Origin of the sequence: Flavobacterium ichthyis (assembly GCF_009915155.1) — a bacterium.
Classification (GTDB): domain Bacteria; phylum Bacteroidota; class Bacteroidia; order Flavobacteriales; family Flavobacteriaceae; genus Flavobacterium; species Flavobacterium ichthyis.
The window spans coordinates 57,672-115,342 of sequence record NZ_JAABLM010000001.1 but is presented as its reverse complement, the minus strand read 5'-3'; the positions used below and the strand labels follow the sequence as shown (position 1 = coordinate 115,342).

At 35.3% G+C, this 57,671-nt stretch carries 43 protein-coding genes, 2 tRNA genes and 2 pseudogenes (2 of these 47 cut by a window edge); 20 read left to right on the top strand and 27 right to left on the bottom strand.

Annotation, left to right across the window (positions count from 1 at the left end):
• The 5 genes from GV828_RS00475 to GV828_RS00455 form a co-directional block, all read left to right on the top strand.
• Positions 1 to 173 carry the end of a ligase-associated DNA damage response exonuclease gene (locus tag GV828_RS00475; RefSeq protein WP_166535507.1) on the top strand. Its footprint begins 847 nt before the window's first position, so the window shows 173 of its 1,020 coding nt (coding positions 848-1,020); the start codon falls outside the window, past its left edge; the stop codon is at positions 171 to 173.
• A gap of 138 nt (positions 174 to 311) precedes the next feature.
• Complete coding sequence (locus tag GV828_RS00470) at positions 312 to 1,910, top strand: ATP-dependent DNA ligase (RefSeq protein WP_166535506.1); 1,599 nt, start codon at positions 312 to 314, stop codon at positions 1,908 to 1,910.
• A gap of 162 nt (positions 1,911 to 2,072) precedes the next feature.
• A complete protein-coding gene (locus GV828_RS00465) occupies positions 2,073 to 4,529 on the top strand; it encodes a ligase-associated DNA damage response DEXH box helicase (RefSeq protein WP_166535505.1) in 2,457 nt (818 codons plus the stop codon).
• A gap of 315 nt (positions 4,530 to 4,844) precedes the next feature.
• Positions 4,845 to 6,977 carry a S46 family peptidase gene (locus GV828_RS00460; protein ID WP_166535504.1) on the top strand — a complete coding sequence of 711 codons (2,133 nt, stop codon included), beginning with the start codon at positions 4,845 to 4,847 and terminating at the stop codon, positions 6,975 to 6,977.
• Positions 6,978 to 7,231: 254 nt separating this feature from the next.
• Entirely contained in the window at positions 7,232 to 7,429 is a 198-nt protein-coding gene (locus tag GV828_RS00455) for a hypothetical protein (RefSeq protein ID WP_166535503.1), read from the top strand.
• Positions 7,430 to 7,497: 68 nt separating this feature from the next.
• Here the strand turns inward: GV828_RS00455 and GV828_RS00450 are convergent, their stop codons facing one another.
• Positions 7,498 to 7,842 (bottom strand): LamG domain-containing protein, encoded by a 345-nt coding sequence (locus tag GV828_RS00450; protein ID WP_166535502.1) that lies wholly within the window; start codon positions 7,840 to 7,842, stop codon positions 7,498 to 7,500.
• A gap of 257 nt (positions 7,843 to 8,099) precedes the next feature.
• Complete coding sequence (gene rsmG, locus GV828_RS00445) at positions 8,100 to 8,729, bottom strand: 16S rRNA (guanine(527)-N(7))-methyltransferase RsmG (protein WP_166535501.1); 630 nt, start codon at positions 8,727 to 8,729, stop codon at positions 8,100 to 8,102.
• Between the two features lie 107 nt (positions 8,730 to 8,836).
• Here rsmG and GV828_RS00440 point away from each other — a divergent pair, with 107 nt between their 5' ends.
• Positions 8,837 to 9,931, top strand: coding sequence for a fatty acid desaturase family protein (locus GV828_RS00440; protein WP_166535500.1), 1,095 nt, complete (start codon positions 8,837 to 8,839; stop codon positions 9,929 to 9,931).
• 34 nt (positions 9,932 to 9,965) lie between these two features.
• Positions 9,966 to 11,150 (top strand): pyridoxal phosphate-dependent aminotransferase, encoded by a 1,185-nt coding sequence (locus GV828_RS00435; protein WP_166535499.1) that lies wholly within the window; start codon positions 9,966 to 9,968, stop codon positions 11,148 to 11,150.
• 64 nt (positions 11,151 to 11,214) lie between these two features.
• On the opposite strand, the gene GV828_RS00430 is transcribed toward GV828_RS00435, so the two are convergent.
• Positions 11,215 to 12,846: a hypothetical protein gene (locus GV828_RS00430; protein ID WP_166535498.1), complete on the bottom strand. Its 1,632-nt coding sequence runs from the start codon at positions 12,844 to 12,846 to the stop codon at positions 11,215 to 11,217.
• Positions 12,847 to 13,004: 158 nt separating this feature from the next.
• Here GV828_RS00430 and GV828_RS00425 point away from each other — a divergent pair, with 158 nt between their 5' ends.
• The 3 genes from GV828_RS00425 to fabD are packed head-to-tail and all read left to right on the top strand — an operon-like array spanning position 13,005 to position 15,123.
• On the top strand, positions 13,005 to 13,508 hold the full coding sequence (locus GV828_RS00425; protein WP_166535497.1) for a nuclear transport factor 2 family protein: 504 nt from the start codon (positions 13,005 to 13,007) through the stop codon (positions 13,506 to 13,508).
• Positions 13,509 to 13,544: 36 nt separating this feature from the next.
• Entirely contained in the window at positions 13,545 to 14,213 is a 669-nt protein-coding gene (locus GV828_RS00420; protein WP_166535496.1) for a YiiX/YebB-like N1pC/P60 family cysteine hydrolase, read from the top strand.
• A 34-nt stretch (positions 14,214 to 14,247) separates the two neighbouring features.
• Positions 14,248 to 15,123: an ACP S-malonyltransferase gene (fabD, locus tag GV828_RS00415; protein ID WP_166535495.1), complete on the top strand. Its 876-nt coding sequence runs from the start codon at positions 14,248 to 14,250 to the stop codon at positions 15,121 to 15,123.
• Between the two features lie 290 nt (positions 15,124 to 15,413).
• On the opposite strand, the gene galE is transcribed toward fabD, so the two are convergent.
• Together galE and GV828_RS00405 are read right to left on the bottom strand one after the other, a co-directional pair.
• A complete protein-coding gene (galE, locus tag GV828_RS00410; protein WP_166535494.1) occupies positions 15,414 to 16,430 on the bottom strand; it encodes a UDP-glucose 4-epimerase GalE in 1,017 nt (338 codons plus the stop codon).
• Positions 16,431 to 16,437: 7 nt separating this feature from the next.
• On the bottom strand, positions 16,438 to 17,568 hold the full coding sequence (locus tag GV828_RS00405; protein ID WP_166535493.1) for a DegT/DnrJ/EryC1/StrS family aminotransferase: 1,131 nt from the start codon (positions 17,566 to 17,568) through the stop codon (positions 16,438 to 16,440).
• Between the two features lie 101 nt (positions 17,569 to 17,669).
• Between GV828_RS00405 and GV828_RS00400 the strand changes: the two genes are divergently transcribed.
• Genes GV828_RS00400 through GV828_RS13110 form a run of 4 tightly spaced genes read left to right on the top strand, consistent with a single transcriptional unit; the run spans position 17,670 to position 20,195 of the window.
• Positions 17,670 to 18,896: a 3-deoxy-D-manno-octulosonic acid transferase gene (locus GV828_RS00400; protein ID WP_166535492.1), complete on the top strand. Its 1,227-nt coding sequence runs from the start codon at positions 17,670 to 17,672 to the stop codon at positions 18,894 to 18,896.
• A 3-nt stretch (positions 18,897 to 18,899) separates the two neighbouring features.
• Positions 18,900 to 19,358: a GNAT family N-acetyltransferase gene (locus GV828_RS00395; RefSeq protein ID WP_235935391.1), complete on the top strand. Its 459-nt coding sequence runs from the start codon at positions 18,900 to 18,902 to the stop codon at positions 19,356 to 19,358.
• Positions 19,359 to 19,392: 34 nt separating this feature from the next.
• Positions 19,393 to 20,034, top strand: a complete 642-nt coding sequence (gene pdeM, locus GV828_RS00390; RefSeq protein WP_166535491.1) for a ligase-associated DNA damage response endonuclease PdeM — start codon at positions 19,393 to 19,395, stop codon at positions 20,032 to 20,034.
• Positions 20,028 to 20,195, top strand: coding sequence for a hypothetical protein (locus GV828_RS13110; protein ID WP_208103120.1), 168 nt, complete (start codon positions 20,028 to 20,030; stop codon positions 20,193 to 20,195). Before pdeM ends, GV828_RS13110 begins: the two co-directional genes overlap by 7 nt.
• Before the next feature lie 4 nt (positions 20,196 to 20,199).
• Here the strand turns inward: GV828_RS13110 and apaG are convergent, their stop codons facing one another.
• Together apaG and GV828_RS00380 are read right to left on the bottom strand one after the other, a co-directional pair.
• Complete coding sequence (apaG, locus tag GV828_RS00385) at positions 20,200 to 20,586, bottom strand: Co2+/Mg2+ efflux protein ApaG (protein ID WP_166535490.1); 387 nt, start codon at positions 20,584 to 20,586, stop codon at positions 20,200 to 20,202.
• Positions 20,587 to 20,664: 78 nt separating this feature from the next.
• A pseudogene (locus tag GV828_RS00380) lies at positions 20,665 to 21,906 on the bottom strand (type IX secretion system plug protein).
• A gap of 152 nt (positions 21,907 to 22,058) precedes the next feature.
• Between GV828_RS00380 and GV828_RS00375 the strand changes: the two are divergent.
• Positions 22,059 to 24,866, top strand: a complete 2,808-nt coding sequence (locus GV828_RS00375; protein WP_166535489.1) for a M16 family metallopeptidase — start codon at positions 22,059 to 22,061, stop codon at positions 24,864 to 24,866.
• A gap of 56 nt (positions 24,867 to 24,922) precedes the next feature.
• On the opposite strand, the gene GV828_RS00370 is transcribed toward GV828_RS00375, so the two are convergent.
• From GV828_RS00370 to GV828_RS00325, 10 genes and pseudogenes are all read right to left on the bottom strand, one after another.
• On the bottom strand, positions 24,923 to 25,690 hold the full coding sequence (locus GV828_RS00370) for a class I SAM-dependent methyltransferase (RefSeq protein WP_166535488.1): 768 nt from the start codon (positions 25,688 to 25,690) through the stop codon (positions 24,923 to 24,925).
• Positions 25,691 to 25,728: 38 nt separating this feature from the next.
• Positions 25,729 to 26,031: pseudogene (locus GV828_RS00365) on the bottom strand (GxxExxY protein).
• A 166-nt stretch (positions 26,032 to 26,197) separates the two neighbouring features.
• Positions 26,198 to 27,019, bottom strand: a complete 822-nt coding sequence (map, locus tag GV828_RS00360) for a type I methionyl aminopeptidase (RefSeq protein WP_166535487.1) — start codon at positions 27,017 to 27,019, stop codon at positions 26,198 to 26,200.
• Positions 27,020 to 27,171: 152 nt separating this feature from the next.
• A complete protein-coding gene (locus tag GV828_RS00355; protein ID WP_166535486.1) occupies positions 27,172 to 29,961 on the bottom strand; it encodes a T9SS type B sorting domain-containing protein in 2,790 nt (929 codons plus the stop codon).
• A gap of 49 nt (positions 29,962 to 30,010) precedes the next feature.
• Positions 30,011 to 31,396, bottom strand: a complete 1,386-nt coding sequence (locus GV828_RS00350) for a TolC family protein (RefSeq protein WP_166535485.1) — start codon at positions 31,394 to 31,396, stop codon at positions 30,011 to 30,013.
• Positions 31,397 to 32,743, bottom strand: coding sequence for an HlyD family secretion protein (locus tag GV828_RS00345; RefSeq protein WP_166535484.1), 1,347 nt, complete (start codon positions 32,741 to 32,743; stop codon positions 31,397 to 31,399). It lies immediately after the preceding gene.
• A 5-nt stretch (positions 32,744 to 32,748) separates the two neighbouring features.
• Positions 32,749 to 34,413: a peptidase domain-containing ABC transporter gene (locus GV828_RS00340; RefSeq protein WP_166535483.1), complete on the bottom strand. Its 1,665-nt coding sequence runs from the start codon at positions 34,411 to 34,413 to the stop codon at positions 32,749 to 32,751.
• On the bottom strand, positions 34,410 to 35,075 hold the full coding sequence (locus tag GV828_RS00335; protein WP_166535482.1) for a TetR/AcrR family transcriptional regulator: 666 nt from the start codon (positions 35,073 to 35,075) through the stop codon (positions 34,410 to 34,412). Before GV828_RS00335 ends, GV828_RS00340 begins: the two co-directional genes overlap by 4 nt.
• Positions 35,076 to 35,252: 177 nt before the next feature.
• On the bottom strand, positions 35,253 to 36,770 hold the full coding sequence (gene gpmI / locus GV828_RS00330) for a 2,3-bisphosphoglycerate-independent phosphoglycerate mutase (protein ID WP_166535481.1): 1,518 nt from the start codon (positions 36,768 to 36,770) through the stop codon (positions 35,253 to 35,255).
• Between the two features lie 2 nt (positions 36,771 to 36,772).
• A complete protein-coding gene (locus tag GV828_RS00325; protein ID WP_166535480.1) occupies positions 36,773 to 39,175 on the bottom strand; it encodes a DUF5916 domain-containing protein in 2,403 nt (800 codons plus the stop codon).
• A gap of 224 nt (positions 39,176 to 39,399) precedes the next feature.
• On the opposite strand from GV828_RS00325, the gene GV828_RS00320 reads away from it, so the two are divergent.
• A complete protein-coding gene (locus tag GV828_RS00320; protein WP_166535479.1) occupies positions 39,400 to 40,128 on the top strand; it encodes a murein L,D-transpeptidase catalytic domain family protein in 729 nt (242 codons plus the stop codon).
• On the opposite strand, the gene GV828_RS00315 is transcribed toward GV828_RS00320, so the two are convergent.
• Entirely contained in the window at positions 40,105 to 41,691 is a 1,587-nt protein-coding gene (locus GV828_RS00315) for a L,D-transpeptidase family protein (protein WP_166535478.1), read from the bottom strand. The genes GV828_RS00320 and GV828_RS00315 overlap by 24 nt on opposite strands.
• A gap of 252 nt (positions 41,692 to 41,943) precedes the next feature.
• Here GV828_RS00315 and GV828_RS00310 point away from each other — a divergent pair.
• Positions 41,944 to 42,016, top strand: a tRNA-Gly gene (locus GV828_RS00310).
• Between the two features lie 54 nt (positions 42,017 to 42,070).
• Complete coding sequence (locus GV828_RS00305) at positions 42,071 to 43,291, top strand: glycosyltransferase (protein WP_166535477.1); 1,221 nt, start codon at positions 42,071 to 42,073, stop codon at positions 43,289 to 43,291.
• A 51-nt stretch (positions 43,292 to 43,342) separates the two neighbouring features.
• Here the strand turns inward: GV828_RS00305 and GV828_RS00300 are convergent, their stop codons facing one another.
• The 5 genes from GV828_RS00300 to porU form a co-directional block, all read right to left on the bottom strand.
• A complete protein-coding gene (locus GV828_RS00300) occupies positions 43,343 to 45,031 on the bottom strand; it encodes a pyruvate dehydrogenase complex dihydrolipoamide acetyltransferase (protein WP_166535476.1) in 1,689 nt (562 codons plus the stop codon).
• 5 nt (positions 45,032 to 45,036) lie between these two features.
• Positions 45,037 to 46,035 carry a pyruvate dehydrogenase (acetyl-transferring) E1 component subunit alpha gene (gene pdhA / locus GV828_RS00295; RefSeq protein ID WP_166535475.1) on the bottom strand — a complete coding sequence of 333 codons (999 nt, stop codon included), beginning with the start codon at positions 46,033 to 46,035 and terminating at the stop codon, positions 45,037 to 45,039.
• A 164-nt stretch (positions 46,036 to 46,199) separates the two neighbouring features.
• Positions 46,200 to 46,682 carry a cytidine deaminase gene (gene cdd / locus GV828_RS00290; protein WP_166535474.1) on the bottom strand — a complete coding sequence of 161 codons (483 nt, stop codon included), beginning with the start codon at positions 46,680 to 46,682 and terminating at the stop codon, positions 46,200 to 46,202.
• Between the two features lie 71 nt (positions 46,683 to 46,753).
• Positions 46,754 to 47,938: a type IX secretion system outer membrane channel protein PorV gene (gene porV / locus GV828_RS00285; RefSeq protein WP_166535473.1), complete on the bottom strand. Its 1,185-nt coding sequence runs from the start codon at positions 47,936 to 47,938 to the stop codon at positions 46,754 to 46,756.
• 38 nt (positions 47,939 to 47,976) lie between these two features.
• Positions 47,977 to 51,810: a type IX secretion system sortase PorU gene (porU, locus tag GV828_RS00280; protein ID WP_166535472.1), complete on the bottom strand. Its 3,834-nt coding sequence runs from the start codon at positions 51,808 to 51,810 to the stop codon at positions 47,977 to 47,979.
• 208 nt (positions 51,811 to 52,018) lie between these two features.
• On the opposite strand from porU, the gene gldJ reads away from it, so the two are divergent.
• Both gldJ and GV828_RS00270 read left to right on the top strand, forming a co-directional pair.
• Positions 52,019 to 53,683 (top strand): gliding motility lipoprotein GldJ, encoded by a 1,665-nt coding sequence (gene gldJ, locus GV828_RS00275; protein WP_166535471.1) that lies wholly within the window; start codon positions 52,019 to 52,021, stop codon positions 53,681 to 53,683.
• Positions 53,684 to 53,760: 77 nt separating this feature from the next.
• On the top strand, positions 53,761 to 55,044 hold the full coding sequence (locus GV828_RS00270; protein ID WP_166535470.1) for a UDP-N-acetylmuramoyl-tripeptide--D-alanyl-D-alanine ligase: 1,284 nt from the start codon (positions 53,761 to 53,763) through the stop codon (positions 55,042 to 55,044).
• A gap of 296 nt (positions 55,045 to 55,340) precedes the next feature.
• On the opposite strand, the gene GV828_RS00265 is transcribed toward GV828_RS00270, so the two are convergent.
• The 4 genes from GV828_RS00265 to GV828_RS00250 all read right to left on the bottom strand — a co-directional run.
• Positions 55,341 to 55,415 (bottom strand) — tRNA-Val (locus GV828_RS00265).
• A gap of 85 nt (positions 55,416 to 55,500) precedes the next feature.
• The gene (locus GV828_RS00260; RefSeq protein ID WP_166535469.1) at positions 55,501 to 56,721 is read right to left on the bottom strand and encodes a bifunctional folylpolyglutamate synthase/dihydrofolate synthase; all 1,221 of its coding nucleotides are present in this window, start codon (positions 56,719 to 56,721) and stop codon (positions 55,501 to 55,503) included.
• Positions 56,722 to 56,733: 12 nt separating this feature from the next.
• Entirely contained in the window at positions 56,734 to 57,504 is a 771-nt protein-coding gene (locus GV828_RS00255; protein WP_166535468.1) for an energy transducer TonB, read from the bottom strand.
• 15 nt (positions 57,505 to 57,519) lie between these two features.
• Positions 57,520 to 57,671: the final stretch of an ExbD/TolR family protein gene (locus tag GV828_RS00250; protein ID WP_166535467.1), read on the bottom strand. Its footprint extends 241 nt past the window's final position; 152 of the gene's 393 nt are visible here — the last part of the coding sequence; the start codon falls outside the window, past its right edge; its stop codon occupies positions 57,520 to 57,522.

Below are 57,671 nucleotides of genomic sequence, written 5' to 3'. Positions count from 1 at the left end.
GTTTGCTGGAAAGCATCAAAGCCACCGGAGCCGAAAAAATTATTTGTACCCACGGTTATTCGGATATTTTTTCTCGTTACCTTCAAGAATTAGGGTACGATGCCCGAACCGCAAATACTCAATACGAAGGAGAATCTGGCGAAATGGAAAGTAAAAGTGAGGAAAGAGAATAGATGTAAGATTAAGAAGAAAGAGAAAAGAAGAAAGAGAAAAGTGAAAGAATTTTGTGACTTCGCTCCAAAAGCTTCGAGATTAGTGAAAAACAAAAACTTAGCAACTTTGAAACTTAGTTACTTAGTAACTTAAAGAAAATGAAAAATTTTGCCAACCTTATAAAAACCCTCGATAGTTCCAACAAAACATCTGTAAAGGTGGAAGCCTTGACCGAATATTTCAAAAATGCTTCTGATACAGATAAAGTATGGACCATCGCTATTTTGTCTCATCGTCGTCCACCACGTCCGGTAAACACCACTTTACTGCGATTATGGGCAAATGAGCTGGCACAAATTCCCTTATGGTTGTTTGAAGAAAGTTACCACATTGTCGGCGATTTAGCCGAAACCATCGCGTTAATCATTCCGGCTGGAGAAAATCATTTCGAGAAATCGCTCTCAGAATTTGTGGAAGAAATCATCGAACTCAAGAAAAAATCCGACGAAGAAAAACGCGAGTATCTTCACGAGAATTGGCTCACGCTCAACTATTACGAACGCTTTGTTTTTACCAAGTTAATTACCGGAAGTTTTCGAATTGGCGTAAGCCAGAAATTAATGACCAGAGCTCTTTCCAAAGCAACAAGAGTGGATGAAGATGTTTTGGCGTACAAATTAATGGGTGATTGGAATCCACAAAAAATTTCGTTTCAGGAATTGGTAATTGATGAAAAAAACAGCGATTATCTCTCTAAACCTTATCCTTTTTTCCTGGCTTATCCCGTGGAAGGTGATGTGCAAAATTTGGGAAACCCCGAAGATTGGATCGTGGAACACAAATGGGATGGCATACGGTCGCAAACTATTTTCCGTGAAGGCGAAATTTATATTTGGAGTCGAGGCGAAGAATTGGTTACCGATAAATATCCAGAAATTCAAGAACTCAAAGCAATTATCCCTGATGGAACTGTGATTGATGGCGAAATACTTCCGTTTCTTAATGGCGAAATTGGCACTTTTAACGACCTCCAAACTAGAATTGGCCGAAAAAATGTATCGGCTTCGGTTCTAAAAAAATCGCCTATCATCATCAGAGCCTACGATTTACTTGAATGGCAAGGGGAAGATATTCGGAATTTACCTTTAATCGAACGACGAAAATTGTTAGAAGAACTATTTTTAAAATTGGATAAAAATTTACCCATTCAGCTTTCGCAGAGATTTTCCTTTAATTCTTGGGAACAAATTGGCGAAGAAAGGATGAAATCACGAGAAATGAAAAGCGAAGGATTAATGCTCAAACATAAACTTTCAACCTATCAAGTTGGACGAAAAAAAGGCGATTGGTGGAAATGGAAAGTCGAGCCGTTGAGTATTGATGCGGTTTTAACTTATGCGATGAGAGGTCACGGACGACGGTCAAATTTGTTCACCGATTACACTTTTGCCTTGTGGCAAAATAACGAAAACGGCGAACGTGAATTGGTCACTTTTGCCAAAGCCTATTCTGGTTTAACCGATGCCGAATTTAGGATGGTCGATGATTTTATAAAAAAAAATACGCTCGAACGTTTTGGTCCTGTGAGAAGCGTGACACCAAAATTAGTTTTTGAAATTGGTTTCGAAGGCATTTCTTTTTCTAATCGACATAAAAGCGGTGTTGCCACTCGTTTCCCCAGAATTTTGCGTTGGCGAACCGATAAAAAAATTGACGAAGCAAATTCAATAGATGATTTGAAAAGTATGATTGTTTAGTAGGGCGAAGAAGAAAGAAAAAAGAATAAAGAAACAAGAAATTTGCGACTTAGCGCCTTTGCAAGATGTAATTTAGATTTAGTCGCCAAAGCTTTGCGTCCCGAAGCTTCGGGATTGCGAAAAACTTTGTGGTCTTTGCGGTTAATTTTAAAAAACTTTTAAATGAACATAGAACAACTTTTTGACTTGGCAAATAACTGGTTCCATCAACAAGGCTGGAAACCTTTTCCGTTTCAAACACAAACGTGGAAGGCTTTTTTGCAAGGAAAAAATGGATTACTTAACGCTCCAACAGGAAGCGGAAAAACTTACGCGTTATGGTTACCAATTGTTCTCGATTACATCAAAAAAAATCCTGATTATCTAAACAAAAAAAAATCCGGACTCAAAGCCATTTGGATTACGCCTTTGCGAGCGCTTTCGGTAGAAATTAAACAATCAGCCGAACGTGTGGTGAACGACTTAAATCTTGGAATGACGGTAGGAATTCGTTCTGGCGATACAACCGCAGGTGAACGTGCCAGGCAAAAAGATAAAATGCCTGATTTATTGGTTACCACACCCGAAAGTTTACAGTTATTATTAGCTTCAAAAGGTTACGAAAAAATTTTTAAAGATTGTTCTGCTATTGTAGTTGATGAATGGCACGAATTATTAGGCACAAAACGGGGCGTTCAAACGGAATTAGCACTTTCCCGACTTAAAACAATCGCTCCAAAAATGCGTATTTGGGGAATTTCTGCCACCATTGGAAATCTGGAACAAGCCCGTCAAGTTTTATTGGGAATTGGTTCCGAAGCCTTTAATAATTCGGTGTTAATAAAAGCTTCAATGCATAAAAAAATAAACGTGATTTCTGTCATTCCAGATAAGATCGAAACTTATCCGTGGCGAGGACACATGGGTTTGCACCTCATTGACGAAGTTGCAAAAATCATCAAAAAAAGTCGCACGACGCTTTTGTTTACTAACGTTCGATCGGCTTGCGAATTATGGTTCCAGCGCTTGTTAGAAAAATATCCGGAATTTGCCGGAGAAATGGCAATGCACCACGGTAGCATCAATCGCGAAACCCGACTTTGGGTGGAACAAGCCATTCGGGATGAAGAATTAAAAGTTGTAGTTTGTACTTCGAGTTTGGATTTAGGTGTAGATTTTGCTCCGGTGGAAACGATCATTCAGGTTGGCGGTCCCAAAGGTGTTGCGCGATTTTTGCAACGTGCCGGACGAAGCGGTCACCAACCCGGGAAAGAAAGTAATATTTATTTTTTGGCAACACATTCCATCGAGTTGATTGAAGCTTCGGCTTTAAAAAAAGCAGTCGAAAATACCGTTGTTGAAGACCGCATTCCGTACCTGAATAGTTGGGATGTTTTGGTACAATACCTGAATACTTTGGCGGTTTCCGATGGATTTTTTCCAAAGGAAATTTATGAAGAAGTCAAAAAAACTTTTTGCTATCAAGGAATTACAAATGAAAATTGGCAATGGATTTTAAATTTTATCGTTCGCGGAAGCCAGAGTTTGCAAGCTTATGACGAATATAAAAAAGTGGAAATCGAGGAAGACGGTCGTTTTAAAATTAATAGCAGGATGATTGCCATGCACCATCGAATGCAAATTGGAACTATTGTGGGAGATGCCGTGATGAACGTTAAATTTTTAGGCGGTAGTTTTATAGGAACGATTGAAGAATGGTTTGTTTCAAAACTAAAGCCAGGCGACGTTTTTACTTTTGCCGGAAAAAAATTAGAATTATACGCCATTAAAAATATGCAGGTTTTAGTGAAAAAATCTGATACAAAAACTGCAAAAATTGTAAGTTGGATGGGTGGAAGATTGGCGCTTTCGGCACAAATGAGCGAATTATTACGGCAAGAATTATATAAAGCTAACACGCCAAATTTAACCCCAGAATTACAAGCGATGCAACCTACTTTTAATCGGCAACGAAAAGAATCAATTGTACCAAATGTCAATGAATTTTTGATTGAAACATTTAAAACACGAGAAGGTTTTCATGCCCTATTTTATCCGTTTGAAGGTAGATTTGTACATGAAGCTTTGGCAAGTTTGCTGGCCTATCGTATTAGTTTGCTTTCACCAATAAGTTTTTCGTTGGCCTACAATGATTATGGATTTGAGTTGCTGTCGGATCAGCAGGTTGATATGCAAATGGTGTTGGACAACAATTTATTTTCAATAGATTATGTGCATGATGATTTACAAAAAAGCTTGAATGCTACCGAAATGGCAAGGAGAAAATTTAGGGATATTGCAGTGATTTCGGGGCTGGTTTTTACGGGTTTTCCTGGTAAATTGATTAAAACGAAACATTTGCAAAGCAGTTCACAATTATTATTTGAAGTTTTCCGGGATTATGAACCTGACAATTTATTGTTTCAGCAAGCGTATCGTGAAACTTTTGAGCATCAATTAGAAGAAGGTCGATTATTACAGGCTTTGGAACGAATTAACAGCCAAGAAATTATTTGGAAACAAACGCAAAAACCCACGCCGTTCAGCTTTCCGATTATCACGGATCGACTTCGGGAAAAATTATCCAGCGAAACCTTAGCCGAAAGAATTAAGAAAATGACGGCTTCTTATATGAAGTGATTGGAGATGTTGTAATTCTCGATTTATGAGGTTTGGTCTTTAATTTTTCGGTTCTTCTTTATTATCGCTCTTCCCAGAAGTTTCCAAGAAAACACCAACCTTTCTCCTTTAGCCCCGATTGTAGTGGAAATCCTTTTTTTAATTTAACAAAATTGAAAAAAGATTGTAGCGGAAAGCGGGAATTGCTTTTCCTGAAAATGCCTGTCTCGACGCTTCATGATTGCTCCTAAAAAAAATACCGAAATCGTTAAAATGCGAGCATTATTGTGCAAAAATCGTAACTTGCGACCACTATAAACTTCAATAATTAGCGAAATGAAATTTTTAAGATTACTGCTTCTTTTGGTTTTTTTGCCAGTTAATGCCCAACAAGGAGGCATGTGGATTCCGTCACTTTTAAAAGGGATGAACGAAAAGGAGATGAAAAATTTGGGGATGAAAATGTCGGCCTCAGATATTTATGATGTGAATAAATCGAGTTTGAAAGATGCGGTTCCGCAGTTTAACGGCGGTTGTACTTCGGAAGTAATATCGGATCAGGGGCTTTTATTAACGAACCATCATTGTGGTTATGGTGAAATCCAGTCACATTCTACCGTGGAACATGATTACTTAACGAACGGTTTTTGGGCGATGCGAAAAGAAGATGAGTTGCCAAATGCTGATTTGGAGGTAACTTTTATCGTGAAAATTGAAGATGTGACCTCGCAGGTTTTAGAAGGCGTTGCCGGAATTTCGAGCGAGGCTGACAAGAATAAAAAAATTCAGCAAAATATTACGTTGGTGACTAAAAATTTTCCGAAAGAAGATTGGCAGGAAAACCGTGTGAGGACTTTTTATGAAGGCAATCAATACATTTTATTTGTGGTAGAAAGTTATCCGGATGTGCGATTGGTTGGAGCGCCACCGTCGTCTATTGGAAAATTTGGATCGGACACGGACAATTGGGTTTGGCCACGACATACGGGAGATTTTTCGTTGTTTAGAATTTATGCTGACAAAAATAATCGTCCGGCAAAATACAGCAAAGACAACGTACCATACAAACCGAAACATTTTTTTCCGGTATCAATTAAAGGTGTCAAAGAAAATGATTTTACGATGGTTTTTGGTTATCCCGGAAGAACCACGGAATATTTGCCAAGTGTGGCGGTGGAGCAAATTGTGAATAGCTTGAATCCAGCGAAAATTGAAGTTCGTGATCGCGCTTTGAAAGCCACAGATGCTTTTATGCGAAAAGATAACGCGATTAAAATTCAATATGCTTCGAAATATGCCAGTATTGCCAATTATTGGAAAAAATGGATTGGCGAAACCCAAGGTTTGAAAAAATCTAATGCGGTGGCGATTAAGAAAAATTTTGAAAAAGATTTTTTGGCGAAAGCTCAAAAAGCTGGAAAACAAGCGGAATACGGCAATTTATTTACTGATTTTGAAAAATATTACAACGAAATTGCACCATATTCTTTAGCCCGTGATTATTTTATGGAAGTGGTGATGCGAAATACTGAATTGCTTTCGGCGGGTTACAGATTGTATCAGTTAGAGCAAATTTATAATATGCGAGGCGAACAGTCTTTTACTGATAGAAAAAATAATTTGGTTGCCGGAATGGGCGATTTTTATAAAGATTTTAATGCTCAAGTTGACGAAAAAGTTTTTGAAGGTTTGATTGAATTGTATGCGACAAAAGTTCCACAACAATTTGTACCTGTTTCTTTAAAAAATGTGGATTATAAAAAATTGACTTCAGAAATTTACAGTCAGTCAAAACTAACAAGTTATAACGGTTTTAAAGAATTGTTGGAAGGCGATGCCAAAACGGTTTTAGCAAAATTAAATGCCGACAAAGGTGTTCAGGTAGTGAAAGCCATCAGCGATATTTTCTTTGCGGATGTGAATCCAAAATATGAAGAAATTAATTTAAAAATTGCGGCTTTGCAACGCACGTACATGAAAGGAATTTTAGAATTAAGTCCCAAAGAAGCCAGAATTTTCCCGGACGCTAATAGTACACTTCGTGTGACTTATGGAAAAGTACAAGGTTACAACCCAAGCGATGCCGTAACCTATGACCACACGACTTACTTAGAAGGTGTGATGGAAAAATATGTTCCGGGAGATTATGAGTTTGATGTTCCAGCAAAACTAATTGAACTTTACAACAAGAAGGATTACGGAAGATATGGCAAAAACGGAAAATTGGCGGTAAATTTTATTGGAACCAATCACACCACAGGAGGAAACTCGGGAAGTCCTGCAATTGATGCTAAAGGAAACTTGATTGGACTAAATTTTGACCGAGTTTGGGAAGGAACGATGAGTGATATTTATTACGATCCAGCAATTTGCAGAAATATTATGGTTGATATGCGATACGTATTGTTTGTCATCGATAAATTTGCTGGCGCAAAACACTTGGTTGACGAGATGAAAGTGGTTGAATAATTCTCAAAATTTTTAATTTGGATTAGCAAAGGAATAATTTTAGCGATGATTTATTCCGAAGTTTGAAAACAAGAGTATATTTTGTAAGAATAAATATACAATTAATTTTTTAAATTAAAATTCAAAACTTTGTAAATCAATTAGTTATTTAATTTTTAAAAAATAGAAAAAAATATTTCGATAAATATTTTAAGATATTAAAAAATTTATATCTTTGCTCCGAATTAATAATTAACCTTTATAATTTTAGTAAGATGAAAAAAGTTGTATTTAGCCTTGCATTAGTTGCGTCTATGGCATTTGTTTCTTGTAAAGAAACTGCAAAAGAAGAAGCTCCAGTTGTTGAAGAAACTACTGTAGTTGAAGAAACTCCAGCTGTTGATGCTGCTCCTGCAGTTGATACTGTTGCTGTTGACACTGTTGCTGCTCCTGCTGCTGCTCCAGCTAACTAATCAAGTATTAGACAGAAAAAATAAGCCTCGCATTGCGAGGTTTTTTTTTGCTAGTTTTTTGATAAAAATTAGTCTGCAAAAATATCGGCTCCGGTAAAATCGAGGATTTCTGCTTTAGGAACATACAACCGCACTTCGTTAATTCCTTTTTCGAGACGCAAAGCCGTATTAAATTTTCTACTTGTGGCATATACTTTATCATGAATGATCAAACGGTAGAAAAATTTTCCAGATGAGGTTTTAAACTTCATGCAAAATGCGTTTTCCGCATTTTGTTGGATAATTTCAATATCGGCTTCAATATCCATTTTTAATTCATAAGTGGCACTTGTAAAGATAATTTTCCCTTTTCTAGAATTGTAGGTAAATTTATAATGATCTTCATCTTTTTGTGTGATGACAAATGCTCCCATGAAATATTTTTTAAGAAGGCTAAAAATAAGAAAATTTAAAGTCCCGTTTTGTTTTAAAAATTAAAAAAGTATTTTTTAAGTCAGTTCGTTCAGCAACATATTAACAAACGAACACCATTTTAACCACTGCCAATTTTTCTTTAAACCGTTTTCCAAACGTTGCGCCATATTATTCTTCAAGCAGAAGATAAAAATCCAAATTGACTTGGGTTCTGTTTTTCAGAATTTGGAGATTGAAAAATTTGAATTTCGTTTGGCTAAACTTTGTATTTCAACGGCAAATAAACTACTTTTTTGGTTTCAAAAAATTCATTGTCGAAAAAATCAGAAATAGGAAATTGAACGTTTTTTGGAAAATCTTTTAATTCTTGGCTCAAATCGCCGCCTTTGAGGTATAAAATTCCGTTGTGAAATTCATGACGGTTTTCTTTTTTGATTTTATTTTTAATCCAAGAATAAAAATCAGGCATATTGGTGACGGCACGACTCACTATAAAGTCGAATTTTTCTTCAACGTTTTCAGCACGTTTTTGTTCTGCTCGTATATTTTTTAGTTCCAAAGCATCTGCAATTGCTTGAACCACTTTTATTTTTTTGGCAATTACATCAATTAAATAAAAATTGGTTTCTGGAAATAAAATGGCCAATGGAACGCCAGGAAATCCGCCACCTGTTCCCACATCTAATACGGAACTTTCCGGCACAAATTCCATCACTTTTGCAATAGCAAGCGAATGAAGTACATGTTTAGTATAAAGTTCGTCTATATCTTTTCTAGAAATGACATTAATTTTAGCATTCCAATCTTGGTATAAGTCGTACAGTTTTCCAAATTGTTGTACTTGATTTTCAGACAGGTTGGGAAACTGTTTGAGGATTTCTTCCATTTCACAAATTTTCCACAAAAATACTCTTTTAGTTGATAAAAAATGACGATTATCAAGTTTTAAAAAATTATAATAAGTACATTTGAGCAAATTTTCTAGAATTATATATGAATACCACAACACCTACATTTTCAACAAGAGATAGTTTAAAATTTTTTAGAACATTAAACAGTCGGGTGAACAATTATTTTAAAGAAAATAACCTTCAAAAAACCGGAAACTGGAAACTTCACCTCAAAGCATTTGTGATGTTTTCTATTTTTCTCACGCCATATTTTTTCATTTTATCGATGGATATGCCTTTTTGGTTGATGCTTTTATTATCGATAGTCATTGGAATTGGGATGGCTGGCGTTGGGATGAATGTGATGCATGACGGGAATCATGGATCTTATTCCAATAAAAAATGGCTAAACAAAATTATGGGCGGCAGTATTTATATTTTGGCTGGAAATGTTTACAATTGGCAAGTACAGCATAATGTTTTGCATCATACTTATACGAACATTCACGGTCATGACGAAGATTTAGATGCCGGAAAAATAATTCGTTTTACAGAAAAAGCAAAATGGAGACGTTTTCATAAATTTCAACACTTTTATTCCATATTTTTATATGGACTTTTAACGTTTAACTGGTCAATCACTACTGATTTTATTCAGATGAAGCGTTACTTAGGCAGAAAATTATCGTACGGAGAATTTAAAAGTCCAGTAATAAGGTGGACCACGTTAATTATTACCAAAGTGATTTATTTTTCGATTTGGTTGGTAATCCCAATGGTTTTAGGAATCGTTTGGTGGAAAGTGATTTTAGGATTTTTAGTGATGCATTATACCGCGGGATTAATTTTGAGCGTGGTATTTCAGTTAGCACACGTAGTCGAAGAAACAGCTAATCCTGAACCCAATGAAAACGGTGAAATTGAAAATACTTGGGCGATTCACCAACTGTACACCACGGCAAATTTTGCTCCAAAAAATAAAATTGTAAATTATTACACCGGAGGATTAAACCACCAAATTGAGCATCATATTTTTCCAAATATCAGCCACATCCATTACGATAAAATTGCAAAAATCGTCAAAGAAACCGCTCAAGAATTTAATTTGCCGTATTATGAATTTAATACCATGCGAGGCGCTGTGATGGCTCATTTCAAACATTTAAAAGATTTGGGACAAAAACCTGCACTTGCCTAAAAATAACACAACCACAAAAAGAATTAATTGTTAGATGAATCCTTTATCAGACAGAATTAACAACCTTTCGACATCGCAAACACTTGCTATGGCTGCATTAGCGAGAGAATTGAAAGCGCAAGGAAAAGATATAATCAGTTTAAGTTTGGGCGAACCAGATTTTTACACACCAGATTTTATTAAAGAGGCAGCAAAACAAGCCATCGATGAAAATTGGAGCACTTATTCCCCAGTTGATGGTTATCTAGAATTGAAAGAAGCCATTTGCCGAAAATTTAAACGCGACAATAATTTAGATTACAAACCAGCAAATATTGTAGTTTCAACGGGAGCCAAGCAAGCCTTGTATAACATCGCTCAAGTAATGATTAATCCAGGTGACGAAGTAATTCTTCCAGCGCCATATTGGGTAAGTTATTTTGAAATAATAAAAATGGCTGGCGGAATTCCCATAGAAGTTCCTACTTCGGTTGAAAGTGATTTTAAAATTACACCAAAACAATTGGAAGAAGCCATAACGCCAAAAACAAAAATGATATGGTACAGTTCGCCATGTAATCCTAGTGGTTCAGTTTACAATCGAGATGAGTTAACGGCACTTTCAAAAGTTTTAGAAAAACACCCAAACATTTTTGTGGTTTCTGACGAAATTTACGAACACATCAACTTTTCCGGGACATTTTGCAGCATCGCTTCCATTCCGGGAATGTTTGAAAGAACAATTACGGTTAATGGCGTTGCAAAAGCGTTTGCCATGACAGGTTGGAGAATAGGCTATATTGGTGCTCCAGAATTTATTGCTAAAGCTTGTACCAAAATGCAGGGTCAAGTAACAAGTGGTGCTAATTCTATTGCGCAAAGAGCCACAATTACCGCGGTTGACGCTAATCCAAATGTTTTAAACGAAATGGTTCAGGCATTTAAAAACCGTCGTGATTTGGTTGTAGGATTAATCAACGAAATTCCAGGATTAAAATTAAACGTTCCCGAAGGTGCTTTTTATGTTTTTCCTGATGTTTCATCTTATTTCGGAAAAACTTTGCGTGGCACAACAATAAAAGATGCTAATGATTTTTCGATGTATCTCTTATCCGAAGCAAATGTGGCAACTGTAACGGGAGATGCTTTTGGAAATCCTGATTGCATTAGATTTTCGTACGCTACAAGCGAAGCATTATTAGTAGAAGCACTCAAACGAATCAAAGAGGCTTTGGCCTAAATAAAAAAAATAATAACTTAATAAAAGCCTCGTGATGAGGCTTTTTTGTTTAGGTTGAAAAAAATTAATTTTTTCTTAAGTTAAGATTGTCAAAACTTGATACATCAATAATTTCTTCGTTATCAACATCAAAAGAAATACTGATAGAATCACCAACGATTGTAACGGGTAACTCATTTGAAAGTTGGGACGAACCTACAAAAATATTCGGATAATCTTTGATAGTAAAGTAATAAAAACTATTGCCGTTTTTTACATCATTTTGGATTCTCGTAACCACCGATTTGAATATTTTTTTATCCGAAATCGATGCGTTATCCAAACCATTGTCTGCCATATTATAAACATTTTTATAAGACATCAAAGTTTCTCGCATGGTATTTCCAACGCCAACAATCGTGTAATCATTAATGGAAACCATGGCAAACATTTTTACCAAACCACCATCATCTTTTAAAGTCATCACATAAGTTGGAATATTATTAATCAAATACGGAATAGGCAACGAGGCATGATAACCTTTTTCTTGAACTTTTCCTTCCGCAGAACTTTGTGCCGCATATTCTGTAGCACCACTTTGATGGTAATATGTAGCTTCTTTTGTTCTCGTATCTACCAAAACAAATCCTACCACAGATTCTTCTTTTCCAACCGAAGATAAACCTGTGTACCAATATGATTTGTGATTTTCGCCATAAACTAAAGTCAAACCTTCGGTAATCATTAACTTATTTTCGTTTGACCAATTCCAGTAGCCTTTTACGTATTCGCCCCAATCACTCAATTGTTCTTCAATAAAACTTATAGGTTGCATTCTGTCCACCCAAATCGGCGTATTTTCAATATCATATTCTTTAATTTCGCCAGTTTCGGCATTCACCACCAAAACTCCGGTGGCATCATTTCCGGCAAAACCCACTCTTTTTTTGTATTTAGTCACAATCCAAAATGGGTTTCCATCATCGTCAATTTCAAAATTAAAATCCTCAAGACCAACCGTAGCATATCCGCTAAAATAAACGTGCCGCTCAATATTTGATCCAAAAAAAGCTTCGGTTTGATACTTTATTTTTACGGGTTTACCATTGGCTTTTTGTATCAATTTTACATCTCTTTCATTAGTAGCAGAAACCATTACGTATCCTGGAGTTCCTTCGGAATTATCTAGCCATTTAAAAAAACCAGTATGCAAAAGTGGCGCCACCCAATATAATTCGCCATTTACTTTTTGAATCGTAAACGAGCCAATTTCTGTTTGACTTCCCAACGAAGGCTGTGATCCGATAATTTTTTCGCCTAAAAGCATCGCTAAATTTTCATCCACTACGCGAATTTTATCGAGAGAAATCGGAGCAATATGATTTTTTAAATTGTCACCGTTTTTTACTTCTCCAATTAAATTTTGATAATCATTAGCATAAAACATTGGTAAACTGGTAACTAACGGGAATATAGTAACATATGTCAATAAAATCCCCAGCAAAACATACCAAAAACGATGAGGTCTTGATACGAATATCATTTTATTAGTTTTCGGCTCAATTTTAATTTTAGTAAAACCTATAATACAAATTAATACAAGCGTAATTAAAATAATTGGGAAAAGTATAAATCCATAATTAATTACCGGAAACGTAGTGTACATAAGGAAAAATCCAAAAACAACTACAAATATTGTAAAGAGAATTTTTTTCATAAAAGCAATCTTATATTTATTTGACGGCAAATTTTGAAAGTGTTACACTTTTTAAGATGATTTTTTATCAAAAACATTATATTTTTTTTACAACGTAAACATTTGTTAAATAAAATAATTTACATTTACACCCTAATTAACAATTTTTAAATACAAAAATGAAAACAACAATGATCCAATCTGTAGCAAAAAAAGCAATGATGTTAATGGCGTTTATTTCTTTTATAACATTAACTTCATGCTCTGGTGACAACCCTGAAGCGGTAGCCGAAAAATTTTTAAACCACGTAAATAAAGCTGAATTTGAAGAAGCAAAAAAATATTGCGATAAAAAAACAGGCGAATTAATTGGTATGATGGCTTCAATGGCTGGTGGAAAAACTGCCGAAATGAAGGATAAAGATATCAAAACTGAAATTATTTCTTCTGAAATTAAGGACGAAAAAGCGTCAGTAAAATACAAAATTGTAGGAAAAGACGCTCCAGCAGATTCTAAAGAACAATCAATTGATTTGATCAAAGAAGATGGAAAATGGAAAGTAACCATTGATAAAGAAAACGCTAACAAAGAAGGTGGAGCTCCTGCTACTGAAGAGCCGGCAGATTCACTTGATACACCAATTGACTCTTTAGAAGTTGACTCGTTAGAGATGGCTGAATAATCTTTAGATTTCTTAAAATTTTAAAAGCATTGCGGTATGAAAAAATTATTTCTAATTACAGCAATGCTTTTTATTTTGGGTTTTGCCACCTTTAAAATCTTTTTTTATTTCGATAAAAAATCTGAAGCTGAACTAGTGGTAAAACACCAAAATACTACTAGACTTTCCGCTGAAGAACTTTCCAAGATTCACGAAGGGGATTTAATTTTAAGGCGTGGTTTTGGTTTTTTTTCTGACTATATTTCAACCGAATTAAACGATGGAGAGATAGACGTTACCCATGCCGGAATTATTGTAAAACAACACGATTCGCTGTTCGTAATTCACTCCCTCTCTTCAGATGTAACGGATATTGATGGTATGCAAATACAACCATTGCGAGAATTTCTTTCGTATTCACATCCCCAAAAAATCATTGTTTCGCGCGTAAAAAACAGCAATGATTCTATTGCACAAGCCATTGCAAATCGGGCTTATTTTTATCTTTCTAAAAAAATTCCTTTTGACCACAAAGGCAACTTTGACGATGATTCGCAGTTGTACTGTACCGAAATGATTTGGAAAATTTTAGAGAAAGACCTTAATTGTGTAACACTTCCGCATGAAACTGAAGCCCGAAAAAAGTTTTTCTATTCCATGACACCCTTGTACAGCACAGATTTTTTTGATATTGAAGTTAACCAATATAATTTATCGAATAAATAGTATTTTTGCATTAGCAAATTAAACAAATTCAAAAATGAAAGCATACGTTTTTCCGGGTCAAGGTGCCCAATTTACCGGAATGGGAAAAGACTTGTACGAAAATTCACCTTTAGCAAAAGAACTTTTTGAAAAAGCTAACGATATTTTAGGTTTCAGAATTACAGATATAATGTTTGACGGCACTGCTGAAGAATTAAAAGAAACTAAAGTAACACAACCTGCGGTTTTCCTTCATTCGGTAATTTTAGCCAAAACTTTAGGCGAAGATTTCAAGCCAGAAATGGTTGCCGGACATTCTTTAGGAGAATTTTCTGCGTTAGTTGCCAATGGAACTTTGTCGTTTGAAGACGGATTAAAATTAGTTTCACAGCGGGCTTTGGCAATGCAAAAAGCATGCGAAATTAAGCCTTCTACAATGGCGGCGGTATTAGGTTTAGAGGATAATACTGTAGAAAATGTTTGTGCTTCAATCGATGGTGTTGTGGTGGCGGCAAATTATAATTGTCCGGGTCAATTAGTAATTTCGGGTGAAACAACTGCAGTTGAAAAAGCTTGCGAAGCGATGAAAGATGCTGGCGCAAAAAGGGCATTGATTCTACCCGTTGGTGGTGCTTTTCATTCACCAATGATGGAACCTGCCAGAGAAGAATTAGCGGCTGCGATTGAAAACACAAAATTTTCAACACCCGTTTGTCCGGTTTATCAAAATGTAACGGCAAGTGCGGTTTCGGATCCGTCAGAAATCAAGAAAAATTTAATTGTGCAATTAACCGCTCCAGTAAAATGGACACAATCAGTTCAACAAATGATTGCGGATGGTGCCACGAGTTTTACCGAAGTTGGTCCTGGAAAAGTACTCATTGGCTTGGTCAATAAAATTGATAAAACAGCAGAAACTTTTTCTGCTTAAAAAATAAAAAATTAAAGTAAAAGAAAATCCCAAGCGACAAACTTGGGATTTTTTTTATAAATATATTAATTGCTCCACTGTTTCATTCTCAGGATTACAAGCATTTGCAAATTTTTTATCGAAATCAAAGTCGGAGGTTTGTTCTGTTTCTTCTTTAATTTTTGAAATTTATACTAAACTTCGGGCTCTCCAATTTTGAAAGCTACTTTATCAATTCATTTTTTCCGTATTTGGTTTCCATAAAATTTGAATTACTGGACTAATTTGCAAATAATTAGGCTCAAAATTTGCTATTGGCGAATCTTTTTTTCCCATTTCCACGCAGAAGCCATCGCTTCATCTAAGGTTGATTGGGCTTTCCACCCTAAAATTGTATTTGCCTTTTCAGTATTTGCGAAAGCTTCTGTAACGTCACCGTTTCTTCGTGGAACTAATTTATATGGTAGTTTTTGACCGCTCACTTTTTCAAAAGAACGAATGACTTCTAAAACCGTACTTCCTTTACCTGTTCCAATGTTGAACGTTTCCACTTTCTCATTATTTTTTTTCAATAACAATCGCTTTAGCGCAACAACATGGGCTTTCGCCAAATCGACCACGTGAATATAATCGCGAATGCAAGTGCCGTCAGTTGTGGGATAATCTGACCCAAAAACGGATAATTCTTTTCTTAAACCAATTCCGGTTTGGGTGATGTACGGCACCAAATTTTGCGGAACGCCAATTGGCAATTCTCCAATTTCTGCAGAAGGATGAGCTCCAATGGGATTAAAATAGCGCAACAAAATGGCGTTAATTTCGCTGGAATTGGCTACATCTTGAATGATTTCTTCGCCAATTTGCTTTGTATTTCCATAAGGCGAAATTGCAGCTTGAACCGAAGCATTTTCGGTAATTGGCATTTTTTCGGCTTGACCGTAAACCGTACAAGACGAACTGAAAATAAAATTTTTATGATTTAATTTTTGCAATTCTTGCAACATATAAACCAAAGTGTTGATGTTATTTTCATAATACAAAAGCGGATTTTCAACACTTTCGCCAACCGCTTTCGAAGCCGCAAAATGTATCACTCCGGAAATATCCTGATGTTTTTTAAAAAATTCCTGAACTGTAGCTTTTTCTCTTAGATCTAAATTTACAAAAACAGGTTTTTTATTCGTAATCGCTTCAATTCCGTCTAAGACTTTTTCAGAAGAATTCGAGAGATTGTCAACAATTACCACCTCAAAACCTTCATTTTGAAGTTCCACAACCGTATGCGAACCAATAAATCCTAAACCTCCGGTTACTAAAATTTTTTCCATCCAAAAATTATTGTAAATATTCTAAAATTGCACTGGTAATAAATGAAATTTGTTCATCATCTAATTCGGTATGCATGGGCAACGAAAGCACTTCATTTACTAATTGATTGGTAACAGTGAAATCATTTTCGTTATAACGCGAATCCAAATACGCTTTTTGGCGATGCAAAGGAATTGGGTAATAAATAGCACAAGGAATGCCTTTGTCTAACAAATGCTGCATCAAACCATCACGATTAGCATCTACAATTCTTAAAGTATATTGATGAAAAACGTGAGAATCAGGCTGTCCTGAGATATAAGGTGTCATTATATTTTTATGATTGGCAAATGCTTGACTGTACTTTTGCGCTGCAACTTGACGGGCTTGGTTGTATTGGTCTAATTTTGGCAATTTTGCGTTTAAAACTGCCGCCTGAATACTGTCTAATCTTGAATTTACTCCCACAACATCATGGTGATAACGCACGTACATTCCGTGGTTGACAATGCCGCGAAGTGTGTGAGCTAAATCATCATTATTGGTAAAAATTGCTCCACCATCACCATAACAGCCTAAATTTTTTGAAGGGAAAAATGACGTTGACGCCACGTGACCAATTGCGCCAACTTTTCTCTTTTTTCCGTCAAAATAGCGGTAGTTTGCCCCAATTGCCTGAGCATTATCTTCAATCACAAATAGATTGTTTTCTTCGGCAATTTGCATAATTGCTTCCATATTTGCCGCTTGTCCAAAGAGATGCACAGGAACAATTGCCTTAGTTTTTGGTGTGATTGCTTTTTTAATTGCTTCAATCGAAATGTTGAAAGTATCTGGTTCCACATCTACCAAAACAGGCGTTAATTGTAAAAGTGCTATTACTTCTACTGTGGCGGCGAAGGTAAAATCGGCGGTAATGACTTCGTCACCAGGTTTTAGACCCAAAGCCATCATTGCAATTTGCAAAGCATCGGTTCCATTGGCACAGGGAATCACGTGTTTTACGCCTAAATATTCTTCAAGATTTTTTTGAAATTGATGAACTTCCGGACCGTTAATGTAGGTATTGGTATCTAAAACTTCTTGAATCGAAGCATTAACCGTTTCTTTTATATCTTCGTATTGACCTTTTAAGTCAACCATTTGAATTTTTTTCATCTAAAATTAAATTTTACAACAAGCAAAACTACTAATTAATTGACTGTTGACCAATGAAATTTGCACAATCTGGCGTATTTTAGCCAATCAAAAAAAAGTCTATGTTTTTCCTCTATAATCTACTGGTTTATTTTGCCCAATTTTTCTTAAAAATAGTGGCATTATTTAACCCGAAAATGAAACTTTTTGTATCCGGAAGAAAAAATGTTTTTAAAACATTGCTAAGCAAAATTTCTGCTAAAGACAAAACTATTTGGTTTCACGCCGCATCTTTAGGCGAATACGAACAGGGGTTGCCGGTGATGGAAAAAATCCGTCAGGAATTCCCAAATCATAAATTAGTGCTGACTTTTTTTTCGCCTTCGGGGTTTGAAGTTCGGAAAAATGCGACAACTGCAGATGTGATTGTGTATTTGCCATTGGACACGAATTTTAACGCCAAAAAATTCATAGAAATTGTACATCCCGAAATGGCGTTTTTCGTAAAATATGAATTTTGGCCCAATTATCTTAACCAAATCAAAAATAACAACATTCCAACGTATTTAATTTCTGGAATTTTTAGAGAAAATCAAGTGTTTTTTAAATGGTATGGCGGTTTTTACAGGAATGCGCTGAAAAGTTTTAAAATGTTTTTCGTTCAAAATGAATCGTCTAAAAATTTACTGCAAAAAATAGGTTTCAGCAATGTGAAAATTAGTGGAGATACGCGATTTGACAGGGTTTTGAAAATTTTAAATCGGGATAATACTTTAGATTTTGTAGAAAAATTCACGGATAAAAAATTCACAATTGTCGCCGGAAGCACTTGGCAACCTGACGAGGAAAAAATTGTAAAATACATCAACAACAACGATTTTGACATTAAATTTATTATTGCGCCACACAATGTAAAACCCAATCAAATTTCGGAATTAAAAAAGAGCATTACCAAAAAAACGGTTCTATTTTCGGAAATGAAAAATAAAAATTTAGCGGATTATCAGGTTTTTATTGTGGATACGATTGGGATTTTGACCAAAATTTACAGTTATGCCGATGTGGCTTATGTTGGCGGTGGATTTGGTACTTCGGGTTTGCACAATATATTGGAACCCGCCACTTTTGGAATTCCAATTATCATTGGACATAATTTTAAGAAATTTTCGGAAGCGGTGGCGTTGGTGAATTTAGGTGGATGTATTGCGGTAAAAAATTATGAGGATTTGCGCCAAACTTTAGATTTTTTGTTTACCCATGAAGAAGAGCGTTTGGAAAAAGGCCATATCGCATCAACGTTTGTGAACATGAATAAAAATGCTACCCAAATCATTTTTAACAATTTATAGCAGATGAACACTCAATTCAAACCTTTGCAAACAACTGATATTGAAAATGTTGTAAGGATGATGCAGGATTTTTATGCCATTGATAACTATCCAATGGATGTGGCGGTTGCTAAATCATTGTTTTTTAATTTTTTAGGAAATGAAAATCTAGGCAAAGCATGGTTAATTTATGCAGATGATGAATTGGTTGGATATGTGATTCTGACGTTTGTATTTAGTTTTGAATACAAAGGAAGAATTGCTTTTTTAGACGAATTATATCTTTCCGAAAAAGCCAGAGGCAAAGGCATTGGCAAAAAATCGCTTGATTTTATCCACGAGCAAGCAATTTTACTTTCACTAAAAATTATTTACTTGGAAGTGGAAGGTCATAACGAATTGGCGCAGAAACTTTATTTATCTAAAGATTTTGAAGTTCATAACCGGAAATTGATGAAATTGGTGGTGAAAAGAAATTTATGAAAAATTGAAAATCATCGAGTAGCCGACAATGATTATGACGAATACCATAAAAATTAATGACAATACATTTGTTCTTCATTCCAAAGGAGCGGTTTTTTGGGAGGAAAAAAAGGCGCTTTTGATTGCAGATGTTCATTTAGGAAAAGTGTCGCATTTTAGGAAACACGGAGTTGCAGTTCCTAAGATTGCCGTTTCAAAAAACTTTACAAGGTTAACTGAAGTTGTGGATTATTTTAATCCGGAAAGTGTGATTTTTTTGGGTGATTTATTTCATAGTTCTAAAAATAGTGAGTGGCATCTTTTTGTAGAATGGTCAAATTGTTGTGTGGCAGAAATAATTTTGATTGCGGGAAATCACGATGTTATTGCAAAAGAAAATTATGATAAGATAAGTGTTAAGGTTTTTAAGGAATTGGAAATTGACGGTTTTCTCTTAACACATCATCCTACAGAAAGAGAAGGTTTTTTTAATTTTTCTGGTCATATTCATCCTGGGATTAAATTACGCGGTTTTGGCGGACATCATGTAAAATTACCTTGTTTTTTCCAGAAAGAAAATCAGATGATTTTACCGGCGTTTGGTGAATTTACCGGGAAATATATTTTGGTTCCGGAGAAGAATGACTTGGTTTATGTATTGGCAAATGATGAGGTGGTGTTGATTGAAAAATGTTAATTGTGGTGGATTTGCACGGATTTAGCCCCGGTTGTAGCGGAAAGCTTTTTGAAGGTTTTGACTATTTTTTTCTTGGAATAAAAGAGCGACCAAAGAAGCTCCTTTTATGCTTAGAAAAAAAAGAAAAACTGAAAAAACTTGTAGCGGAAAACGGGAAATAGCTTCTTAATTTAATGCAAATGGAGCACTTAATTTAAAGTTTGGAACGATTACTCGAAAACTTTTGGTGGAGGTAAAATTAATCATGTTAAAATAACCTTTCATAGCACCAAATGGAGAGGAAAGTAAACAGCCGGAACTATAAGTATGTGATTCTCCGGGTTTTAAAACAGGTTTTTTGCCGATAACGCCTTCGCCATCTACCACTTCTTGGTGGTTGAGCGAATCGGAAATATCCCAGTGGCGTGACATTAATTGAACGGAATCTTTGGAGTAATTTTCGATGGTAATTTGGTAAGAAAAGGCAAAATGAATCTTGTAGTTCTTGAAGTATGTTCCTTCAAAACTAGTGAGAACTGAAATCTTTATGCCTCTTGTAATTTGTGTCACCATAACCTCAAACTTATTTTCAAACTTACGAATTTTTTTTTAAAGTTATTTTTAGTGCTAAAGATTTTGTTTAGTTTTTAGCTAATTGACGATGTCAATTGAACTTGCTGAGGATTTTCCAACCACGCGATCGTAGCGTTCATTAAGTCCACGATAATAAACAATGGCTTGATACTCGTTTTCTGTTTGAAAAAAATTTCCATCAACAGCATTTTCGGCATCTATTTTTCCAGAATTGTCCGTTAATACATATTAATAGTTTGTAAAACCTTGTTTAATGACTAAGGCTTTTTCATACATCCCCGTTTTGGCGTTGTAATCCATTTTATTTTCAGGTGAAAAAGCGTAGTTGTTGAACATTCCGTTGATGTAAACATTCCGGTTTTTAGGAACCATTTGGGCATCGAGAAGGAAGAACACCCAAGCATAATCGGCTTCGATTTGATTATTTTCTACGTAAAGATTTCTTACGACAAAGTTACCATTTATGTCTGGAGCGAAGGTATAAATTTGCGAAGCTCTGGCAACATTTGGGTACAAATGAGTGTGGTATAATTCTTTGGCTTCAACGTAATGGATATTGTTAGCAACGGCTCGAATTTCTTTGTTGTCAAAGTTTAAAAACTCGTTTCCAGCCCAAAATTGAGTTTCTTTATCGTACTTATAAATGAGGTCGTTCCCGAGTGTGTATTGCGGCTTGATGTTGTAAATGGCGTTGTTAAACTGACCGTTTTGTAGGAGCATTACTTTTACATTTTGCAACGGATTTACAAATGTGATGATTTGTGATCTTACCGCAAAATCTAAATTGTGCTTGTAATTTATGTCCGAAACTTCACGGGCTCGTTTAACCTGTAAAGGCACAGAAACCAAGTCTTCGTACAAAATAAATTTTCTGGAAAACAAGACTTCTCTGTCTTCGTTTAGGATTTTAATTAAATAATTTCCTGTCACTCTAAATTGGGTAAACTGGTTAGGAAATGATAATCGATAATGCGAATATAACTGTAATGTGTTGAATGAATTTTCGTAATCAATAATACGCTGGTTGTCAAATCCATTAATATATTCTGCTTTTACTAATGCCGAAGGTGTCCAGTCATAATTGCAATGGACTATTTCGTAATAATAATTAGATTCGTTTCCGTAAATGTCGTCAAACTGAAACTGGAAGTTTTCATTTAAGCGAAATATAGGAATCACGTTTTGACCATTTTGCCAAAAAGTAACGGTTTTAATATTAAAGGGCGGATAAACTTCTTTTTGAACCTGCGCTTTTCCGGAAAAAAGGGATAAGAAAAAAAATGCAAGAATATACTTCATAAAAGTGTTATTGGTTGTATTTGGTAAAGATAAATAAATTGTAATACAATAATTTAATAAAAATAAATTGAAATAATGTTAAACCTTTTATAATAAAATATAATAATGTAAGTTATAATTTTAGATTTACAAACCATACATAATTAAAAAACATGAAAAACAACAAAATTTTCGCATTATTGTTGGCATTTCCGCTAACAATTTTTGCCCAAGAGTTTAAAGGTGATGCCAAAATTCCGTTTGACCCATCGGTAAAAACTGGAACATTGGAAAATGGCTTGACGTATTACATCAAGCAAAATGGCAAGCCGGAAAATAAAGTTGACCTTCGATTGGTTATCAATGCAGGCTCTATTTTAGAAACTGACGAACAACAAGGATTAGCACATTTTATGGAACACATGTGTTTCAACGGAACAAAACGTTTTCCTAAGAATAAATTGGTAGATTATTTGCAAAGCATCGGGGTAAAATTTGGTCAACACTTAAATGCTTACACCAGTTTTGATGAAACAGTTTACTTTTTACCCATTCCATCTGATGATCCGGAAAAATTAGAGAAAGGTTTTCAAATTATTGAAGATTGGGCTTTTAACGCAGTTTTGACTCCAGAAGAAATCGATAAAGAAAGAGGAGTAGTCCTAGAAGAATACCGTTTAGGGCTTGGAGCTGATAACCGTATGATGGAACATTTTATGCCAAAAATGATGTACAATTCCCATTATGCTAAACGTTTACCAATAGGAAAAAAAGAAGTTTTAGAAAATTTTACCTATGATAAATTAACTAGTTTTTATAAGGATTGGTACCGTCCGAACCTCATGAGCGTTGTGGTTGTGGGCGATATTAATGTAGAAGAAATGGAGAAAAAAATTAAAGACCATTTCGCTTCGTACAAAAACCCAGCAAATGAAAAACCACGAAAAGTTTTTGATGTGCCTAACCATAAAGAAACATTCGTAGCTGTAGAAAGTGACAAAGAAGCCTCGTCATCAGAGGTTCAACTTATTTATAAAGACCATGGAACACCAACGCCAACGGTTACAGTAAATGATTTACGTGAGGATTTGATTGAAAATTTATATGCTACGATGTTAAACAACCGTTTGGAAGAATTGACTAATTCTGCCACACCACCGTTTACTTACGGATACACTTATCACGGCGGAACTTGGGCTCGTACAAAAGAGGCATATCAGTCTTTCGCAATGATGCAAGAAGATAAACAGCTCGAAGCTTTAAAAACTTTGGTAACAGAAAATGAAAGAGTGAAAAAATTTGGGTTTACCCAAAGCGAATTAGACCGTGCGAAATCAGATATTTTGGCTCGAGTAGAAAAACAATTTAATGATCGAGATAAGACTAATTCAGCTAATTTTGTGGGGCAATATCAGGCACATTTCTTAGAAAAATCACCAGCTCCAGGAATTGAGTGGAGTTTTAATGCCATGAAAAATATTTTGCCAACCATTAAATTACATGAAGTAGATGCATTGGTGAAAACTTATATTAAAGACGACAATCGTGTAATTATTTTAACGGGTCCGGAAAAAGAAGGATTGAAGAAAGTAACGGAACAAGAAGTTTTAACCGCTATCAAAATAGATGAAGCATCGTTAAAACCTTATGTAGATACCGAGATTGCTAAAAGTTTAATAAGAAATTCTATTAAACCAGGTACCATTACTAAAAAAGAACATAATGATAAACTTGGAACTAAAACACTTTTCCTGTCAAATGGTGCGAAAATCACCTACAAGAAAACTGATTTTAAAAACGATGAAATTTTAATGGAAGGGGTGAGTTTTGGTGGTTCAAATTTATATTCTAATGAAGATTATCTTAAAACTCAATTCGCCAATGGCGCTTTGACTGAAGCAGGTTTTTCAGGATTAAAATTAAATGATATTAATAAATTCATGAACGGAAAAATCGCTTCTGTTTCACCATACATAAGCAGTACCACCGAAGGTTTCCGCGGAAGCGCTACACCAAAAGATTTAGAATATTTGTTCCAAATGACACATGCTTATTTTACTGATTTAAATTATGACAAAGAAGCATTTGAAGGATATAAAACTAAGCAATCAGCATTTTTCAAAAACCTTTCTTCACAACCTAACATTTTCTTTCAGCAGGAACTTTACGGAGTTTTAATGAAAGACAATCCTCGATTTACGGCGCTTTTTCCAGATGAAAAAGACTGGGATAAAACCGATTATCAATTGGCTTACAATAAATACAAAGAAAGATTTTCTGATGCAGGAGATTTTGAATTTTTCTTTGTAGGAAATATTGACGATGCTAAGATGGAGCAATTTGCTACACAATATATCGCTTCATTGCCATCTAAGGGTAAAAAAGAAAGCGCAATCGACTTAGGTTATAGAATGGCAAAAGGCGAGTTAAAAAAAGTAGTCAATAAAGGTTCTGATCCTAAAAGTAGTGTAAGAATTATGTTTTATGGTGACACACCATATTCCGCAAAAGAAGATTTAGCTATACAAGCTTTAGGAGAGGTTCTAACTATAAAATTAGTCGAAGAATTACGTGAGAACGAAAGTGGCGTATATGGAGTAGGGGCAAGAGGTAATATGAATAAAATTCCTTATGGTTCCTATTCATTTAGTATTAGCTTCCCATGTGGTCCAGAAAACGCTGAAAAACTTACAGCATCGGCATTGAAAGAATTACAAAAGATTATAGAAAATGGACCAACTGCCGAAGATCTTGCAAAATATAAAGAAGGGGAATTGCTTGACTATAAGAAAAATAGTAAAGAAAACCGTTTCTGGCTATCTACACTTTCTAACGCATATACTAATGAGTTAAATCCAGAAGAAGTTCTAACATACGAAGCTAAAATAAAAGCTTTGAATGCAAAAGAAATTCAAGATGTAGCTAAAAAATATTTAACGAAAGACAAAGTAGTTGCGATCTTAATGCCAGAAAAAAGCTAAAAAATAGTATCATAAAAATACTAAATCCCGAAATCGTAAAGATATTCGGGATTTTTTTATGGCTTGAAACAAACCGGAATAATTTCTCCCGGAGCTAAACAATATTTTTCAACCCATTCAGGTGACAATTTTTTAGTATAATCTTCTTCTATAACGGTAAAACCAATACTTCGTAACTTGTCAAAAAAATCTCTGCCGTAAATTCTCACGTGATCATATTGACCAAAAATTTTAGCACGTTCTTTTTTATCAGTAATAGAATCATCAGAAAACGTTTTTTCTCGAGTTATATCTTGTGGAATTTGAAATATCCCCATTCCACCAGGCTTCAACACCCTAAATAATTCTTGCATGGCTTTAGTATCATCCGGAATATGTTCTAAAACGTGATTACATAAAATCACATCGTAAGAATTTTCTTCAAAAGGTAAATTGCAAATATCTGCTTTTACATCTGCCAACGGTGATAACAAATCCGTTGTAGTGTAATCTAAGTTTTTTAGATTCCGAAAAATTTTGTAAAATGCTTGTTCCGGTGCAAAGTGCAACACTTTTAACGGAGCTGTAAAAAAGTTGGTTTCATTTTTTAAATAAAGCCAAAGCAATCTATGTCTTTCTAATGATAAAGTGCTTGGAGAAAGTACATTGTTTCGTTGTGTTCCATAGCCATACGGCAAAAATTTCTTGAAACTTTTCCCGTCAATCGGGTCGGTAAATCGATTGCCTTTTAAGACCACCCCTAAAACGGGTCTAACTACATAACTCAACCTAATTAATAAAGGTCGAGGAACGATATTCAGGATAAATCTGAAGATTTTTTTCATTTATTTTTTCACAAAGTTTCACAAAGTTTCACAAAGTTTCACAGAGTATTTATAAATCTTTTGATATTATTTTTTAAAATGTTAGAGTGAAAATTAATCAAAAGTCCTAAAGGATATTTTCCCAATTTAATATACGTTAGAATTTATGCAAAATGAACATCTGTGAATGCTTCAACAGTTTTTAGTTCAATAACAATTTTACTTTCCACGAGTAAATCAATTCGATAGCCGTGTTCCAGTTTTAAATTTTTGTACGTTATGGGACGCGCAATTTGTTTTTCGACAAATAACCCAGTATTTTTAAGTTCGTACAGTAAATATTCTTGATAGGCTGATTCCAACAATCAAGGCCCCAACTCTTTATGAACATCTATTGCACAACCAATTATTTTATAGGAAATGGAATCTAAATTTTCTTGAAATTCGTTCTGCTGATACATATTTTACGGCTTATAAATATTTTAGCGAATCTCTGGCGAATCTTGGCGAATCTCGGTGATACAGTCCCTAACTCAAAACCAACGGTTGTTTTCTAAACGCTACTTCTTCAGTACTCACAATTCCTAAAGCCTCGTAGATATATGAGAAAGTTGAAAGCAATTCCGGTTTTCCGTCAATTAACGCTACGTTATGCTCAAAATGGGCACTTGGTTTTTTATCAGCAGTAATAATTGTCCACCCGTCTTTGAGTTGTTTAATATTTTTGGTTCCCAAATTAATCATAGGTTCGATGGCAACAACCATTCCTTCCACAAATAATTTTCCACGACCACGTTTTCCGTAATTTGGCATTTCAGGATCTTCATGCATTTTTCGTCCTAAACCATGACCAACCAGTTCTCGTACTACACCGTAACCAGCAGCTTCAGTATATTTTTGTATCGCATTTCCCACATCTTCCACACGGTTTCCGGCTTTAAATTCGCTAATTCCTATGTATAACGATTCTTTGGTAATCTGCAATAGCTTTTTTGTTTCTGGAGCTACTTCGCCAATTTCAAATGTATAAGCGTGGTCTCCATAAAATTCATTTTTTAATACACCACAATCCACCGATACAATATCACCTTCTTCAATAGGGCGATTGTTGGGCAAACCATGAACAATCTGTTCGTTTACGCTTGTCAAAATAGATGACGGACATCCATATAAACCCAAAAATCCGGGTACAGCTTGATGATCGCGAATAAATTCTTCCGCCATTTTATCAAGTTGTAAAGTTGTGATTCCAGGTTTTAATTCGGTTGCTAACATTCCTAATGTTTTAGAAACAAGCAATGAACTTTCACGCATTAATTCAATCTCTTCACGGGTTTTTGGAATAATCATATCGTCAAAAATTTAGAAATGCAAAAGTAAGGTTTTTTTGGCACTTATGAATGAGTTGTGATTTAGAAGTTAGCAGTTTGGGATGTAACCAAGTTGTATGATTTATATTTTTCAAAAAAATCCAACTAAATTCTAAATCAAAAATCCTCAATCTACCTTTTCAGTGTAAAATGGTTTCTGTATTCACCTTTCTCACCATTTCTTTCATAAATAATTTTAAACCAGTAATCGTCGGCAGGTAAAGGTTTTCCATTAAAAGTGCCATCCCAGCCGCGTAAATTTCTGGTAATATCAGCTATGAGTTTTCCGTATCTGTCAAAAATAAAAAGTTGGTGTTTTTCAAAAATTGCTCGTCCGCCAACGGTCCAAAAATCATTGTAGCCATCGCCATTTGGTGTAAAAACTTTCATATAATCTACCACCACAATTTGGGTAGAAGTGGTTTCACAGCCAAATTTATTTCGCACACTAACCGTGTGAAATCCGGGTAAAATATTTTCGAACACCGGACTTTCTTGCCATCCGTTATTATCAATCATAAATTGAAAATCAGGCGAAGGATTATCGATCGTTACTGTGATTGTTGCGTTTCCTGCGAAAGAAACTTGTTGCACTGGAGTAGCTTCGATATTAAAAGGAATGTCAGCCGTTAATACTTCAAAATTAGCAATGGTTTCGCACATTGCAGGATTGCTCGTATTTATGATTTTTACAGAATAATTACCACCAACCGTAGTTTCAAAAACAGCATCATTTTCGCCTACAATAACAGTTCCAGGTAAAGCGTTAAAGCCGCGATGCCACGAAAATGTATAAACCGAAGGATCTAAATTTGTATCGATAATAGCAGGCTGCAATGGTTGTCCCGCCATCGACATACAAATTCTATATGGATAATCTCTTAAATTATTTTCGGGAACTTTTTCTACAAATAAATCCAGTTGTACTACCACAAAACAAGTACTATTTGGGTTAGCAGCATCAGCGATTCTTACATAGATTGTATCTTCATTTGAAGTGGAGTTAATATGATTTTCAGGGTCAGGAATAAAATTTCCGGCATTATTTAAAGCATCCGTTTCATTTTTGTAATATTTAAAATCTAAATCGGTTACGTTTAAAGTTTCGGCCATTTCAGCCTCACGAATGCGAAGATTAAAATTGGCAAAACCTGAATTGTCACAAAGGTAAATGGGTTGCGGGTTGTTATTTCCTGAAGGAATTATTGAGGAAATTACGCTGAAATTAATGATTCTTTCGCAAGCCGCGGGATTGGTAGTGTCCACAATTTTTACAGAATAATTTCCAGCATTTGTTGTAGTAAAATTACTTCCGGTTTCAGTAGTAATGCTATTTCCGGGCAAAGCATTATGCTGGTTGAACCATTCAAAAGTAAAATCTGTTGCAGATAAACCAGTATTAATTTCTGCCGGAAAAAGGCCAATACCTCCAGAAACACAAGAAGTGTAAGGCGTTGTCGAAATATTATTTGGCGGAATATTGTTAACAATCAATTGTAATTCTAAAATTCTAAAACAAGAATTGTCTGGATCCGTAGCTTCTGCTAACCGAACATAAATAGTTTGTGTATCTGCAATTGTGTTAGTATAATTATCGGGTGTTGCGATAAAATTTCCGGCATTAGACAAGGCGTCATTTCGGTCAATATAGTATTTAAAGTTGATGGAAGTTACACTTGCCGGAGATGCCATTTGATTTTCCCGAATTCTTAAATCAAATGAAGAAAATCCGGTTTCGTCACATTTTTCAATCGCTTGCGGATTCGTGTCGCTTGCTGGTAATGTGTTGATTATCAATTCAAAACTTGAAGAAGCTATATTGCTTGTACAACTAAAATCATAAGAAGCAGTTACGTAAATCGTTTGTGATGGAGTTGTATTTAAAAAATTAGTTGCATCAGTGATTTCTTGAGTATGAGCAGCATCTAACCAATATTTGAATAAAACAGGATAATCACCTCCGAGACTTATTGTTGATTCAATTTCGGTTAAATTGGTTCTTTCCAATCCATTATATGGACTGGTGTTGTCACATTTTTGTAAAGTTAAATTAGAAATTAAAGTGGGTGTTCCATAAAAAATTAAATCAATTTCATCTGTACTTACTTCTAAATCTGCTATTACAACTGACGAATCTGTGCTATCATAAGCCGTGACTTCAACGCGATAATTTCCGGTTTGATTTGCTATAAAGGTATTAGTATTGATGGTTGAATTTTGAATATCAGCTACTAAAATGTCATTAAAAAACCATTTGTAATTGAATCGTAAATCAGCTAAGTTGCCTTCGTAATTATTAGTATCAATATTCGCTAAAAGTGTTTTATTTTGTGGCTGGCAATAATTAAATTGCGTGATTTCATTTCCTATTTCGTCTAAAATTTCTACTGAAGACAAGAAGCTACAATCCGAGCTTCCCGTTCCACCGGTTTGTCTAATAGAAATTTCACCAGGAGTATTGGCATAATTATCTACTAACAATACATATAATTTTCCCGAAACAGCTGCCGGAATGTTAACATTTTCAATTCCTGAAGATGACCAGCTACAATCTACTTCGGTGTTGATGTTTAATCTGCTGCAAATATTGTTTAAATCGTCAAATGGTCCCCAAAGTACGAAATCCACGTCAGAAGAGTTTCCAAAATCATCTACTTGAGAAATTTGCAGTCTAATATCTCCTGATTGCTGGATTCTCATATAAAACCATGTTGGACCACGAAAACTATCGCCAATACAGGTGGTATTGAACACATCACTTGTATTATTTGTTGAGTTTCTAAAAGGAATATTGGTTGCACAAGATTGATATTGCTGAAAATTAGCTTCAAGTTCTGCACAAGATGATGCTCCTTCTTGTCCAAAAATGACGCATGAGATTAGCAAGCTGAGTAAGGTGAAAATTTTTTTTTGAAAGAGCATAAGTGCAACGATTATTATTAAACCCGAAAAGAGTATGAAATATTAGAACTTAATCTGGATTAGCCATAATCCGGTAAAGTTCCGCGTGCGAAATTAAGAAACGATTTTCTAAATTAAGTGCTGAAAGTTGTGAATTAACTAAATTGTTTTCACGTGAATTGATTAAAAATATCGAGCTTTCGCCAAAAGAAAATAATCTTTCTTCAGAGTTTAACATGGTTTGATAATCTTCTACTAAATTATCAATTATTTCCTGTTGGGTTTTAAGCGAATTGATCTCCGTTTGTTGGGCATTAATTTTATTTTTAAGTTCAACGCGTTGTAAATCCAGATCAAAACCTGCATCCTGAAGTTTGAATTTTGTGAGCTGAAGGCTTCCACGTTCTTTTCGTAAAAAGATAGGAAAGCTGAAGTTTAAACCTATTTTGTAATTTTCAAAATTACCTTGATCAAAATAACTAGGTTCGGAAAGATAATGGTAGCCTAAATCTACTTTTGGTAATAACATATTGGCTTTCAACTTTCTTTCCACTTCAAGGATGTCAATTTTTCGTTCTAACGCATTTATTTTTGGATGATTTTGTAGAGAAATTGTATTAGTTAAAAGTTCATTTGTTCTTAAGGTTTCTTCAACGGTTTGATTCAAGTTGCGTTCCGGAACCAAATGTTCCTGCAATTCCAGCGGAATATTATTTTCCAGCCATAAAAAGTTTGAAAGCTCAAGTTTAGCTTTTGTAAGTTTTAACTGCGAATCGATGAAATTTAATTTCCTATTTTTTACGATAATCCCTGCTTCGATGCTATCAATTGCAGGGGCGTCACCATTTTTAATCAACCCCGAAATTCCTTTAAATCTAACTTCGGCATTTTCTAAATAATTTTTATACAAAATCATCTCGCTGTGGCTTCTTTTCCAATTAAAATATGCCACAGAAGCATCGTATAAAACCTCAATTGCCTGCAATTTTCTTTCAGCAACGCTCAATTGTAATTGTATTTTTGCTTGACGCAAATCCGCCATTCGTTGGTTTATAAACAATCCTTGACCTATAGGAACTGTTACTCCTAAAGATGTCAACCCTTGATTTGGTAAGGTATTTTGTGGATTGAGATAAACACCTTCGCTATTGTCAAAACCCGCTTTTATTTCTATTCCATACCAGGTAGGAATTTTAAAACTGCTATTTAAAATGGAATAATATTCGGTTTCTTTAAATTGTTTTTTGTCAAAATCTACTTCTATTTTCGGGTCGAAACCACCTCTTGCCATCATTAGGTTGGCTTGTGAACTACTGATTTCTAAATTGGCACTTTTTACCATAGGATGGTATTTTTTCACATATCCCAGAAATTCATTGAAAGAAAATTCTTCCGACTTTTTTTCTTGCGCGAACAGTGAAAAACTGCAAAACAAAAATGTTAAAAGCTTTTTCATTTACTTTTTTTCATTAGTGGTTGTACCTTTAGGCTGATAATAATTTGGTGGAAAACCATTAAGTGTTCGCCACATTTCGAACCAAATAGGTACGTTATCAAGTAATGCTAAAGTTTGCGCTCCGGAACCAATACTTATTTGTTTTGGCCAAGGTTCTTCGTTTTCATCGGGAGCAATTAACACGCGGAATTTACCATTTGTACTGATGAAGTTTTCTACAGCAACAATTTTTCCCCCAAATGTTCCGTAACTCATATTGGGCCAACCCGAAAAAACTACTGTTGGCCAACCGTCAAACCAAATGCGAACTTTTTCTCCTTTGTGAATAAGTGGCAAATCTGTAGGTGATACGTATGTTTCAACGGCAAGTTCATAAGCTGCTGGCATAATACTAACAACTTGAGTTCCTTCTTTAATCGTTTCGCCTATTCCAGATGTTAATGCACGGTTTACATAACCATCTTGAGGGGCTTTAATATAATATAAACCATTTCGTATTTGGTAGTTAACGTATTGATTTTCAAGTTTATTTGCTTGTGCTTCGGTGTCAAATTGAGAGCTTAATGCGGTGTATTGATCACTTTTGGTTTTAGAAGATTTTTCGGCATATTCTGCATTGATACGGTTAATTTCTACTTGAGCGTTAATCAATTCATTTTTGCTGGCTAACAATTTATTTTCCTGTGTGATAATTTTGGCTTCGGCTTCTTGTAATTTTAATCTTTTTTCTTCTACATCGGTTAAAGGTTTTAGCCCTTCTTTGTTTAAGGTAACTGATCGATTGTATTGTGTAGTGGCAATTTTTATTTGGGTTTTAACCGCTTCAAGATCCATACTGTCACTTTTGATTTTTAGAAAAGCTTGACGAATTTTATTTTCTGCTTGTTGTAACTTAAGTCTTCGTTCGTTTTCAATTGCGCCAATTTGTGTGGATAAGGTAGTTACCTTGTTTTCGTAGGACTCTACCGCCAATTTTTTTGCTTTTACTTGGCTTTCAACATTTGATACCAAATTAGGATCAAAATATTCTTCTTTAATCTCAGAAATGAAAAGTATGGTGTCTCCTTTTTTTACATAATCACCTTCTTGAACATACCATTTTTCAATTCTACCAGCTATTGCGGAATGTACTGTTTGCGGTCTGTGATCCGGCTTTAACGTGGTAACATTTCCAGAACCGGAAATGTTTTGTGTCCAAGGCAAAAACAAAAAAACGATTCCGAGCAAACATACGTATAGTATAATTTTATTTAAAATTTTATAATGTGGCCGTTCGCTTAAATTTTTTACGGTTGAATACTGATCCATGTTTTCAGTAATCGTGTTTCTATTTGAAATGTTTAGCATGGTCTTTAGATTTTAATGTCGTCAATAATTTGTCCGTTTTTCATGATAATCTTTCGGTTACATTTTTGCTTCCAATACTCATTCTTAGATGAAACAATTAGCGTCCATTTATTTTTCGAATCAGTTAAAAAGTCAATAATTTCTTTTGCAACATCTTCATCCATTTTCTCAACGGGATCTTCAAGAAATAATATTTTTGGATGGTTAATTATGTTTCTTGCCAAAATTATTTTCTGCGCATTTGAGGCAGAAATTTGTCGTCCATCAGGAAAAATTTTAGTTTGTAAACCATCCGGTAACGATTTTACAAAGCTTCCTAGTTTTACATTATCAATAGCCCATTTTAATTGGTCGTTGCTAATCAAGGGATTATTGAAGGTGATGTTTTCTAATATTGTTCCTTCAAATGGAGTTTCACCTTGGGTAATGGTACCAATTTGTAATCGGTAATGTTCTAAATCAATTTTTCTGTAAGTATCATCATTGATGTAAAATGCACCTAGGGCAGGTTGTAACATTCCGGACAGAATACGCATAAGGGTTGTTTTTCCAGAACCATTATCGCCATCTAAATATATTTTCTCGGATTGTTCAATTTTAAGATTTATTTTGTCAAGAAAATAATCGTTACTTTGAGGGAATTTGTAGCTCATGTTCTCCATTTGGAGAGAAATATTGGTAAAACAATAATCAGGTGATTTTTCACTAGGCTGTTCTATTTCTAAATCAGTTACTTGACCAATTTTTTCGATTGATGTCAATACGTCATAAATATTATCTAAACCAATGATTAGTTTTTCTACGGAATTGATTATCAAGATGATAATAATTTCTGCAGCTACAAATTGACCAATATTCATTTGTTGATTCAATACTAAATAACCTCCTACTAATAATAAACATGCGGTTATGATTACTTTAAATCCTACTAGCTGGATAAACTGTTTTCTAATAACCCTAAAATGACTTTCTCTTGAACTGATGTAGCCTTCTACTAATTTATTGTTTCGTTGTAAGGCATAATCAAAGTTATCTTTTTTTCTAAAGCTGTAATTATTCCGAGCCATTTCTTGTAACCAGCTCGCAACTTTATACTTATATTTTGATTCTTTTAAACTTGTGGATATTCCGGACTGGTACGAGAAATGAAAAATGGCGTAGAGTAAAATGGCTAAGAAAATTCCGAAAAAAATGAAAAAAGGATGGTATAATGATAATAAAACTAACCCAAAGATAATTTGAAGTACCGCGGCCGGAAAATCCAAAAGTAACTTTGAGGTACCTTTTTGTACAGAAATGGTATCAAAAAATCGATTGGCTAATTCTGGAGGATATTGATCATTCATCGCTTCAAATTTTATTTTGGGTAATCGATACCCAAACTCAAAAGAGGCGCGAACGAATATTTTTTGTTGTAAATTTTCGGTAATTCTTAGTTGCATCACTGATAATATTCCTACTAATATTACCCCAATTACCACAAAAATCACTAATATTATCCATGAGACACTTACTTGCCCGGACTGTATTAAGTTAATAATAGCTTGGATTCCAAGCGGTAGAGATAAGCTTACAATTCCTGCAAAAATAGCATAGAAAATAATTTGGTAAACATCTTTTTTGTCGAGTTTTAACAAATTAATAAATCTTTGTAATGGTGTGGTTTTCATGACTTTTCGAGGGTTTTTTCGATTAAAGTAAGGTAAAAATCAGTAGGTGAAATTTCGTTGTTACAGTTTGTAATAGTCTTAAAATGTTCTTTAAGAAAATGCTGGTGTAATGAACCTTCGACCACGGTTGAGGCTAAGCTCTTGGCATAACGATAATTAGGGTTAACTTCAGAAATTAAATCTGTTATGTGGTTAATGACTCTTTTGTAAATCATAAAAAACCCTTTTTTATTTTCTTCATCAACTTCCTTTGTAAACAATGTTTTCGTAAATTCTTGAATGATGATTTTATTTAAAATTGATTCATTTACATAAGGAGTATTGCCGTCATCTTCAATTTTTTCCGTAACCACAATGATGGCCTGCTCTAGCTTTTCTTTTGAAGTAGAGAAATGTTGTGTTGCTGCAAGCATTTTTTTTTCAATCCACTCCCAATACCATGACGAAAGATATAACATTAATTTATGTTTGTTTTCAAAATATCGGTATATAGAACTTTCATTGCTATTGATTTTTTCACCTAATTTTTTAAAAGTGAAGTTTTCAAAGCCAATTTCATCAATCATTTCAATGCTACTTCCAATTATTTTTTTGCCTAAAACGGATGTTTCAGGATCTTTTAAAAATACGTTTTTGTTGGATATGTTTTCTTTCGTGTGCATTTTGGTGTTAATCTTGTTCAATAAAGTATAGCCTGATCAAAACATTATTTTCAATACAAAGATAGATATTGATGAAAGTATTACTATTAATTTCTAAACTTTAACTTATTTTTAGCTATGTTTAAAAACAAAAAAAAGCTCATTTTAAAAATGAGCCTTGTAAATATTAGAATTTTTTTATAGAAGCGGATGTCTTGTCATGGCTTCTGGTTGAGGAATTCCCATCAATTTTAAAATTGTGGGAGCAATATCACCTAAAACCCCGTCATGAATTTCATTCAGTTCATTATCTACCAAAATTATAGGAACGGGATTAGTGGTATGAGCCGTGTTAGGACTTCCGTCTGGGTTAACCATGGTCTCACAATTTCCGTGATCCGCAATAACAATGGTGGTATAACCATGATTTAAAGCAGCTGTAATTACTTTTTCAGCACATTTGTCAACGGCTTCACAAGCTCGAATCGCAGCATCCATCACACCTGTATGTCCTACCATGTCGCCATTTGCAAAATTTAAACAAACGAAATCAGTTTCTTCTTTTTCAATTTCTGGAACTAATGCGTCTGCCAATTCGTAAGCACTCATCTCGGGTTGTAAATCGTAAGTAGCTACTTTTGGTGAGTTTTTCAAAATTCGGGTTTCGCCACTGAAAGGTTTTTCGCGTCCGCCGGAAAAAAAGAAAGTCACGTGCGGATATTTTTCTGTTTCAGCAATTCTAATTTGCTTTTTCCCATGTTTTTCTAAAACTTCTCCAAGTGTTTCAGAGATATTGTCTTTGTCATAAATAACGTGAATTCCTTTGAAATTGTCATCGTAATTGGTCATCGTTACGTAATAAAGATTGAGCTTGTGCATGTTTTGCTCATGAAAATCACACTGCGAAAGCGCTTCGGTTAGTTGACGTCCGCGATCTGTTCTGAAATTGAAAAAAATCACCACGTCTCCTTCCTCAATTTTGGCAACCGGATTGCTTTGTTCATCCATCATTACCATTGGTTCCAAAAACTCATCGGTTACATTATTAAGGTAACAATTTTCAATGCTAGTAATAGCATTTTTGGAAGGAGTTCCAATGCCGTTTACCAATAAATCATAGGCTTTTTTTACGCGTTCCCAACGTCTATCACGATCCATAGCAAAATATCTTCCACAGACAGACGCTAATTTCGTAGCTTTATCTTTTAAATGATTATTAAGTTGCGAAAGAAAATTGATGCTTGATTTAGGATCCACGTCACGACCATCAGTAAATGCATGAACGAATATTTTTTGCAAGCCGTAAGCTTCGGCAGCATTAATTAATCCTAGTAAATGATTGATATGCGAATGAACGCCACCATCTGAAACTAATCCTAATAAGTGAACTTTTTTATCGTTTGTTTTTGCGTATGCAAAAGCATCAATCAAAGATTTTTCATTGGCAATGGTGTTGTTGTCAACCGCTAGATTAATTTTTACCAAATCCTGATAAATTATTCTTCCAGCTCCAAGATTCATGTGTCCTACTTCGGAATTTCCCATTTGTCCATCCGGAAGTCCCACATTTAAACCATCAGTTCGCAAAGATGCGTTTGGGTATTTTTGGTACAAACTATCAATAAATGGGGTTGAGGCTTGATCAACGGCAGATACTTTCGGGTCCGGCGATTTTCCCCAGCCGTCGAGTATCATTAAAATTACTCTTTTGTTCATTTTTAAAACTTATTTTTTATCGAATTATAATCAATAAAATAGCGAATGCTCAACGAAAAAATATTGTTGAGATTGTTTTGGAAAAGATTTCTAAAATTATTTCCCAGCTCTTTATTAATGTCGTTTCTATAATCGGTAGCATTGTTGCGGTACAAAACAGAAAGTTGGCTTCCAGGAGCAAACCACCAAGAATAAGAAAGGTCAAAATTCCAAGTACTGAAATCCGAATCCATATTTTCAGTAAAGTTAGGATTTACAAGCAAGCTACCGTTTTGCTGAAGTGTTAAATATTCGTTGTATTCTGCATAAGACCAGTAATGTCTTGCGGCAACATTAATAGTCATTTTTGGGTTAATGGCGTATTTTAACGCCAAAGTATTAATCACGGTATTTCGGTCACGTTTTCCCATAATAATATCGTCATCGGCAAAGTCAACCCAACCAATGTCATTCGTTTGGCGTTCTACTTCGGTACTAATTGTAGCCAATAATTGATCGCTAAAGCGGTACCTTGGCGAAACAATTATTCCGTAATAATTCCTCTTTTCTTCTGATGTGAATGTGGCATACGGCCGAACATCAAGTGCAAATTTTCGGTTATAATTCGAAGAAAAATAAATTTCGGCGTAAATTCTTTTCGGCATTTCTAAAAATCTTCCTTCTACGCGTGGTTCATAAAAATCAAAAGTTTTGAACGGATTAAAATAGAGCGAAGCACCAATGTAATCGTTTTTTACAGTAGTTGAAGTTAAGTCAAAATTTAACTGTGCTTGTTGAGATTTTCCAGTAATATTTTCAATCTCGTTATAGATATTTGCGTTAATTCTAAAGGTATTGAACAGTTTAGTGGGACTCAAAATTCTGTAATTGTAATTTCCGTAAAAAGAATGATAATTGGTGATGAAAATTAATCCTAAGTCATTGATGTCGTATTGCTTAGAAACGTAATTTGCTCCAGCATTGTATCGCCACATTCCGCCTTTTTTTCCTAATTGAATGCTGGTAAAATAGCCGTTTTTATTTTCGGCTTCGCCAAATTCATTCACGTGACTGTATTTAAAATCTCCAGTCACGAAGTAGCGATTATTTTTAGTGTTGAGGTTATATAAAATCGCCGAAACATTGGCGTCTCTAAATTCCCCTTCACGAAGTACACTAGTATTAATGAATGACACGCTCGAATTTTGGTTAAATCTTTGGTCAAGAACCATAATATTATAGTTGGCAAATGGTTCTACCAAAACTTTTCGGCGTTCTCCAGTTTCGAGATTGGTGGAAGTTCCATAAGTTTTTTCGGTAATAGCATTTAAAACCCCAATTCCCAAACCGCTTGAAGTTCTTCCGGAAACCTTCACGGCATTGATTAAATTTACAGTTGCCGGATTTTCCACCTGCGTTAATTCGTTTCCGTTTAAATAAGTTGAGGGAGTTCCGCCAATTCTTCGCGAATAAAAAAGTTCACCTTTGTTGAACAAATCAGTTCCTTCCGTGAAAAACGGACGATTTTCATTAAATTGTTGTTCAAACGGACCGAGATTTAAAACCACGTCGTCAAATTTAGTTTGCCCAAAATCCGGAACTAAAATAGCATCTAAAGTAAATGAATCATTAATACCGTATTTGACGTCCATTCCCACTTTAAAGGTGTTATCAGTTCCTGCTTCGTTACTTTCAAGATAATAAGACGAATACGGAATAAAAAAAAGTCGGGTAGGAGGTTTAATGTTTTCAATTCCAGTTAATTGACCCGTTTGTTGCATGGTGTTTCCCACGTTGAGATCCACATGATTCCAGTGGTATTTTTGTCGGTCACGCTTAATTTCTCTATAAAAGTTTAACCCCCAGTTTTGCACATTTTCGTTTGAAAATCGAAGCGCTGCATACGGAATTTTCATTTCTACGTACCAGCCATATTCAGTTTTTGAAACTTCGCTGTCCCAAATGGCGTCCCAAGAATAATCTTCGTTTCCTTCAGTTGCCAAACAATCCATTTGCACTCCGGACGAACTCACAAAAAATCGAAAATCTTGCTGACCATCATTAAAACCATTAATAAAAACGCCAAAATGATCTGCAGTTCCAAAGTTGTCTCTTTCGGTTAATTCTGATAAAATATTGCCAGGCTGTTCATCTCGTAAAATTGCCGAAACGTAAATCGCTTCGTTGTCGTACAAAACGCGGACTTCGGTACTACGTTCGTCAGAAATTACTTTTCCATTATCAGGTTCGAACATCACAAAACCGTTTGCCACAGGAGCCGAATTCCATTCTAACTCATCCATTTTTCCATCAATGGAGATATTTTCTGTTTTTCTAATAGCGTTTAACGATTTTTTTTGGGCGTGAGTGTTTGTAAGAATTAAATTAAAAAATACGAGCAAAAATAGGGTTAGGGGCTTAGTCATTGATTTTTAATTGGATTACAAAAATAACCATAATTTAAAGATTAACAACAGGTTCACAATAAATCTACAAACTTTACGTTTTATTATCGACTGTGTTCACCAGATAAATGTTAAAATTTATTGATGGCATGAAATTTGGTAACTTATTGATATTGAGTATAATATTTTATTAATATATTTGTCCGCCCCCCAACTTATTTAAAAATTCTAAAACCCTACTTTTAATGATTTACAAATTTTTACCGGTGTTGATGTTTTTGTTTGGTTCATTTTCTGGAAATGAAAAAACCACCAAAACAAATGAAAAGAAAAATGTAGCCGCTGTTACGGTTGAAAAAAATGTATCTTTTGCAGTAAAAGCAGAGCAAATTTACCACTCCTTACAAGCCAATGATCTCTCGCTTCCAAAATTAGAAAGTTTTTCAAAAGCACTACAAGGCTTTTATAGATTAAAAGAAAAAGGCTTGGTAAAAAAAGACATTCTTACAATTATTGATTTTAGTCTTTCGTCTAACACCAAAAGATTGTGGATTGTAGATTTAAAAACAAACAAGATTTTGTACAATTCCCTAGTCGCTCACGGACGTAATACAGGGGATGAATTTGCAAATAAATTTTCTAATGCTTCTTCATCTTATCAAAGTAGCCTCGGTTTTTATGCCACTGGCGAAGTTTATCAAGGAAAACATGGCATTTCTTTAAAATTAGATGGACTTGAAAAAGGAATCAACGATAATGCTAGAAGTCGTGCCGTTGTAGTTCATGGAGCAGATTATGTGGCAGAATCATTTGTAAAAGCACATGGCAGATTAGGGAGAAGCCTAGGTTGTCCTGCACTTCCAGTAGGAATTACTAAAGAAGTAATTAATGTTATCAAAGACAAATCTTGTCTTTTTATTTACCACCCAACCGCTTCGTACAAAACGAAATTATTGACCGAGTTTACGGTATAATTCCAGATCTAAATTATAAATATCAGGACGGAAATGGAGCGTATTTTCTTCGCTCCAAGCCGTCCAATAAAGCTGGTGAATCAAGATATTATTCTTAATTTTTACATTTTGGGTTTTACCGTTTTGTAACACTTCGGTTATTTTTTCAAAACTCCAATCTTTGTTATTGTCAAGCAAATATTCAGTTAATTCCAGCGGATCTTGAACCCTCACGCAACCCGAACTCAACGAGCGATTTTCCTTGTCAAAATATTCCCGATGATTCGTATCATGCAAATAAACCGAGTAATGATTTGGGAAAATTATTTTTACCATTCCTAAAGAATTAAATGTTCCAGGGCTTTGAACATACCTGTAATTGTTAGCCTTTTCGGGAATCCAGCTCCAAGGGCTTACTGCTTTTCCCGCACTATTGTAGATCTTTATATTTTTCCCCGAAAAATAACTGCGGTTTTTTGTTGCCGCAGGGATGATATCTTCACGCAAAATCGTGGGAGGAACCGTCCAGGTTGGGTTCAAAACCACATAACTCAACTTTGAAGAAAGAATAGGCGTTTTTCTTGCAGCCGTTCCCACAATTACATTATGCGTCCGGATTGTATCATTTTGGTTGATCAAATGAATTTTATATTCCGGAATATTTAAAAGAATATAGTGATCAGAAAATTTTCTCGGAAACCATCTCCAGCGTTCTAAATTGGCGATAATTTGTTCTTTTCTACTTGATTTAGAATAATTTAATTCCTTGATTGTTGCCGGACCTACAATTCCGTCGGGAAACAATCCATGCCTTTTTTGAAATTTTTTTACGGCAAAATCTGTTTCTTCGTCAAATTTTTTGTTGATGGAATCCGTTTTGGGTAAATCTTTCCAGTAAGTTAAACGGTTTTTTAGCTGAAGCACCGCATTCCCAGAATCTTTTAATTTTAAGTTTTTTTCGAAAAAAATACTGTCAAAAGCTACATCAGGAAATTGCTCAATAACTTGCAAAGCATTCTTCAGTTGAAAGTAAACTGGATGTTTGGGTTCTAATTTTACTAATGTTTTAGACAAGCTATCACCAGAAATTGCTGATAAAATTAAGTGATTCACTTCAATTTTATTCTGTTTTAAATCCCAATCTTCATACAAATCATGCGGATTTTTTCTACCGTTTGCCCTATCCAATAATAATTTTTGCAAACCAAAAGTCAGCAATACTTCCAGTTCCTGTTTTTGGGCGGCAGATTTTTTTTGGTTGTGATGTAAATCAACAATTTCGTCAGCGAAATAATCTTTTGGATTCAAACCTTCTAATCTAGAATTTTGGATAGCATATACAACAATCGATTGATTAAGATTAGAGGTCCAAATGTACTTGAAATTATTTTTTTGATAAAAAGCAGCCAAACTATCATTTTGAAATTTTGCCACAAAAGAGGAATCGACTTTTGATTCATACAAAGCAGCTGTATTTTTTATACCTAAAATTTCGGAAATGGCATTAATTTGAGCCCATAATTTAGCGTTAGAACTTAATCCGAAACAAAAAAACAAAACAATCAAAGGTAGTTTTCGCGTCATCTTGGCTAAAAAATAAACTGAAAGATACGTAATTTTGGCGGCAAAGTTATTTTTTGAATGCTTAATTTTTACTTTTTTGGTGAAAAACAAAAAATTTTTTATTCACTTAAAGTTTTGGTAACAAATTCAGTTTGAAAAAATTAGCGTGCGAAAGCTTTGGGTTGCTGAAAGATTCCATTATTTCTTTGAAATTTTTTTCAAAAAAAACTTGCACACGAGAAAAGTTATTGCGTATATTTGCATCGTTGAAAAGCGGAAGTAGCTCAGTTGGTAGAGCTCCAGCCTTCCAAGCTGGTTGTCGCGAGTTCGAGCCTCGTCTTCCGCTCTTAATGAAAACCTCAAGTGAAAACTTGAGGTTTTTTGTTTTTAAAATATTTTTATGAAACAAAAATTGCTCATCATCGGTTCGGTCTTTCCTGAGCCAAATTCTTCGGCTGCCGGAACCCGAATGATGCAGCTTATTAATTTGTTTAACAATAATAATTTTGAAATTATTTTTGCCTCAACCGCTCAAAAAAGTGAATTTTCTGAAAATCTTTCCGAATTAAATGTAAGCGAAAAAAATATTTTGCTCAACGACGATTCTTTTGATGATTTTTTAAAAGATTTACATCCACACATTGTGTTGTTCGACCGATTTGCGGTAGAAGAACAATTTGGATGGCGGGTTTCGAAAAATTGTCCAGAAGCGCTTAAAATTTTGGACACGGAAGATTTGCACTTTTTGCGTCATGCACGACAAAAAATGGTGAAAGCCAATGAAAAATTTTCGATGGAAGTTGTTTTTGATGAGGACATCACAAAACGAGAAATAGCTAGTATTTTTCGTTGTGATTTGACGCTAATCGTATCTAAATTTGAAATGAATTTGCTTCAAAATCATTTTAAAATAGATGATTTTCAATTGTTGTATTTACCGGTTTTTTCAAAAACATCTGAAGTCTATTCCCTGTGTTTCGAAGATAGAAATGGGTTTATGTTCATTGGAAATTTTTTGCATGAACCTAATTACGATGCGGTTCTTGAATTGAAAAAGAATATTTGGCCTATGATTAAAAAGGCACTTCCCGAAGCGAGAATCCACATTTATGGAGCTTATCCGTCGCAAAAGGTTTTTCAGCTTCACAATGCTCAAGAAAATTTTTTAATTGAAGGTAGGGCAGAAGACGTGCAAAATGCAATGAATCAACATCGTGTTTTGTTAGCGCCAATTCGTTTTGGGGCTGGAATTAAAGGAAAATTTATTGATGCAATGCAATTTGGTTTGCCAACCATTACCACTTCAATTGGAGCAGAAGGTATGAATTTTGGCGATTGGAACGGATTTGTGGAAGATGATTTTACAAAATTTGCTGCACAAGCCATTTATTTGTATCAAAATAAAATTACTTGGGACGAAGCGCAATGCAAGGGTTTTTTGTTACTGAAAAATTTTGAAGCTGAGAATTTTGTAGCTTTTTTCTGGCAAAAAATCGAAACTTGGCAATTAAATTTAAGTAAGTATCGAAAGCGAAATTTTATAGGCGAAATGCTTAATTTCCACACCATGAGAAGCACGGAATTTATGTCAAGGTGGATTCAGGAAAAGAATAAAAAATAAAAAATCCCGTCAATGTGTAAGTTTGACGGGATTTTTTTATAAAAATTTAGATTAAGCCAGCATCGTTACTGGATTTTCTAAATATTGTTTCAAGGTTTGTAGGAATTGAGCTCCAGTAGCGCCGTCAACCGTTCTATGATCGCATGCTAAAGTTACTGTCATGGTATTTCCTACTACAATTTGACCGTTCTTCACCACCGGTTTTTCAACAATCGCTCCAACGGAAAGAATTGCAGAATTGGGTTGGTTGATGATTGAAGTAAATTCAGTAATACCAAACATTCCCAAGTTAGAAACCGTGAAAGTGCTTCCTTCCATTTCAGCAGGTTGGATTTTTTTGTTTTTCGCTCTTCCGGCAACATCTTTTACGCTTGCATCAATTTGCGTAAGCGAAAGTTGATCGGCAAATTTTAAAACCGGAACAACCAAGCCATCTTCAACAGCAACAGCAACGCCAATATTTACGTGGTGATTGATTACCGTAACATCGTCTTTCCACTGCGAATTTACTTTTGGATGTTTTTTCAACGCCATTGCACAAGCTTTGATGACCATGTCGTTAAACGAAACTTTGGTATCTGGAAGCGAGTTGATCACATTTCTAGAAGCCATCGCATCGTCCATAGTTACTTCAATTGTGAGGTAATAATGTGGAGCTGTAAATTTAGATTCAGAAAGTCGTTTGGCAATTACTTTACGCATTTGTGAATTTTTCACTTCTTCAGCATGAGTTTCTCCAGCTGGAACAAATGGTTTTACAGCCGCTTTTTCGCCTTCTGCTTTTGCAGGAGCTTCCGTTTTATTAGCTTCAGGCTTGAAGTTTTCGATGTCGCTTTTCACGATTCGTCCGTTTTCACCTGTGCCTTTCACCTGGGAAATATTGATCTTTTTCTCTTCTGCGATTTTTTTCGCTAATGGAGAAATAAAAATTCTTTTACCGTCTGCAACTGTTTCCTCTGTTTTAGAATCTTCTTTTGCCTCTGATTTTTCTTCTGATTTAGTTTCAGCTTTTGGCTCAGATTTTTCTTCTTTTGTTTCCGATTTTTTTTCTGCCGAAGCGCTTCCACCTTTACCATGATGAGCAGCAATTCCGGAAACATCAGTTCCTTCCGGACCGATGATGGCTAAAACGCTGTCAACTGGAGCAGATTCGCCTTCTTTGATACCAATTTCCAATAAAGTTCCAGAATTGAAAGATTCAAATTCCATCGTTGCTTTATCAGTTTCGATTTCGGCTAAAATATCTCCTTCAGAAACTTTATCGCCTACTTTTTTTAACCAAGTCGCCACAGTTCCTTCTGTCATAGTGTCGCTCAAACGTGGCATTGTTACCACTACAACTCCTTTTGGAAGTTCTGCTGAGGACGCTTTTTCTTCTTTTTTATCGTCTGATTTCTCTTCGGATTTCTCTTCAGAATCCTCAGATTTTGGTTCTTGTTTTGGTTCTTCTTTTTTATCAGTAGAAGATTCTTTTCCGCCAATAATATCAGAAATATCTTCGCCTTCCTTACCAATTACAGCTAAAAGTGAATCTACTGGAGCAGATTCTCCTTCTTGAATCCCGATGTGAAGTAGTGTTCCGGCATCAAAAGCTTCAAATTCCATTGTGGCTTTGTCAGTTTCAATTTCGGCAAGAATATCTCCTTCTTTTACTTGATCGCCCACTTTTTTTAACCAAGTTGCTACAGTTCCTTCAGTCATGGTATCGCTCAAGCGAGGCATTGTGATTTTTACAGCCATTTTGATTATAATTTATGTGGTATAAATGGATAATTTTCTTGTTCGTAAACAACGTCGTATAATTGTTGTACCTCTGGAAATGGAGATTCTTCTGCAAATTTTGCACATTCTTCCACCAAATCTTTTACGCGTTCATCAATGGTTTCAATTTCTGCTTCGGTAGCATAGTTTTTTTCTTTGATGATATCTAAAACTTGCGTGATTGGGTCAATTTTTTTGTATTCTTCCACTTCTTCTTTTGAACGATACAATTGAGCGTCAGACATTGAGTGACCTCTATAGCGGTACGTTTTCATTTCAAGGAAAGTTGGTCCGTCACCACGTCTTGCTCTTTCCATTGCTTCATGCATGGCTTCGGCAACTTTTACAGGATTCATTCCGTCAACAGGTCCGCAAGGCATTTCGTATCCTAAACCTAATTTCCAAATATCAGTATGGTTGGCGGTTCTTTCAACCGAAGTTCCCATTGCATAACCATTATTTTCTACGATAAAAACAACTGGGAGTTTCCATAACATCGCCATATTAAACGCTTCGTGTAAAGATCCTTGACGAGCCGCACCATCACCAAAATAGGTTAAGGTAACACCGCCAGTTTCGAAATATTTATCGGCGAAAGCAATTCCGGCACCAACAGGAATTTGAGCACCTACAATTCCGTGACCGCCGTAAAATCCTTTCTCTTTAGAAAAAATATGCATGGAACCACCCATTCCTTTTGACGTTCCGGTAACTTTACCTAACAATTCTGCCATTACAGCTTTTGGATCAACACCCATACCAATTGGTTGAACGTGGTTTCTATAAGCGGTAATCATTTTATCTTTAGATAAGTCCATCGCGTGCAAAGCACCAGCCAATACGGCTTCTTGACCATTATATAAGTGAAGAAAACCTCTTACTTTCTGCTGAATATATAAAGCGGCCAATTTGTCTTCAAATTTTCTCCAAAGGAGCATGTCTTCGTACCACTTCAGGTAAACTTCTTTTGTAATTTCTTTCATTGTTCTTTAAGCTAATCGTTAGGTGAAGGCGTTATTTTTTGGCAAAACATTACTAGATTTTAATTTTTTCAAAAGCTAACACGCATGCGTTCCGAGTTGTCGGAATGCAAAAATAACATATTCCGCTTTAGGAGCGAAACGAATTAATTAATTTTTGGTAAATTTTACAAATAGTCTTTGTCAAATAAAAAAGGCAGTAAATTTTTAAGTGATTCGCTTTTGTAAACTTCGCCTTCTTCGCCCATAAAATAAATTTCGATTGGTTCTTTTTGCTTGAATTCGTATTCCGAAATGGATTGACGGCAAGCGCCACATGGTGGAATAGGTGAAGTTACGGGTTTTTCATCTGAAGTAGCCGAAATCGCAATTTTTAAAATTTTCGAATCGGGATAAATAGCTCCAGCCTGAAAAATGGCAACGCGTTCTGCACAAAGTCCGGAGGGATAAGCAGCACTTTCTTGATTGGAACCTAAAACAATTTTTCCGTTGTCTAACAAAATAGCGGCACCTACTCTAAATTTTGAATAAGGAGCATAGGCTTTTTTTCTAATTTCGATGGCGTCATTCATTAAAGGAACGACATCTTGAGGCAATTCAGTTTTAGAATCGTAAACCAAAAATTTGGTTGTAATGTTGATTTCTTTCATAAAAGTATAGCGGAAAAAAAATCCAAATTACTACTGAAAGCAATTTGGATTTTTTTGTTTTTATAGAAATTTTAATATTCGTCGTATTGATCTCCAAAAGCAAAGCTTAATGAGAAACGCAAAGTGTTTTCTAGTGGATTTCTCACTTTTGAAGCAGAGAACAAATAAGAAACATCAAGTTTTACAATATTATATTTGAAACCAGCTCCTAGAGAGAAAAATTTTCTGGCTCCTTTTTCTTCACTTTCATTAAAATATCCTGCTCTAACAGCAAATGAATCCTGGTACCAATATTCGGCTCCTAAAGCCCAAGTAAATTCTTTTAATTCTTCACTAAATCCATCTGGAGCATCTCCGAAAGATTTGAAAATTCCTTCGGTCCAGCCTATTGAACGGTAATCACGGTTTAATTGTGCTTGATCTTCGCTGTCAATTTCACCATCACCATTTACGTCAGTTAGGGCTGGAGGTGTTGGAACTAACAACTTATTGACTTCAGCCAAAACGGAAACTTTGTTATATTCATCAAAAATGAAATCAAAACCTCCTCCTAATTTTAAATTCGAAGGCAAGAAGTTAGATCCTGCATCTGATTCATCTAAATCGTAATTAATTTTTGGACCTAAGTTTTGAAAGTTAAAACCTGCTTTCCATCTTCCGTTAAAATCGTCATACGCAATTTCTTCAGATTGGTAAAAGCCTGAAATATCAACGGCAAATGAACTTGCTGCAGAAGCATCATTATTTAATTGTGCCAATCTTAGGTTAGAGCGAATGTAACGTCCCGCAACCGACATGGCAAATCTTTCGTCAATTCTCAATGAATAAGAAAGGTCAACGGCAAATTCACTTGGGTTTACTTCCAAGGCTGTTTCTTCAGGGTCGTTTCTAAATTCAATTACCCCTAAACTAAAATAACGCAAACTTCCGGCAAAAGCACTACGTTCGCTTATTCGATTAAAATAAGTTAGTTGGCTTAGAGAGATATCATTTACCAAATCAGGTAAATATGGCGTATAGCTTAACGAAAATCCTTGTTTGTCTAAAGAGAACGCATATTTTGCGGGATTGTGTTGCTGCGAATAAGCATCTGGAGCCGATGAAACTCCAATATCTCCCATACCTGCGGATCTTGCATCTCCCGAAATTAATAAGAAAGGAACACCTGTGGTGATCACTCTGCTGTTTTGGTCAACTTGTGCCTGAACAGCGCTAATTCCGAGGATTGAGAGGATTAATAGTGCGGTTTTTTTCATTCTTGAGTATAAATTAATTCAACAAATATAATATTTTATTAAAGGATTACAAGTTTCTCGATTTTTTCTGTCTTTTTATTCGAGAGGTTTGATTTCACGGTAAGTTTATAAACGTAAACGCCTTTGCCGATCTTATCTCCAAAATCATCCAAGCCATCCCAAGTAATTTCTCTTGACAAAAAGCCTTCAGTATTGACCACTTGATTGATGGTTTTTACAATTTTTCCGGTAATGGTAAATATTTGAACCTGAACATCTAACGGTTCGTACGGTCGATTATGGGTAAACCAAAATTGGGTGTAATTAACAAATGGATTTGGATAATTTAAAACATTTTTTAACGTAACGGTATCATCACCAACGACAATAAATTGTATTTCTGCAATTACAGGATTGTTGTAAACATCCCAAGCTTTAAAAGTGATGGTATGTAATCCTGGAGCAAGATTCCTAAATGGAAATCTTACTTTACCTTTAGTATAATCGTCGAGTTCGGTTTCGTAATAATCATTTAAAATGTATGGGTTGTTTTCGTCACCATCTAAAATCGCAATGATGTCGTGGCCAATTCCACTTGCGGTGTTAATTCCGTTCTCGTCTTCTAAAAAAGCCAGGAAAAAAGGAGATTCGTTAGTAATGCCGCCTGAAATAAAAGTTTCATCGTTCATGTACAATCGTACGGTTGGTCCAATGTTGTCGGCTGTTGCATTGGCGTTGATTCCCCCAATTTTAATTTCGGTGTTGTAACCTGTTTGGTCTTCAAGCGGATTATTTTTTTTGGCGTAAAAACTAACGCGTCCATTCCCAACAGGAATTGTGATATCTCTTGGAACTACGAAAGAAATATCGAATAAACCATTGGCAACCGAGGCGTTTCCTCTGAATATAGTTTCGCCTAAAAGCGTAAAATCCATTGTAATTAATCCATTCGAATCCGTTACGCCATCGTTTCCGAATGTGGTTCTTTCCACGTTTTTATCAAAAATATTAACCGAAAGTTCACCATTGTAACTATTAAGTAAATTAGTACCGTTTTCGTCGCGAACTTCTCCGGAAAGTTTAATTTTGCTTAAAGCGTTTAAAACTATAGTTGAAGAAGCAATTGGTTCGTCATTAATTTTTGTCAATACGATGGTTGGTTTTGGAATTGCCAATTTTATTGCTGGATCCCCAATGTAGGAAACCATCAACACTTGGTTACTGTAATTATTTTTGGCACGACGAAGCGCTTCGGCAATGGAAACGTAAGCGTTTGTTCCAAAACCAAAAAGTTCATCTCGAAATGCAATGTTAATATTTTTTCCGGTATTGACGTCAATTTGTCTCGTTGTGGTTACCAAAGAAATGGCGCCACCAGCAGGATTCCAGTACGTTTCTTCGCCTCCGGTTTGTTTGTACGGATTGTCAAATCTTGTAAATTCGCAAGTGATTGTTACAAAAAGGGGGTATTTATAACGATTATTTAAAGTTGTAGCAGTGCTTCTTTCAAAAATTCTTTCTTTTGCCAAACCATCTTCGCCACCATGGCCAAAATAATTAAACACTAAAGCACCTTGCTCAAATTCCGAAATAATATCCTCTTTGGCTTTTGGATAACGTTGTCCACCTGAAGAAGAACTTTGTACGTACGCGTCCGTATGAATTTTTTTAATGTTGATAAAAGGTTTTTCAGCAGCAACCTGATCACCTAATAAATCTAGGTCACGTTGCAACGAAGCTTCCCAAGCTTCATCAACATCATCGGAAATTAAAACAAAATTATTACGCCACTTTCCGTATGCTTCTTCACTGTGGTATTCAATCACTTTGTTCACCATTTGTTGCGCTTGAACCGAATTACTAACCAACATTCTTCCCACGGCAACTTCCATCGTGTGTGAACTGTTATTCATTTGTCCTTCTTGTGGATCGTACATGGCATAAAAATCATCGGTCATAAATGAACCTCCAAGAGAAAAACTCGAGTAGGTTTCGAATATCGGAACAATATTCGTATTGTTCGGAATTCTGTTTTTATAGTCAAAAGAAGCATCGCCAAAAAGATTGATGTATTTCAATCGATTAGTAGGAGTTGAGGCATTTTGGTAAACATATTTAGCAAAATTTCTAATGGCACCAATGTCTTGTTTTCCTGAAGAAAATTCTTCGTAAATGACATCTGTCGAAACTACTTTTACCCTTAAATTTGAATTTCCACGGTGAAAATCAGCCAATCTTTCGGCTTGTGAAACCAGATTAGGATGTGTGATAATTAAATAATCAACATCCTGAAAAGCATTTTGCGCATTCCGAAAAATCGTGCCTTTTAAATTTTGATTGGCTACTCGAGATTGCGATTCTTTTAATGGTGAAAAATAATCGGTTGGGTCAACAGCAATGTACTTTCGGGTTTCACCCAAATTGGCTTTAAACGAAAATTGGTTGTTGCCAGCATTTTCGGTTTTGGTAACATTATAAATATCGGTAATGTCCCAAATCTGCGAAATGCCGCTGGCGTTAGAAAATTGGTATTCGGCAATTCCGGTCAAAAAAGCGGCATTATTATAAGTAAACGGAAATTGCTTGTTGTGTCCACGAAGCAAACTTTTGGCGGAAATAGAAATATAATCTAAATAGGCGTTTGCGCTTGGAACGCCATTGTTATTGTAAGTAAGGGAAATTGTGGTGTTTTCTGAAATGTTAACATTGTTGTTAATCAAAGTGGATTCATTTGCTAAATTAGAATCAGTTGACGGGCTAAAATTTAAAGTTCCAATCGATTGATTATTGGCGTTTGCTGTCATATTAGTAGTGATAAATCCTGAAGCAGCGGCTTTAATCGTTACCGTAGCAGGAACTGACACATCAATTATAGGAAAATTAAATTCATAATCTTGTTGGTTTTCAATGTTAAACGCTTCTCCAAACCATCTTCTTCCTAATCTTGCGATGTTAATACGGTCTATTTCGTGGTATTGGTAATCGTCGAAATTGTTTAAAACGGTGGTTGGATTTCCAACGATTTCCGGCATGTTTTGAATTCGTTTTCCGGTTCCGCCAACAGTTGTGACATAATAATAGGAGCGATCTGCATATAAATTTTTGTGCGTGAGACTTTCGCTATTGTAAAGATCTGTACCTTCGGCATAAAATAAAATATAATCACTACTGTCGAACGAACCGTCATTTTCTCCGGAAACAAAAATGGCATTTTCTGCTAAATCTTCTGGGTAAGGTGTGGCGTTCAAAAGCGGTAACATTCTACCACCATTGCCATAAATTTTAATATTTTGCGGATTCACGTTATTCAGGTTCATGCCTAAACTTTGCAAAAAACTTCTCGAAATTTTATAAACGCCTGATTTTTCAACATAAAATCGAAACCATTCGCCTGAAGCTAAAACAGAATTGTAAACGGCATTGGTGGCAAAAGTGGTTTGCATGCTTTTATTTTGCGTAAGCGAAAAGGAATAAGAAAATGAAATCATGCGTTTGAAACTACTTCCTACCTTAATAATTGGAGAAAGTTTTAAAACTGCTTTTGGGGATTCGCTATTGATGACATTTTCAATTTTTGCCGAAAAATTTTCAGGAATATTTTTTAAATTCAAATCACCTAAAGTGGCAATACTTACATCTTGATAGCTGACATTGGTAATTTGAAGTGAATTTTCATCTACAAAACCATCGGTATTGATTTTGGAAACGTACCAAATGGCATTTTTGTCGTAGTCGAAAAGATAATTATTTGAATTAAAAACGGGAACATTAAGCTTAAATGCTTCGGAGGAAAGTCCTTGATTGTCCACCCATTTCAACTGAACATTCGTCAGCGATTGCGAAAATGAATGCTGAAACAAAATCAGAAAAAGTATAGAAAGAAAGTTTTTCATCACAATGAATAACGCAAAGCGTGTATATTTATTACGAAATTCAAAAATAATTCTTTAACTTAAAATTAGGAACAATAAAGTCAATAAATTTGCGTTATCACTTTATCCTGTTAACAAAAAATTAGTTTTTAATTAAATTATAATTTTGTATTGCAATTTAATGGTTAATTATTATATTGCGCCACGAAATTTATTACCTACTGAAAGTATGAAAGTAAACAAAATTATGACTTTTAAGCTAGTGCTTGGTTTGGCATTAGTTGCTGGTTTCTCAAGTTGTAGCAAGAGTTCCAGTTCAAAAAACACCTCCTCTGCCACGGGTTGGAAAATTAATGACAAGAAGGGTGGTTTTCAGTACAATTCTAAGTTCAAAAAGCAAGAAACTGCTCCAGGGCTTGTTTTGGTTGAAGGAGGAACGTTTACAATGGGTAAAGTTCAGGATGATGTGATGCACGATTGGAACAATACGCCAAATCAGCAACACGTTCAATCCTTTTATATGGACGAAACTGAAGTTACCAATTTAATGTACATGGAATATTTGGATTGGACTAAAAGAGTTTTTGATCCAAATGACGAAAATTACGCTAACATTTACGAAGGTGCTTTGCCAGATACATTAGTTTGGAGAGATCGTTTAGGTTATAACGAAACCATGACTAACAACTATCTTCGTCATCCTGCTTATGCTAATTATCCTGTAGTTGGGGTAAACTGGATTCAAGCAGTTGAGTTTAGCAAATGGAGAACTGACCGTGTAAACGAAAATGTTTTAGAACGCGAAGGTTATTTAAAGCGTGATGCTAAAATTACTGAAGCAAAAGGTGAAAATACTTTCAGCACAGAAACTTATATCAATGCTCCAACCAAAACTTACGGAGGTAACGAAGAAATTGTTCTAAAAGGCAAAAGAGGAAGAGCTTCTAAAGACAGCACCAACCTTTATGCTCAAAGAACTTCCGGAATTATTTTGCCAGAATACAGACTTCCAACTGAAGCAGAATGGGAATATGCAGCAGCAGCCGATATCGGAAACCGTGAATACAACCTTTATAGAGGTCAAAAAAAATATCCTTGGAAAGGAAATTACACACGTTCTGGAAAAAGAAAAATGCGTGGAGACCAATTGGCTAACTTCAAGCAAGGAAAAGGAGATTACGGCGGAATCGCAGGTTGGTCTGATGATGGAGCTGACATTACCCAATACGTAAAATATTATCCACCAAATGATTTTGGATTGTATGATATGGCAGGAAACGTGGCAGAATGGGTTGCCGATGTTTATCGTCCGATTGTTGATGATGAAGCAAACGACTTCAACTACTACAGAGGTAACGTTTATATGAAAAATAAAATTGGTGAAGACGGAAAAGTGGAAATCGTAACAACTGAAAACATTGCTTACGATACTTTATCTAACGGTAGAATTATCGCAAGAAATTTCCCTGGGCAAATTGCTCAAGTGCCAATTGACGAAAGAGAAACCTACCTACGTCAAAACTTTGACAAGTCTGACAACCGTAACTACAGAGATGGTGATAAACAATCCACTCGTTATTACGATTTTGGAAGCGCTGAAGAAGGAGAGAAATTAGCAGACGACAAACGTATGTACGATTCTCCAAAACATAATGTTTCTACAGATAGTTTAGGAAACATGGTAAGAAGATTTGATAAATCTTCAAAAAGAACAACTTTAATTGACGATAACGTTCGTGTTTACAAAGGTGGTTCTTGGAGAGATAGAGCGTACTGGTTAGATCCTGCACAAAGAAGATACTTCCCGCAAGATATGGCTACAGACTACATTGGATTTAGATGTGCAATGTCGAGAGTAGGTCCAAAATCTGACAAGAAAAAAGCAAGAAATTAATTTCTGAATATTTTTTACAAAAGCCCTTTCATTTTTGAAAGGGCTTTTGTTTTTTTGTAAACTCTTACAACGCTTTTATGGAAATCAATCAAATTCATCAAAAATTTTTAGAATGTGCCGCAGTTTCTACGGATACTCGGAAAATAACTTCACAGGTTATGTTTTTTGCCATCAAAGGCGAAAGGTTCGATGCCAATACATTTGCCAAAGAAGCGTTGGAAAAAGGCGCGTCTTACGTAATTATTGACAATGAAAAATATTTTGTAGATGAAAGAACGATTCTCGTAAAAGATTCGTTGACGGCTTTGCAGGAATTGGCAACTTTTCACCGCAATTATTTAAAATTGCCCATTATTGCCCTAACCGGAAGCAACGGAAAAACCACCACGAAAGAATTGATTAATGTCGTTTTGCAAAAAAAATACAACGTAAAAGCGACCGTTGGAAATTTAAATAACCATATTGGGGTACCGCTAACTTTATTGTCGTTTAATGAAGAAACGGAAATTGGGATTGTAGAAATGGGAGCCAACCACCAAAAAGAAATTCAGTTTTTGTGTGAATTAGCCCAACCTGATTTTGGGTATATCACCAATTTCGGAAAAGCGCATTTGGAAGGTTTCGGTGGAACCGAAGGCGTGATTAAAGGCAAAAGTGAAATGTATGATTATCTTCGGAAACACGATAAATTTGCTTTTGTCAATTTAGACGATGCCATTCAGGTGGAGAAAACGAAAGATAATTTACGCATTACTTTTAGTTTGACAAATGACGAGGCTTCGGTGAAAATTAAGTCGGTTGAAGCCAATCCTTTTGTGAAAATTACTTTTGATGGTCAAGTCGTAAACAGCAATCTGATTGGAATTTACAACGCCAATAACATTAATGTCGCTGTTACAATCGGGCGATATTTTAAAATTGCGGATGAACAAATCAAAGAAGCGCTTGAAACTTATGTTCCGGATAATAACCGTTCGCAATTGTTGCATAAAAAGACCAATGAAATAATTTTAGACGCTTACAACGCGAATCCAAGTAGTATGGAAGTGGCTATTAAAAACTTTTTGGAACTCGATAAAACTAATAAAATTGCGGTTTTAGGCGATATGTTTGAATTGGGTACCGAAAGCCTCGCCGAACACAAAAACATCGTGGATTTGCTCAAAAACCAAAGCGACGTGCAAACGTATTTTGTAGGGAAGGATTTTTATGCCAATAAAATTCAAACCGATTTCATGCACTTTTTTGAAACCTTTGAAACTTTTGCGGAAGCATTTGCCCAAACAAAAGCACAACATAAAACCATGCTCATCAAAGGCTCAAGAGGAATGGCATTGGAAAGGGTTTTGGAGTTGGTGTAACTGCATTCTTAATGTCGATATCCTGTACTCTCCTAAGCTATTTTTATTAACATAGGTTCGTCAAGACCTAGTTCTTAGGCTCTGTCTGGTTCAAGTGTACTGGTTATATATAATATTTTAAATCTTCGATTTAATATGAGATGCTAATTTTTTTTTATTAACGAAAATATAGCTCAGTTTCCTGAAGCGTTTTTAATAATTTTTGTGGGTTCCGAAGCTTCGGAAAGGAGTTCGAACAACAATCTTTTTAAAACAAAAAAACGCCTCAGTTTCCTGAAGCGTTTCTAACAATTTTGTGGGCGATGAGGGGTTCGAACCCCCGACCCCCTCGGTGTAAACGAGGTGCTCTGAACCAGCTGAGCTAATCGCCCTTTCGGGTTACAACCAAAATATTTCCTGATTGCGAGTGCAAATATAGGCGCTTTTTTTATATCTGCAAATATTTATTTTAAAAAATTACAAAATTTCGGCTACTACAAAGGTGCTTCCTCCAATGTAAATAAAGTCGGTTTTAGCGGCATTATTTTTTGCAGCTTGGTAAGCTTCTGTTACTGAATGATATGCATTACCAATCAATCCAAAAACGTGTGCTTTTTGCTTCAATTCTTCGGCAGGCATTGCTCGTGGAATATTGGGTTGACAAAAATAAAAAATAGCATTTTTGGGAAAAAGTGGCAACACATCGTGGGGATTTTTGTCGTTTACCATTCCCAAAACGATATGCAATTGCGCAAAATCTTCTCGCTGAATTTGCTTCATCACAATTTCCAGGCCGTGTTTGTTGTGAGCGGTATCGCAAATAATTCTCGGATTTTCGCCCAATTGTTGCCAACGACCTTGCAATCCAGTATTTTCGATGACTTTCCAAAAACCATCTTTTATATTTTTTTCGGAAATAAAAAATTCACCTTGCGATTGAATGATTCTGATGGTTTGCAAAACCGTTTTTTTATTGTGAATTTGGTAATCACCAAGTAGAGTAGAAGGGTAAGTTTCCTGAATTTCATCTGAAGCAAAATAAATTTCAGACTGCATTTCAAGGGCTTTTTCTGTGAAAACAGGTTGGGTTTCCTGAAGGTATTCACCAATGACAACAGGCGTTTTGGCTTTGATAATCCCGGCTTTTTCTGAAGCAATTTTCGCTAAAGTATCGCCTAAAAATTGCACATGATCCATCCCGATGTTGGTAATCACGGAAACCATCGGCTGGATGATATTGGTAGAATCTAATCTTCCGCCCAAACCGACTTCGATAATGGCAATGTCAACGTTTTCCTGACGAAAATAATCAAACGCCAAACCTACCGTCATTTCAAAAAAACTCAACTGATTTTCTTCAAAAAACTTTTTGTTAGCATTGATAAAATGGACCACAAATTCCTCTGGAATATCGATGCCGTTAATTTTAATTCTTTCACCGTAATCTTTGAGATGTGGCGAAGTGTAAAGTCCGGTTTTGTATCCGGCTTCCTGAAAAATCGATGCCAAAAGATGCGAAGTCGAACCCTTGCCATTAGTGCCGCCAACGTGTATGGTTTTGATTTTTTTTTCGGGATAATTTAAATGTTTTGCCAATAAAAGTGTATTGCTCAAATCTGCTTTGTATGCAGAAGCGCCTTGTTTTTGGTACATGGGCAATTGGCTGAACATCCAATTCAGGGTTTCGGAATAATTCATAGCAAAAAAAAATTATTCTCCTAATTTAAAGTTGACTACAATAAAGCCAATTTGTGTTTCTGGAGCGTTAGAATCGGGTTGCCAACGGTATTTTCTGGCAGTTGCCAAAGCAGGTTCTACCAAGCAAGGATTGGTGTTGGTCGTTCCTTTTGTGTATTGTGCGGCAATCACATTTCCGCTACGGTTTACGGTAATTTGCACCACAACGGTTCCAGATTCATTACATTTTTGAACTTCTTTCCCGCTGTTGCTTAATTTTCGTCCGTTTAATCCCCAACCGCTTCCGGATTTTCCGGTTCCAGCACCATAATAAGAGTTGGCGTAAGGACTTCCGTTCAATTGTCCTTTATTTCCGGGAACGTCATCATCGCCTTCGCCTTGGGTATTTTTTCCGTCAGATTTTGGACCGTTTAACAAACTTGAAAGCGCATCCGATGTCGATTTTGAAGGCGTTTGTTTCACGGGTTGTTCCACCGGTTTTTTGGTTGGTTTTTTGGTTTCTTTCACTACCGGAGCATCTTCAATATCTTGTGTGGCCAATTCTTCGTCGTCTGGAACAGGTTGTGAAGTAGCCGGTTGTGGAGCCGATTTTACGGTTTCGGTACTAGTTATGTTATCGCCCGATCCCATTTCAGTATTACCAAAATTAACGGCAATTCCATTTTCGGGTGGTGGATCGAGATAGGTTAATCCGAAAAAAATAAACAGCAATAGCAACACAATGATAATTGCGCTGCTAATGGCAAATGATTTTTTTTCTTCGTCTGTTTCTAAATATTTCATACCGTATTTTGACTTTTATTTAGGTCGAACTGCCAAAACTACTTTTATTTGATTTCGGTTGGCAATGTCTAAAACGCTCACTGCTTTTTCGATTGGCACGCCTTCTTCCGCTCTTAAAACCAAAGATTTTTCCGGATTGTTGGTGAAAATTCCGAGCAATCTGCTTT

Bases quoted from the DNA above. Each gene is read 5' to 3' on its own strand.
- GV828_RS00470 (WP_166535506.1), top strand. From the start codon at position 312: ATGAAAAATTTTGCCAACCTTATAAAAACCCTCGATAGTTCCAACAAA.
- GV828_RS00465 (WP_166535505.1), top strand. From the start codon at position 2,073: ATGAACATAGAACAACTTTTTGACTTGGCAAATAACTGGTTCCATCAA.
- GV828_RS00460 (WP_166535504.1), top strand. From the start codon at position 4,845: ATGAAATTTTTAAGATTACTGCTTCTTTTGGTTTTTTTGCCAGTTAAT.
- GV828_RS00455 (WP_166535503.1), top strand. From the start codon at position 7,232: ATGAAAAAAGTTGTATTTAGCCTTGCATTAGTTGCGTCTATGGCATTT.
- GV828_RS00450 (WP_166535502.1), bottom strand. From the start codon at position 7,842: ATGGGAGCATTTGTCATCACACAAAAAGATGAAGATCATTATAAATTT.
- rsmG (WP_166535501.1), bottom strand. From the start codon at position 8,729: ATGGAAGAAATCCTCAAACAGTTTCCCAACCTGTCTGAAAATCAAGTA.
- GV828_RS00440 (WP_166535500.1), top strand. From the start codon at position 8,837: ATGAATACCACAACACCTACATTTTCAACAAGAGATAGTTTAAAATTT.
- GV828_RS00435 (WP_166535499.1), top strand. From the start codon at position 9,966: ATGAATCCTTTATCAGACAGAATTAACAACCTTTCGACATCGCAAACA.
- GV828_RS00430 (WP_166535498.1), bottom strand. From the start codon at position 12,846: ATGAAAAAAATTCTCTTTACAATATTTGTAGTTGTTTTTGGATTTTTC.
- GV828_RS00425 (WP_166535497.1), top strand. From the start codon at position 13,005: ATGAAAACAACAATGATCCAATCTGTAGCAAAAAAAGCAATGATGTTA.
- GV828_RS00420 (WP_166535496.1), top strand. From the start codon at position 13,545: ATGAAAAAATTATTTCTAATTACAGCAATGCTTTTTATTTTGGGTTTT.
- fabD (WP_166535495.1), top strand. From the start codon at position 14,248: ATGAAAGCATACGTTTTTCCGGGTCAAGGTGCCCAATTTACCGGAATG.
- galE (WP_166535494.1), bottom strand. From the start codon at position 16,430: ATGGAAAAAATTTTAGTAACCGGAGGTTTAGGATTTATTGGTTCGCAT.
- GV828_RS00405 (WP_166535493.1), bottom strand. From the start codon at position 17,568: ATGAAAAAAATTCAAATGGTTGACTTAAAAGGTCAATACGAAGATATA.
- GV828_RS00400 (WP_166535492.1), top strand. From the start codon at position 17,670: ATGTTTTTCCTCTATAATCTACTGGTTTATTTTGCCCAATTTTTCTTA.
- GV828_RS00395 (WP_235935391.1), top strand. From the start codon at position 18,900: ATGAACACTCAATTCAAACCTTTGCAAACAACTGATATTGAAAATGTT.
- pdeM (WP_166535491.1), top strand. From the start codon at position 19,393: ATGACGAATACCATAAAAATTAATGACAATACATTTGTTCTTCATTCC.
- GV828_RS13110 (WP_208103120.1), top strand. From the start codon at position 20,028: ATGTTAATTGTGGTGGATTTGCACGGATTTAGCCCCGGTTGTAGCGGA.
- apaG (WP_166535490.1), bottom strand. From the start codon at position 20,586: ATGGTGACACAAATTACAAGAGGCATAAAGATTTCAGTTCTCACTAGT.
- GV828_RS00375 (WP_166535489.1), top strand. From the start codon at position 22,059: ATGAAAAACAACAAAATTTTCGCATTATTGTTGGCATTTCCGCTAACA.
- GV828_RS00370 (WP_166535488.1), bottom strand. From the start codon at position 25,690: ATGAAAAAAATCTTCAGATTTATCCTGAATATCGTTCCTCGACCTTTA.
- map (WP_166535487.1), bottom strand. From the start codon at position 27,019: ATGATTATTCCAAAAACCCGTGAAGAGATTGAATTAATGCGTGAAAGT.
- GV828_RS00355 (WP_166535486.1), bottom strand. From the start codon at position 29,961: ATGCTCTTTCAAAAAAAAATTTTCACCTTACTCAGCTTGCTAATCTCA.
- GV828_RS00350 (WP_166535485.1), bottom strand. From the start codon at position 31,396: ATGAAAAAGCTTTTAACATTTTTGTTTTGCAGTTTTTCACTGTTCGCG.
- GV828_RS00345 (WP_166535484.1), bottom strand. From the start codon at position 32,743: ATGCTAAACATTTCAAATAGAAACACGATTACTGAAAACATGGATCAG.
- GV828_RS00340 (WP_166535483.1), bottom strand. From the start codon at position 34,413: ATGAAAACCACACCATTACAAAGATTTATTAATTTGTTAAAACTCGAC.
- GV828_RS00335 (WP_166535482.1), bottom strand. From the start codon at position 35,075: ATGCACACGAAAGAAAACATATCCAACAAAAACGTATTTTTAAAAGAT.
- gpmI (WP_166535481.1), bottom strand. From the start codon at position 36,770: ATGAACAAAAGAGTAATTTTAATGATACTCGACGGCTGGGGAAAATCG.
- GV828_RS00325 (WP_166535480.1), bottom strand. From the start codon at position 39,175: ATGACTAAGCCCCTAACCCTATTTTTGCTCGTATTTTTTAATTTAATT.
- GV828_RS00320 (WP_166535479.1), top strand. From the start codon at position 39,400: ATGATTTACAAATTTTTACCGGTGTTGATGTTTTTGTTTGGTTCATTT.
- GV828_RS00315 (WP_166535478.1), bottom strand. From the start codon at position 41,691: ATGACGCGAAAACTACCTTTGATTGTTTTGTTTTTTTGTTTCGGATTA.
- GV828_RS00305 (WP_166535477.1), top strand. From the start codon at position 42,071: ATGAAACAAAAATTGCTCATCATCGGTTCGGTCTTTCCTGAGCCAAAT.
- GV828_RS00300 (WP_166535476.1), bottom strand. From the start codon at position 45,031: ATGGCTGTAAAAATCACAATGCCTCGCTTGAGCGATACCATGACTGAA.
- pdhA (WP_166535475.1), bottom strand. From the start codon at position 46,035: ATGAAAGAAATTACAAAAGAAGTTTACCTGAAGTGGTACGAAGACATG.
- cdd (WP_166535474.1), bottom strand. From the start codon at position 46,682: ATGAAAGAAATCAACATTACAACCAAATTTTTGGTTTACGATTCTAAA.
- porV (WP_166535473.1), bottom strand. From the start codon at position 47,938: ATGAAAAAAACCGCACTATTAATCCTCTCAATCCTCGGAATTAGCGCT.
- porU (WP_166535472.1), bottom strand. From the start codon at position 51,810: ATGAAAAACTTTCTTTCTATACTTTTTCTGATTTTGTTTCAGCATTCA.
- gldJ (WP_166535471.1), top strand. From the start codon at position 52,019: ATGAAAGTAAACAAAATTATGACTTTTAAGCTAGTGCTTGGTTTGGCA.
- GV828_RS00270 (WP_166535470.1), top strand. From the start codon at position 53,761: ATGGAAATCAATCAAATTCATCAAAAATTTTTAGAATGTGCCGCAGTT.
- GV828_RS00260 (WP_166535469.1), bottom strand. From the start codon at position 56,721: ATGAATTATTCCGAAACCCTGAATTGGATGTTCAGCCAATTGCCCATG.
- GV828_RS00255 (WP_166535468.1), bottom strand. From the start codon at position 57,504: ATGAAATATTTAGAAACAGACGAAGAAAAAAAATCATTTGCCATTAGC.